This is a genomic window from Streptomyces albus subsp. albus (assembly GCF_000725885.1).
Taxonomy (GTDB): Bacteria; Actinomycetota; Actinomycetes; order Streptomycetales; family Streptomycetaceae; genus Streptomyces; species Streptomyces albus.
Genome location: NZ_JODR01000036.1, coordinates 1 through 57,671, shown reverse-complemented (window position 1 = coordinate 57,671; position 57,671 = coordinate 1). Strand labels below are relative to the sequence as shown.

Here is a 57,671-nt window from a genome sequence, read left to right as displayed (position 1 = left end):
GGGCGAGGCCGCGGTAGGGCGGCTCCTGCGTGTCGGGGCCGCCGGCGGTGTCGCGGACGCGGGCCCGCTCCTCGGTCTCCCGGGCCCCGGCGGCCCGCCAGCGGCGCTCCCACTCGGCCGGGTCGCCGCCGCACGCGGTGACGTAGGCGAGGGTGGCGGCCAGGGAGGGCAGCCGTTCGCCGGCGGCGGCCTGGGAGAGCGTCGTGACGGAGTACCCGCAGCGGGCGGCGAGCTGCCGGTAGGTGGGCCGGCCGGCCTCCTCCCTGAGCTTGCGCAGCTCGTACGCGAACTGCTGGACGGGTCCTTCGGCCGGGTCGACCGGTCGTTCTCTGCGCCCCACGTTCCTACCCCCTCCACCAGGCACGTTACGGGATTGTTCGGACTGGTGGGACAGGGGTGCCGAACAACGGGCGCAGGGCTGGAATCGGGCTTGTCGTGGCGGATCGGCGCCGCGACGAGGTACGTCCGACGACACACAGGTGAGGCACGATGACCGACGAGGGGGAAGCGACGTCCGCGGATGCCGGGGGCGAGGACGGGGGTGGCCGGCCTGCCGGGAGCGGGCCGGCGAAGGGCGGCCCGGGGCCGCGCGCGGGGCGCCCGGGCGGGCACAGATCGGCCGTGGTGCGGCTGGCCGCGGGGACGGTGCTGGCGCTCGCCGCGACGGCGGGCCTGCTGGCCGTCACGCTGCCGCTGAGCGCCTCGGGCCAGGGGCGCGACGGGGACGACGGGGACCGCGGGCAGCGGACCGTGGCGGCGGGCGCCGGCGCGCCGGCGAAGGTGGCGGACGCGCCGCCGGTGACCGGCCGCGGCACGGGCCGTGATCCGCTCTCGGACACGGAGCGCTCCCGCGCCGAGCGGATCGCGCTGTCCGGGACGGGCGCCGCCGCGCTGCGCGCGGACGGGGAGGACGTGACGGGCCGCAAGAGCGGGCCGCAGCACATATCGACCGAACTGCCCGAGGGCAGCGGTGCGAAGCGCCGTGCTGAGGTGCTCTTCTACGACTACGCGCGAGAGGCGCTGGTCCGCAAGACGGTGGATCTGGGGGCCGGGAAGGTCACGGAGACGTCCGTCTCGCACGGTACGCAGCCGCCGCCGGCGTGGGCGGAGGCGCACGAGGCGGCGGGGCTGCTGCTGAAGGACCCGCTGGGTTCCGGGCTGCGCGCCGACTACCGCCGGGCCACCGGCAAGCCGCTCACGAGCGCGGACCAGCTCGGCACGCAGGGGCTGGGCTATGTGCCCCGGGAGCGGCGCGGGGACGCGCTGGACGCGTGCGGGAAGCAGCGCTGTGTGCGGCTGTTCACCCGGGTCGCGGGCGGCGGCCCGTGGATCGACACCAAGCAGTTCGTGATCAACCTCAGCGACCGGTCCGTGCACCGGCTGGTGGCGCGGTGACCGCCGCGGGGCCGGCCCGGCACGGCGAACGGGAGACACACCCCATGCACAGCAAGAGGACACTGCGCCGCCCCGCCCTGGCGGCATCCGCCCTGCTCCTGCTGCCCGCGCTGCCGGCGCTGGCCACTCCGGCGCAGGCGGCCCCGCAGGCCCCGGCGCGGGCGGCGGCCTGCGGTTCGGGGGCGGCGATCGAGCAGACGATGCGGGGCGGCGGTGTGTGGCGGATGTGCTGGCACACCAGCAGCACGGCGGGCCTGGTGCTGGAGGACGTGTCGTTCCAGCCGAAGGGCGAGCCCGAGCCGATCAAGGTGCTCTCCAGCGCGAAGCTGGCGCAGATCCATGTGCCCTACGACGACGCGTCGGTGGAGTTCAACGACGTGACGGAGATGCAGCTGGGCGAGAGCGCGGAGCCGCTGCGGCCCAAGGACTGTCCGGGCGGGGTGCTCAAGAAGATCCCCGGTGTGGATCTGGACACGGGCCGGACCAAGCAGATCAACGGGCTGTGCGTGACGACGCAGGAGCGCGGGTTCGCCTTCCACGGCAACAGCGGGGACATCGGGGAGGAGCCGAACAGGAAGGACGCCGAGCAGGGCCAGGACCTGGTGCTCTACACGGTGAACTCGGCCGGCTACTACCACTACATCAACCAGTGGAACTTCTCCGACGACGGCACGATCACGCCGAAGGCGGGGGCCACCGGCAATCTGTCGCCCTCGGACTACGACGCCTCCGACGACCAGGGCTGGCCGGTGGGCAACGGCAGCAAGTCGCGGGCGACCAGCCACCACCACAACATCTTCTGGCGGCTGGACTTCGCGGCGGACGGCGCGGGCGACGCGACGGTGGAGCAGTTCGACACCCACCGCTCGGGCAGCGGCGGCCCGGACCGTACGCCGGCGTACCGCACCACGCGCCGGCAGCTGACGAAGGAGGCGGCGGGCAACGCGGGGCCGGCCGGCTACCGCTGGTGGCGGGTTGTGAGCGCGAAGGGCAAGAACGCGGACGGCCACCGTCGTTCGTGGGAGCTGGTGCACCGCAACCAGGCCAAGTACACGGCGCGCTCCTTCACCAAGTACGACGTGTACTTCACCCGCTACAAGCGGTTCGAGCAGTACGCGAGTGACAACGCGCGGTTCGGCAGCCACCGGGCCGACGATGTGGGCAAGTTCGTCGACGGCGAGGAGCTGAAGCACCCGATCGCCTGGGTGAACGTGGGGTTCCACCACATCGCGCGGGACGAGGACCAGACGCCGATGCCGGTGCACTGGCAGGGTTTCTCGATCGCGCCGCGTGATGTGACGGCGATGAGTCCGCTGACCCCCGACCGGCTGCGCAAGCCCCGCTACAACGGGGAGCCGCAGTTCGACTACGAGAGGTGAGCGGGTGCGGGGCCGCCCCGTGGGCCCCGCGGGATCCGTCACCGGGCCGGAGGCGGCCACGGTGACGGATCCCTCACCGTACGCAGTGGCACCGGGTGCCGGGTCAGGCCGTATCGTCTTAGGGCCCCACCACCTCGTTGCGAGGAGCATCTTCATGACGCCGCCCGTCGTCCAGTCGCTGCGCGAGCAGATCCGCGAGCACATCGTGGAGGGGATCGTCAGCGGGCGGTGGAAGCCGGGCGAGCGCATCGTGGAGCGGCGGATCGCGGTGGAGCTGGAGGTGAGCCAGACACCGGTGCGGGAGGCCCTGCGCGAGCTGGAGGCGCTGCGGCTGATCGAGTCGGCGCCGAACAAGGGGGTGCGGGTCCGGGAGCTGTCGGCGGCGGATCTGGAGGAGATCTACCCGGTCCGGGCGGGGCTGGAGCAGATCGCGGCGGAGCTGGCGGTCGTGCGGCTGGCCGGTGACGTGACGGCGCTGCGCCCGCACGTGGAGGCGCTGTACGACGCGGACCGGCGGGGGGACGGCGAGGCGCAGGTGCGGCACACGGTCGCGTTCCACCGGGAGCTGGTGCGGGCGGCGGGCAACAGTGTGCTGCTGCACACCTGGGAGGGGCTGGGGATCGAGGTGTGGACGGCGCTGTCGATCCGGTGGCTGGGGACGGTGCAGCAGTCGTACGCCGAGGAGCACGAGGCGGTGCTCGCCGCGATCGAGCGCCGCGATCCGGGGATCGGCCCCCTCGTCAAGGAGCACGTCCTGGGCTGCGCCCCGGCCCCTCGCTGAGCCCTGGAGGCGGCGCCGGCGAGCAGCGGACGAGCAGCGGGCGAGTACGCGCCCGGGTGCCGGCCGGCGGCCCCGTCCGCGGCTACGGGATTCCCGGACTACGATGCACTCCGGCTCCGCGGCACGACCCGGCCACGGGGCCGGTGCGCGGACGGCCGCGGGTACGCCGTGACCGGCCGCGCCGTACCCCGCGCCCCTCGGGACGCCTGGCATTCGGTGCCTTTTCCCGAGGCACGGAATGCCAATTTCGGTGCGCGGACGGTTTTTACCTACGGATCCTTTGATCGATCATCGATCAGAGGCGTACAGTCCCTTCGTTGGGTGACCCCTGTCCTGCCCCCTTCAGGGTTCTCACACCCACCGCTCAACCGCCCTCCCGACCCCGTTTGGAGGGGCCTACACGTCCGGAAGGTGGCCACCATGCCCGACGCCGTACACAACCTGCCGAGCGAGCTCGACCAGCTCCCGGACCGGGATCCGCAGGAGACCGCCGAATGGCGCGAGTCCCTGGACGCCGTGACCGAGCACGCCGGTGCCGACCGCGCCTCCTACCTGGTGCAGCGCACCGTCGAGCACGCGCACGACACCGGCCTGGACGTGCCGGAGCTGCTGGAGAGCCCGTACGTCAACACCATCCCCACCGACGCCGAGCCCGCGTACCCGGGTGACGAGGCGCTGGACCAGCGGATCACCGCCTGGAACCGGTGGAACGCCGCCGCGATGGTCACCCGCGGCAGCAAGGACGGCCTCGGCGGGCACATCGCGACGTTCGCGTCAGTTCCCCACCGTCTCCATGGGCCTGGGCCCGCTCTCCGCGATCTACCAGGCGCGGTTCAACCGCTATCTGACCCACCGCGGGATCAAGGACACCTCCGCCTCGCACGTGTGGGCGTTCCTCGGCGACGGTGAGATGGACGAGCCCGAGTCGACCGCCGCGCTGGCGCTGGCCGCCCGCGAGGAACTGGACAACCTGACCTTCGTCATCAACTGCAACCTCCAGCGCCTCGACGGCCCGGTCCGCCCCAACTTCAAGATCGTGCAGGAGCTGGAGGCCCAGTTCCGCGGCGCCGGCTGGAACGTCATCAAGGTGCTGTGGGGCTCCGCCTGGGACGAGCTGTTCAAGCTGGACACAGAGGGCGCGCTGGCCCGCCGGCTGCGCGAGGTGCCGGACGCCCAGTTCCAGACCTACGCCACCCGTGACGCCGCCTACATCCGCGAGCACTTCTTCGGTGCCTCCGAGGCGCTGGGCCGGATCGCGGCGCAGCTGTCGGACGAGCAGATCATCGAGTGCTTCCACCGCTCCCGCGGCGGCCACGAGCCGCGCAAGGTCTTCGCGGCCTACCAGGCGGCCGTCGAGCACAAGGGCACCCCGACCGTCATCCTGGCGCAGACCGTCAAGGGCTGGTCGCTCGGTCCGGGCTTCGAGTCCCGCAACGCGAACCACCAGATGAAGAAGCTCACCAAGGACGAGTTCCGCGGCATGCGGGACGTGCTGGAGCTTCCCATCGAGGACAGCGCCATCGACGCCGCCGAGATGGTGCCCTACTGCCACCCGGGCGCCGACGCACCGGAGATCAAGTACCTGCACGAGCGGCGCCGCGCGCTGGGCGGTCTGGCCCCGGCCCGCAAGGTCGTCCCCACGGGGCTGCCGGCTCCGGCGGAGAAGCCGTTCGACGCGCTGAAGAAGGGTTCCGGCTCCCAGGAGATCGCCACCACCATGGCGTTCGTCCGCCTGGTCAAGGACCTGATGCGGGAGAAGGAGACCGGCAAACGCTGGGTTCCGATCGTCCCCGACGAGGCCCGCACCTTCGGCATGGAGTCGCTCTTCCCCTCCGCGGGTCTGTACTCCCCCAAGGGCCAGACCTACGAACCGGTCGACCGTGACCAGCTCCTGTACTACAAGGAGGCCGTCAGCGGTCAGATCCTGAACGAGGGCATCACCGAGGCCGGTTCGCTGGCCGACTTCACCGCCGCCGCGACCTCGTACGCGACGCACGGCGAGCCGATGATCCCGTTCTACATCTTCTACTCGATGTTCGGCTTCCAGCGGACCGGCGACCAGTTCTGGGCGCTCGCCGACCAGCTGGGCCGCGGCTTCGTCATCGGCGCCACCGCGGGCCGCACCACCATGACCGGTGAGGGCCTCCAGCACGCCGACGGCCACTCGCCGCTGCTGGCCTCCACCAACCCGGCCGCGATGATCTACGACCCGGCGTTCGCCTACGAGGTCGCCGTGATCGTCAAGGACGGTCTGCGCCGCATGTACGGCCCGGACGCCGACAAGCAGGAGGACGTCTTCTACTACCTGACGGTCTACAACGAGCCCAAGGTGCAGCCGGCCATGCCGGAGGGCGTCACCGAGGAGCAGATCGTCAAGGGCCTGTACAAGTTCCGCGACGCCGCAGCGGTGGAGGGCACCTCCCCCGCCCCGGCCGACGCCCCGCGCATCCAGCTGCTGGCCTCGGGCACCGCGATCCACTGGACCACCGAGGCCCAGCGGATACTGGCCGAGGAGTGGGGCGTGGCCGCCGACGTGTGGTCGGCGCCCTCCTGGAGCGAGCTGCGCCGCGAGGCGCTGGAGTGCGACGCGGCGGCGCTGCGCGGCGAGGAGCGGGTGCCGTACGTCACCCGTGCCCTGGAGGGTGCGCCCGGCCCGGTGCTCGCCGTCAGCGACTGGATGCGGGCCGTGCCCGACCAGATCAGCCAGTGGGTCGAGCAGGACTGGGCCTCGCTGGGCACCGACGGCTTCGGGCTGTCCGACACCCGTGACGCGGCCCGCCGCCACTTCGGTGTGGACCCGCAGTCGGTGGTCGTCGCCGCGCTGGCGCGGCTGGCCCGCCGCGGCGAGGTGAAGTCCGAGGACGTCCGCAAGGCCGCCGAGAAGTACGGCCTGGCGTAAGGACGGCACATCCCGGCGGCAGGTCCGGGAGAACTGCCGGTGCCCCCGCTCCGCACGGAGCGGGGGCACCGTTGTCAGTGCCGCGGCCCGCACCGGCCGGCCCCGGGCGGGCGGGCCGGTGCGGGCGCCCGGTTCACTCGGCTTCCGGGTGCTTGCGCAGCTTCAGGATCGCGGCGACCAGACCGCCCCAGACGATGAGGATGGCGGCGGCCATCATCACGACGGCTCCGGTGGACATCAGCGCACCTCCTCACCCTGCTCGGCCGGCTCTCCCGCGGCGTCGTCCTCGGCGGAGGCCCGGCGCCAGGGGACGAGGGAGATCAGTACGCCCACCACGAGGGCGCCGACGGCGACCCCCCAGCCGGCCCAGGCGAGGAACGAGCCCGGGTAGCCGCCGTAGTTCTCGTCGAACTCGGCGCGCAGGCTGTCCACCATCATCCAGCCGAGCACCAGCGGGGTGACCACTCCCAGGCAGACCCGCCACCAGACGCCCAGCCGGATGGCGGAGGTCTCGTCGGCGTGCGCCTGGAGGGGCCGCAGCCGGCGCAGGACCCAGCCCATGACCACGAGGAAGACCAGCGCCGCGAGGGCGATGCCGTACTGGTTGATGAAGTGGTCGGCGGCGTCCAGCAGGGACAGTCCCGCGTCGGTGGGGAACAGCAGCAGCGAGACGACGGCCACCGCGCCACCCACCAGCCACACGGCCGGCACCCGGCGCATCCCGGTGCGGTCCTGCACCGCCGAGACGACCACCTGGACGATGCTGACCAGCGAGGTGATGCCGGCGATGGCCAGGGAGACGAAGAAGAGGAAGCCGAAGGCCGCGCCCATCGGCATCTGCGAGATGACGGTCGGGAAGGCGATGAAGGCCAGCCCCACCCCGTCGGTGACGACCTCGCCGACCGCCACACCGTTGGCCTGCGCCATGAAGCCGAGGGTGGCGAAGACGCCGATGCCGGCCAGGATCTCGAAGGAGCTGTTGGCGAAGCCGGCGACCAGCGCGGAGCCGGTCAGGTCGGAGCGGCGCCCCAGGTAGGAGGCGTAGGTGACCATGATGCCGAAGCCGATGGACAGCGAGAAGAAGATCTGCCCGTAGGCGGCGACCCAGACGCTGCCGTCGCCCAGCGCACCCCAGTCGGGGGAGAAGAGCGCGTCCAGTCCCTTGGCGGCCCCGTCCAGAGTGAGGGCGCGGATCACCAGGACGACGAAGAAGACCACCAGCAGCGGGATGAAGATCTGGTTGGAGCGTTCGATGCCGCGCCGGACGCCGAGCGCCAGGATGATCAGGACGAGCACCCAGACGGCCAGCAGCGGCCAGAAGACGTTGCCGACGAAACCGGTCGGCAGGCCGGGTTCGGCGGCGGCGTGCAGGAAGTCGCCGGAGAAGAACTTCTCGGGCTCCTTGCCCCAGTCCTTGCCGAAGGAGAATCCCGCGTACCGTATCGCCCACGCGACGATCACGGCGTAGTAGCTGGCGATGACGAAGCAGATCGCCACCTGCCACCAGCCGATGATCTGCGCGGGTCTGGATATGCGTCTGAAGGCCGCGGGCGGCGATTGACGGTACTTGCGGCCGACGGTGTATTCGAGGATGAGCAGCGGGAGACCTGCGGTGAGCAGTGCGACGAGATACGGCAGCAGGAATGCCCCGCCGCCGTTCTTGTACGCCTCGGCGGGGAAGCGCCAGATGTTGCCCAGCCCGATGGCGGAACCGATGGCGGCCATCAGGAACCCCGCCCGCGAGCCCCACTGTTCGCGAGTTTGCTGAGACATGACCAAATCCTTGTTCGCTGAATACCGTGCGCACGGTAACAGCAGCGGAAGAGCCCACGGGAGGGGTCCGGCGTGCGTGCCGCCCGGCTGATCAAAATGGTGCTGCTGCTCCAGTCCCGGCGCGAGATGACGGCCCGTCAACTCGCCGATGAGCTGGAGGTTTCGGAGCGCACCGTGGCCCGCGACGTGCTGGCGCTCTCGGAGGCCGGGGTGCCCGTCTACGCGGACCGGGGCAGGGCCGGGGGCTACCGGCTGATGGGCGGCTACCGGACGCGGCTGACCGGGATGGGCCGCAGCGAGGCGGAGGCGCTGTTCCTGTCCGGCGTGCCCTCGGCACTGCGGGACCTGGGGCTGGACGACGCCGCCTCGGCGGCCCGGCTGAAGGTCTCCGCGGCGCTCGATCCCTCGCTGCGCGATGTGCACGACAGCACGGCGCAGCGTTTCCACCTGGACGCGCCCGGCTGGTGGCAGGCGCCCGAGACGCCCGCGCTGCTGCCGGCACTGGCCGACGCGGTCTGGTCCGACCGCCCGGTCCGGGTCCGCTACCGGCGCAAGGAGACCGAGGTGGAGCGGGAACTGGAGCCGCACGGACTGGTGCTGAAGGCCGGCCAGTGGTACCTGGCGGCCCGGGTCGTCGCGGACGGGGACGCACGCCGCGACACCGCGGAGGGCCCCGCGCAGGATGCCGCCTCGGACAGCCGGTGGCGGGTCTACCGGGTGGACCGGTTCACCGAGATCACCGTCCGCGACACCCACTTCACGCGCGACGCGGACTTCGACCTGGCCGCGTTCTGGACGGAGCGGGCGGCGGCGTTCGCCCGCTCCCTCCTGCGCACCGAGGTGACCCTGCGCCTCTCCCCCGCGGGCACCCGCCGGCTGCGGCACGTCACCTCCCGGGCGGCGGCCGACGAGGCGCTGGCCGCCGGCACGGCCGACGAGCAGGGCCGCACGACGGTGACCTTGCGGGTGGAGGACGAGGAGGTCGGCTACGAGCAGCTCCTCACCCTGGGCCCCGAGTGCGAGGTGCTGGCGCCGCCGTCGCTGCGCGCCCGGTTCGCCGAGGCCGCGCGGCGGACGGCGGCCCTGTACGGGGCGCCGTCCGCCGCGGACGGTCAGCGGTAGCCGGTCACATCGGCGGGCTTGCCCGCGGACTGCACCTCGGCGATGTAGCGCCAGGCGTCGGGCGCGGAGCCGTCCACGTCGGTGAAGCCGTAGACCTTGGCCAGGCCGCCGCTGGAGAGCGACTGCCCGTTCCAGCGGGCCACCTCGGGGTCGGCGGCCAGCGCCGCCACGGCCCGGCCGACGAAGGTGGGGGTCTCCGAGATGGCGAAGTGCGGGTCGGTGGCGCAGCCGTCCCGCCAGCGTTCCTCCGTCACCTTGAAGTAGGTGTCGAGCATCGCCTCGGAACGCAGCCAGCCCGGTGTCAGGCACACCACGGTGGTGCCGTACGGCTCGGTCTCCTCGGCCAGGGCCCGGGCCATCCGCAGGGGCGCCGCCTTGGCCAGGTCGTAGAAGAGGGGTTCGCGGTAGTTGCGGTTGTACTCCTCCGTACCGTCGGTCACCTCGATGAGCAGACCGCCCGGCCGGCGGATCAGCAGCGGGAGGGCGCAGGCGCTCGTGATCAGATGGCTGTCGATGCCCAGCCGCAGTGCGCGCAGCCCGTCGTCGAGATCGTGCTCCCACAGCTTCTTGTCGAAACCGATGAGGCGGTCGCCGCCCCACAGGTCGTTGACCAGGATGTCGAGCACACCCTCCTTCCGGTCGATCCGCGCCACCAGCTCGCGCACCTGTTCGGCATCGAGGTGATCGACGGCGACGGCCCGCGCCGCACCGCCCGCGTCCCGGCCCGCCTCGGCCGCCAGCTCCGCCGTCTGCTCGATGGTCTCCCCCGCCCGGCCGACCTCGCTCAACCGCTGCCGCGTCGTCCGGCCCGTCGCGTAGACGGTGGCCCCGGCACGGCACAACTCGACCGCCATCGCTCGTCCCGCTCCCCTGGTCGCCCCCGCGACCAGCGCCACCTTGCCGGCCAACGGTCCCCGGGACCGCTCGTCCTGCGCCACCTGACTTCTCCTCACTGCCGTCACGGAGGCCCGCCCGTCCGGCCGGACCCCACCCTGTGCGCGGACGGCCGACCGGCCGCCGCCCTGGTGCACCGGAGAGACTCACAGCGATACCGGACATCTCCTGTCGCACTTCCGCATCCGTTCCCCCGCTCCGCGTCCGGCACATAACGAGACAGCCGCATCTGGCGCACTCCGGGTGCGCGGCGGACGCACAGGCCCGATGCTGAGGGCGTGATGGACGAGACCGAGTTCTGGGCGCTGATCGACTCCACCCGCCAGGAGGCCGACGGGGACCCCGAGGAACAGGCCGATCTGCTCGTCGAGCGGCTCACGCAGCTCGACCCGGACGCCGTGACGGACTTCGCCCGCCACTTCGAGTCCCGCTGCAACCGGGCCTACCAGTGGGACCTGTGGGCCGCCGCGTGGATCCTGCTCGACGGCGCGAGCGACGACGCGTTCGACGCCTTCCGCTGCTGGCTGATCGGCCAGGGCCGGGAGATCTTCGAAGGCGCCGCGCACGACGCGGACGCCCTCGCCGAACTGCTCCCCGACTTCGACGCCGAGCTGGACGGCGACGGCGAGGAGCTGGGCTTCGCCGCGGACGAGGCGTACGAACAGCTGACCGGCACCGTCCTGCCCGACCTCGGACTGCCCGAGCCGTCCGCGGATCCGGCCGGCGTTCCCCTCGATCTGGAGGACCCGGCCGCCCTCGCCGACCGCCTCCCCGAACTGTGGGCCCGCTTCCGCGCCCCCTGACCCATTGGTGGGCCCTCGGCCCTTTGGCTGGGGGCTCCGCCCCTTGCTCCCCCACGGGCGGGGCCCTCATCCCCATGGCTGGGGCCTCCGGCCCCGTGCTCCCCCTGTGGGCGGGGCCCTCATCCCCATGGCTGGGGCCTCCGGCCCCGTGCTCTCCCATTTGTTGGGGGCTCTGCCCCCAAACCCCCGGTCCTCGCCGGACAGGCGTTGGGGCGGCTCCGCCCCCCAACGGCCCCCCGCTAGGGGGCTTCGCCCCCTAGAACCCCCGGCCGAAAGAGCCTGCGCCCGTTGACATGAAAGAGACCCGCCTTGCGGCGGACGCCCTTGGTCGCCGCCGGTGACTCCGTTGATGTTTGTTTTGGTGGGGGCAGGACAGGGGCGAGGGCCCCACCCACGGGGCAGCAAGGGGTGGAGGCTCCAGTAATGGCGCATGCGCCAGGATGGGCGCATGCGCATCGCGGTCACCGGCTCGACCGGCCTCATCGGATCGGCACTCACCCGCTCCCTGCACGCGGAAGGACACGAGGTGCTCCGCCTCGTACGGCGGCCCGCCGCAGCCGCCGACGAGGTCGCCTGGGACCCGCGCGGCGGCCACGTGGACACCGCCGGGCTGCTCGGCTGCGAGGCCGTCGTCCACCTGGCCGGTGCCGGGGTCGGCGACCACCGCTGGACACGGAAGTACAAGCGGGAGCTCCGCGACAGCCGGGTCCTGGGCACCCGCACCCTGACGCGTGCCCTCGCCGGGATGGCGACTCCGCCGAGGGTGCTGGTCGCCGGTACCGCCATCGGCTATTACGGCGACACCGGGAGCCGGGCCGTCGACGAGACCGCGCCCGCCGGTGACGGTTTCCTCCCCGGGCTGTGCCAGGAGTGGGAGGCCGCCGCCAGGCCCGCCGAGGATGCCGGCATCCGTACGGTGTTCGCGCGCACCGGGCTGGTCGTCGCGCGGGGCGGCGGGGCGTGGGGGCGGCTCTTCCCCCTCTTCCGGGCCGGGCTCGGCGGGCGTCTCGGTGACGGGCGCCAGTTCTGGAGCCACATCGCCCTCCACGACCAGGTGGCCGCCCTGCGGTTCCTGCTGGACGCCGAGACGCTGGCCGGGCCCGTCAACCTCACCGCTCCGCAGCCCGCCACCAATCGCGAGGTGACCGCGGCCATGGGGCGCGTCCTGCGGCGGCCGACGCCGTTCGCGGTGCCGGCGCCGCTGCTGCGGGTCGCTCTCGGCGAGTTCGCCGGGGACGTGCTGGGCAGCCAGCGGGTACTGCCGCGCCGGCTGCTCGACGCCGGGTTCCGCTTCGCGTTCCCGCGCGTTGAGGACGCGATCCGCAGCGCCGCCTGACCCCGCCCGCGCCCGCCGCGCCGAGGCGCGGCCCGGCGGCGCGGTGCGGGAGCGGCGGCCGGGCCATCATGCATCCGGGCGCCCCCTGCGCGACGTACCGCGACGCGGTCACACACCCAACGCTCGAACACGGGTATGAGCCGCGTGCGCCGGGGCATCAGGCAACCGGACGACCGGAACCCGCACGCCGATCGACGTCGGGAGGAACAGTGCCGAGCAGCAGCGGACACAGCAGCCGTGCGGACGTCAGCGCGGACGCCGCCGGAGGGACAGCCGGCGCCGGCCCCGCGGAGCGGGCCGATGTGGTGGTGGTCGGCGCCGGTCTGGCCGGGCTGGCCGCCGCGCACCGCCTGATCAGCGCGGGCCTGCGCGTGGTGGTGCTGGAGGCGGCGCCGGACGTCGGCGGCCGGCTGCGCACCGACGAGGTGGACGGCTATCGCCTCGACCGGGCGCCGGGCGTGCTGACCCTCGACCACGACGGTACGGCCTTCGCGCGGCTGCCCGCGCTGGAGCGGCTGAGGCTGCGCCCGTTCGCCCCGGGGGCGCTCCTGCACTGCGCGGGCCGCACGCATCGGGTGGCGCCGCGCACGGCGGCCCGCGGCGTGGCGGCGGGCGGGCCGGAGGCCCAGGCGGCGGGGCGCGGGGAGCGCCCAGGACGTCCGGAGCGGACGGCGGCCGAGGGCCCGGCCGGTACCGACCGGCGCACGAGGGGCGCACGCAGCGCTCGAGGGGCGCTGGAGACGGCGCGCGCCCTGGCGCCGGCGGGCGCCCTCTCGACGGCCCGCGCACTGCGCGGCGCACGAACCCGCGCGGACATGTCGGACGTGGTCGGCCTGGCGCGGCTGCGGGTCGCACTGGGCCGCTTCGCCTCGGTACCCGCGCAGGGGCTGCTGTCCCGGCCGGAACTGCCCGCGGACCAGGCCCTGTCGGCCCGCGGTCTGCCGGCCCGGCCGGCCCAGACACTGGTGCGCCCGCTGCTGACGGCCCTGCTGTCGGACCCGGCGCTGACCACCTCCAGCCGGGTGGCCGACTGGACACTGCGGGGCTTCGCACGCGGCGGCCTGGGGGTGCCCGCGGGCGGGCAGGCGACGGTGCCCGAGCTGCTGGCGGCGGCCCTGCCGGCGGGGACGGTCCGCACCGGGGTGCGGGTCACCTCCGTGAGCACGCACGCCGTGGAGACGGAACGGCACGGCACGTTCGGCTGCGAGGCGGTGCTGGTGGCGACGGGCGCCCGTTCGGCGGCGGCGCTGCTGCCGGGGCTGCGGGTGCCGCAGTTCCACCCGGTGACGGTGCTCCACCACGCCGTGGACGAGCCGCTGCCGCCCGGGGCCGCGGGACCGTCGTTCACGGTGTGCGCCGAACGGGGCGCCGGGCGGGGCGGGGCGGAGCCGGACCCGGTGAGCCACACCTGGGTGGCCTCGGCGGTGGACCCCTCCCGTGCGGAGCCGGGCCGCACACTGGTGACCTCTGTCGTGCTGGGCGAGCGCTCGGCGGAGCCGCCGGCGGCCCTGGACAAGGCGGCGCGGGGCCAGTTGGCGGGCGTGTACGGCACCTCGACGGACCGCTGGGTGCTGCTGGCCGCGTACCACGACGCGGAGGCGGTGCCGGCGATGCCCGCACCGCACGATCCGCGGCGCCCGGTGCGGGTGCTGTCGGGCCTGTATGTGTGCGGGGAGCACCGGGACACGAGTTCGCCGCGCGGCGCGCTGAGTTCGGCGGAGCGGGCGACGGAGCAGATCCTGCGGGACTTCGGGCTGCCGACGGTGCCGCGACAGCTTGCGGAAGAGGTCGCCGCATAATCGAACATGTATCCCGAAATCCCGGATGACCAGCGGGTTTTGTCAGTGGGCACGGGTAGAATCGAAGTAGTTTCCAGGAAGCGCACCGACGTCTGGAGGAGACTGTCGATGACTGCTGTCCGTTCCCGCACCTCCCGAGCGCCCTCCCGTCCCACTGCCCGTCAGCGACACCGGCAGCCGCAGCTTCCGGCCATGTCCACCCTGCCCGTCCTGCCCAAGAAGCCGCTGCCGGCGGGCCGTCCGCGCGCCTGGTACGAGGCGCACAACCGCCGGCTGAAGGCGATGCGGATCGCCATCGCCCTGCTCGACACCGGCGTCTACACCGCCGAGCAGGCGTGCGACCACACCATCCACGCCACGGCACAGCGCATCGGCGTGCATCCGCCGTCGCTGACGACGTGCCGGATGGTCCGCTCGCTGCTGCCGTAACCGGCCCCGGCCGCACCGGAACACGACACCTGCACCGCCGGCAGCACGCCGGACCGTTCACCATCCCGACGCACGCGACGCGTGAGCCCGGGGCCCCGGCACCGGCGGCAGTCGAGTCGACTGCCGCCGCGCCGCGGCCTCGGCGCGTCTCCGGGGCCGGGAGGGAAAAAGCCGCCGGTCCAGCTCGCGTCAGCCGGCCGTGACGGCACGCCGGACGCTCTCCCGCAGCAGCGAGCGGCGCTGTTCGTGCACCTCGTGAGGTTCCTGCGCGGTCGCCGCGTAGACGTTGCTGACCGGGGACCAGGCCATCGACATGGCGATGACCAGGGCCATCACGTCGAACGGATCCCCCGGGCGCACCCGGCCCGCGGCCTGGGCCCCGGCGATGGCGCGCAGTTTGCGGTCGTCGTACTGCTCATGACCGGCCACGAGGTGACCGGCCGGCCGGCGTTCCAGACGCGCCCAGGTGGCCAGCCGGATGAGGTCGGGGCGGCGCAGATACTCGTCGTAGAGGCGTACGGCCCAGTCCGCGAGGTCGTCGGCGTCAATGGGCACGACCTCGGTGATCCGCTCCAGCGAGCCGAAGAAGATCGCGTCGAACAGTTTCTCCTTGTTGCCGAAGTAGGCGTACAGCTGCGCCTTGTTGGTGCGCGCGGCGGAGACGATGCGTTCGATGCGCGCTCCGGCGATGCCGTGCTGGGCGAATTCCCGGGTCGCCGCGTCGAGGATGCGCTGGTAGGTCGCGGCTCCGCGCGAGGTCAGGGGCTGGTCCGCCATGCCGTCGAGACTAGCAGACAGAACAGTTGGTTTGCTTTCCTCCGGTGACTCGCCTACCTTCGGCAGACCGAACAGTCTGTTTGAGGAGATGCGCTGTGCGGACAACGACCGGTTGGCAGGCGGACGGCCCGACGGCGACGCTGCGGCGCACGCCACTGCGACGGCGCGAGCTGCGCCCCGACGATCTGGCGGTGCGGATCGACTACTGCGGCGTCTGCCACAGCGATCTGCACGCCCTGCGCGCCCACGACGGCGCCACGGACCGGCCCCTCGTGCCGGGCCACGAGTTCACCGGCGTGGTGACCGGGACCGGGCCCGCCGTCACCCGTTTCCGCACCGGCGACCGCGTCGCGGTCGGCAACATCGTCGACGCGTGCGACGAGTGCCCCATGTGCCGGGCCGGGCAGGAGAACTTCTGCCACGCCTTCCCGACCCTGACCTACGGCGGCACCGACCGCCGGGACGGATCGGCCACCCTGGGCGGGTACGCGCGGGAGTACGTCGTCCGCGACCGGTTCGCCCACCCGCTCCCCGCCGGACTGGACCCGGCCGCCGCCGCGCCCCTGCTGTGCGCCGGTGTCACCGTCTGGGAGCCCCTGCACGCCCTGGGCGTGGGCCCCGGCAGCCGCGTCGGTGTGGCCGGGCTGGGAGGGCTGGGGCACCTCGCGGTCAAGATGGCCGTGGCCCTCGGAGCCGCCACCACGGTCGTCAGCCGGTCACCCGACAAGGCCGGGGACGCCCGGCGGCTGGGCGCCCACGAGTTCGTCCTCTCCACGGACCCCGAGCAGCTGGCCGGGGCCCGGGAGCGGTTCGACGTGCTCCTCGACACCCTCTCCGTGCCGCACGACCTCGGCCCCTGCCTGCGGCTGGTCGCCCTGGACGGCACCCTCAGCCGGCTGGGCCACCTCGGGCCGGTCACCGTGGAGACCACGGACCTGCTCATCGGACGCAAGAAACTCAGCTCGGCGGGCAGCGGCGGCCTGCCCGCGACCGCCGCGATGCTGGACTTCTGCGCCGAGAAGAACATCACCGCCGAGATCGAGCTGCTCCCCTCGGCGCAGGTGAACCAGGCCCTCGACCGGCTGAGCCGCAACGACGTCCGCTACCGCTTCGTGCTCGACATGTCCGACCTCGACTGAGCAGGCGGCGGCCGGCCCGGCGCCCGCTCAGGCCACCGCGTGCCGCGCCACCAGCCGGGCGAGGCCGGCCGCCGAGGTGCCCAGTCCGGTGGGCGCGCCGAGGGCCGGGCCGGGCAGGAAGTGCCGGCGCAGGTCCTCCTCGGTGTAGCGGCGGCAGCCCTGGTGCCACACGAGGATGCCGGACAGCCAGTTCTCCAGGTCCCGTACGTAGCCGTCCAGCGCGGCCCGGCCCTCCTCGTCCAGGGCGAAGTCGTCGTAGAGGACGGGGAACTCGTGCGCGGCCACGTGCTGGAACTGCCGCATCCGGGACGTCATCAGATCGTCGACGATCCGCAGCGCCGTGGCCGGGTCGCAGTCGAAGAAGTTCCACACGACCAGCAGCGCGTTGTGGATCTCGCCCTCGAACTCGATCTCCTTCTGGTAGGAGAAGACGTCGTTGAGCAGACAGGCGTAGTCGGCGGCGGCGTTCTCCAGCGACTTCATGGGGCCGCTGCGGTAGACGCCCTCGGGGATGGTGTCGGGGTGGGCCAGCCGGCACAGGCTCATCGTCAGGTCGGAGCCGAAGGTGCGGCGCCGCATCTCGACGTAGTCGACCGGGTCGGGGATGCGGTTCTGCGCCTGGTTGTCCAGCTCCCACAGCCAGCTGGCGGCCATGGTCTCGATGGCGGCGCGGAAGCGGCGCCGTTTGGCGACGCTCATCGGCCCGGCCGTGCGGGACCACAGATCGGCCAGCGACCGCTCCAGCGGCCCGGCCGGGGGCGGCATCGGCTCGCCGTCCTCAACCGGCATGAACAGCGACAGCCGCTCGGTGCACACCTTGGCGCCGGCCAGGTCGCGGGTGCGGCCGAAGCGGAGCGGGTAGTAGTCGTCGCCCCAGGTGCCCCAGGCCAGCCAGGCGGAGGTGAGGTCGAGCTGCTCGGGGGTGGCGTCGGGGTGGATGCCGGCCGCGCACAGCGGCAGGTCGTTGTCGCGGACCAGCTCCTCGTCCCACACCCGGTGGCCGGGCACGTCCGGCTGCGGATCCAGCAGCCCCATGGCGCGGGACCAGTCGACGACGCGTTCGCGGGCGCCGTCCAGGTGGGGGCTGCGGCGGGCGGTGAAGGGCATGTCGAAGTCGGGCAGCACGGACGGCCCGGTGCGCTCGTGCGGCACGTGGCTGAAGGAGCGGGCCCGCTGCGGGGCGGTGCGCACGAGGCTGCCGGGGATGTCCGCCGCGGAGGTGCCCAGACCGCTGGGGGCGAACGGGAGGCGGGCGGGGGCGCCCGCTCCTGAGCCGTTCATGTAGCGGCTGGAGCGCATGTGCCATTCGTGGCCGCCGGACTGCCAGTCCTGGAGCCCCTTGACGTAGGCGGCGATGTCCGCGCAGGCAGCCGCGTCGAGGCCCTGCTCGGCGCAGAGCGCGGGCAGTTCGGTCAGCGCGGTGTGCTCGAACTGGTGGAGGCGGGAGGTGAGCAGGTCGTTGACGGCGTCCGCGGCTTCCTGCGTGGTGCAGTCCAGGAACGTCTCCAGGACGAGGACGCCGTTGGACAGCTCGCCCTCGTCCCCGGTCTCCCGCTCGTAGGAGAACAAGTCGTTGCGCAGGTGCACGGCGTCGGAGAAGGTGTCGCGCAGGACGCACAGCGGGCGGGAGCCGGCGACGGCGGCGGGCACCTCGGCGTGCGCGGCGAACTCCACCAGCCCGGCCGACCAGGGGGCGCCGCCGACCTTGCGGCGCATCTCGATGTACTCCACCGGGTTGGGCACCCGGCCGATGTTGATGTTGGACAGCTCCCACAGGGACTCGTTGAGCAGGTTCTCGGTACTCACGGCGAACCGGGCGCGCCAGTCCCGGGACATGGACGGCACGGTCCTGGCCCACAGGTCGGCCAGGCCCGCCTCAACCGGGTTGGTGGGCTCGGGCACGGCGGCGGCGTCGTCCAGCGGCATGAACAGCGGCAGCCGGTCCAGGTACGCCTTGCCTCCGGGGCGGTCCTGGGTGCGTTTGAAGATCTCCAGAAAGTGGTCGTCGAAGAAGAAGACCCACACGTACCAGTCGGTGACCAGCGCCAGGTCCTCAGCGCTGGCGTCCGGGTGCGTGTAGGCGCACAGCAGCGCGTAGTCGTGCGCGTCCAGGTCGGCGGTCTCCCAGACGCCGGACCCCTCCAGCATGCCCATGCGGCGTGCCCACTCCCGCGAATGGGACCGCGCCTCCTCCAGGTGGGGGTTGAGGCGGGCCGGGTACGGCACGTAGAAGTCGGGCAGTTCGAAGGGTTGCGACAACGTGCGGTCCCCCAGCTCGTCGAATCGGTGCGGCGGTTGGCCTACCCAGGGCAGAGCGATCAACATCCTTTTTCACCCGTACGTGGGATGCGCCCGTTACGGGGTTGTCGAACAAATTCCGTGGCAGGTCCCTCAGTTGCGCTGCTAGGTTCGCGATCGTGGCGAAGCTGAATCAGATCATCGCGGTCGAGAAAGGCGTCAAGTCCAAGGTGGCCCAGGACTTGGCGCAGGCGCAGCACGGGCTGGGTAAGCCCCAGATGCTGGCCGGTATCTCGCGGACGTACCAGCCCAAGGACGAAGAGGGCGAGCAGCTTCCGCCGGAGTCGACCCGGGTGCAGGTCAAGGCCGAGGATGTGCTGAAGGAAACGGCGAAGATCCTCACCCGGCTGTTCGATGTGACGGCCACGAAGGACTGGGCGAACCTGACGGCCCGCGCGGACGTCGTCGTCGACGGGCGCACGGTGCTGGAGCAGGTGCCGGTCTCCTACCTGCTGTTCCTGGAGAAGCAGCTCGGCGAGCTGGGCACCTTCCTGCGCAAGCTGCCGGTGCTGGACGGGGCGGAGGCGTGGGAGCTGGACCCGTCCACGGACTGGTGGAAGACCGAGCAGGTCCGCACGGTGCGCACCAAGAAGGTGCCCCGCAACCATGTGAAGGCGGAGGCCACCGACAAGCACCCGGCCCAGGTCGAGGTCTACTACGAGGACATCCCGGTCGGCTACTGGACGACGGTCAAGTACTCCGGGGCCCTGCCCGCGCGGCGGGTCAACGAGCTGCTGGAGCGGCTGGACAAGCTGTCGGCGGCCGTGAAGTTCGCCCGCGAGGAGGCCAACGCGACCGAGGTGACCGACAAGCGGGTCGGCGACGCCGTCTTCGGCTACCTGTTCGCCTGAGCGGCGGCCCGGGAGCCACGCGGCAACGGGCCCGCCGAAAGGACGGCACAGGAAGACCGGCACAGGAAGACCGGCGCAGGAAGACCGGCGCAGGAAGACCGGCACAGGAAGAGCAGCACAGGAGAAACAGCACAGGGATGACAGACTCCCCGGGCCCGGGTTTCAAGCGGCCCAGGTCCGGGGTGCGCCAGGAGCGCAAAGCTGAAGCAGAAGCTGATGTGTGATTCCCGGAGCCCGTGAAGTGATCACGGCACCGGTTCAGTCTCAACCTCTCGCTCCAAGCTCAGCATCGCCGTTCATCGCCCGGCAACCGGGGTGGTGACGACCTTGAGACGCCGGTTCGAATCCGGTCGGCCGTTCCACGTGCGGCCGTGGTGGAGTGGCTCCACGCGAGGACATCGCCCGAAAGATCCGCCCATGAACCGTCAGGGCGTGCGAAGGGACGGCAACCAGGACCCCGGGGCCGGGCAAAGCCCCGGGGTCCCCTTTCTTTCCCCCCTTTCCCCGCTTGTTCCGGCTCCCGCCGCGTCCCGGCCGGGGTGTGCGACCGGTGGCGTCCGGCCGGCGGGCATGTGGAAGACTGCGGCGGTACGACAACTCCAACCGAAGGCGACAGGGTCCAGGAAGCCGGTGCGAACCCGGCACGGTCCCGCCACTGTGACCGTCCGGCACCCCCAGGGGCCGGGCGGGAGTCAGACACTGTCCTGCCGCCTCACCTCGACACCAGGGGACGAGGATCCCTTGAGGAGGCTTCATGAACCGGCCGAGACCGGCCTCGGTGCGCCGTGCCCTGCGCATGGCGCTCGCACCGCTGCTGCTCATACCGCTGGCCGCCTGCGGTGGCGGCGGCACCACCTCGCGGGCCGCGGACGGCGGCCACTCCCCCGCCGGGTTCCCGTACACCGTCACCAACTGCGGGGTGCGCACGACGTTCACCGCACCACCGCAGCGCGCCGTGACCCTCAACCAGCACGTCACCGAGATCATGCTGGCGCTCGGCCTCAAAGACCGCATGGCCGGCACCGCCTACCTCGACGACGAGATCCTGCCGCGCTACCGCCGGGCGTACCGGGACGTGAAGGTGCTCGCCGAGCGGTACCCGTCCAAGGAGACGCTGCTGGCGGCGAACCCCGACTTCGTCTACGGCGGCTACACCAGCGCCTTCGACAAGACGGAGGGCCGGGACCGGGCCGCGCTCAAGGCGAGCGGCATCACCACCCGCCTCAATCTGGAGGCGTGCACCAAGGACGCCGGTATCGGCACCCTGCACAAGGAGATCCGCCAGGTCGGCCGCGTCTTCGGCGTGCCGGAGCGGGCCGAGGCGCTCATCGGGAAGCAGGACGCGCAACTGGCCGCCACCGCGAAGCGGCTCAAGGGGACGGAGCGCACCCCGGTGTTCGTGTACGACAGCGGGGACAGCTCCGCGTTCACCGCCGGCGGCGCGGGCATCGGGGAGGAGATCCTGCGCCGGGCGGGCGCCCGCAACGTGTTCGCGGACGTGGACAAGACGTTCGCCGACGTCTCGTGGGAGAAGGTCGTCGAACGCAAGCCGCACACCATCGTGATCTACGACTACGGCGGGACGACGGTCGCGCAGAAGAAGAAGCGGCTGCTGGACGACCCGGCACTGGCCGACGTGCCGGCGGTCAAGCACAAGCGGTTCGCTGTGCTGCCGCTGTCGTCGGCGGTGCTGGGGCCGCGGGTGCCGGACGCGGTGGACGCGCTGGCCCGGCAGCTGCACCCCGGCCGGGCCGGGGAGTAGCCCGGTGACCCTCGGACCGTCCCTGCGTTTCACCCTGGTGACGGCGGCGCTGCTGGCCGTGCTCGCCGTCGGCACCGTCGCCGGACTGGCCCTGGGCTCGGCGCGGATACCCGTCGGCGAGGTGCTGCGGGCGCTGAGCGGACAGGCCGGCCCCGGCCCCTTCCGCACGATCGTCCTCGACGTACGGCTGCCGCGCGTCCTGCTGGCGGCCGTGGTGGGCGCCGGACTGGCACTGGTGGGCGCCGTGCTCCAGGCGCTGGTGCGCAATCCGCTGGCCGACCCGTATCTGCTGGGCATCTCCTCCGGTGCCTCCACCGGGGCCGCGCTGGTCGTCGTCTTCGGGATCGGCGCCGTCTCCATGACCCTGGGCGCCTTCACCGGGGCGATGGTGGCGCTGGTCGTCGTCTACGCCATGGCCCGGCGCGGCGGGGCGATCACCACCGGGCGGCTGGTGCTGGCCGGGGTCGCCGTGCAGTACGTGCTCTCCGCCCTCACCAGCCTGGTGCTGGTGACCTCCTCGCAGAACGAGCATCTGCGGGCGATCCTCTTCTGGACGCTGGGCGGGCTCGGACAGGCCCGCTGGCACAGCCTGCTGCTGCCCGCGCTGGCGCTGCTGGCCGGACTCGTGCTGCTGCTGGCCCTGGCCAGGCCGCTGGACCTGCTGCTGGTCGGCGAGGAGGGCGCCACCGTGCTGGGGCTGGAGGTGGGCCGCTTCCGTGCCGCCGCGTTCGTCCTGGCCTCGCTGGTGACGGCGGTGCTGGTGACGGTGAGCGGCTCGATCGGCTTCGTCGGGCTGATGGTGCCGCACGCCGCGCGGATGGCGGTGGGCGCCGGCCACCGGGCGCTGCTGCCGGTCGCCGCGCTGGGCGGCGCCGCCTTCCTGGTGCTTGCCGATCTGGCAGCCCGCACACTGGCCGCGCCGCAGGAGATCCCCGTCGGCGTCCTGACGGCGCTGACCGGCGGCCCGTTCTTCCTGTGGCTGCTGCGGCGCACCCAGCGCGCCGAGGGGGTGGCCGGATGACCGCGGCGTGCGCACTGAGCACGGAGGACCTCAGCTACCGGACGCCCGCCGGCCGCACCCTGCTGGACGGTGTGACGCTCACCGCCCGGCCCGGCGAGACGGTGGGCGTCGTGGGCCCCAACGGCAGCGGCAAGACGACACTGCTGCGCTGCGTCTACGGCACGCTGCGCCCCACGGGCGGGCGCATCCTGCTCGACGGCGACGACACAGCCGGGCTCGGCGCCAAGGCACGGGCCCGCAAGGTGGCCGTCGTCCCGCAGGACGCGAGCGGCGGCTTCGGGCTGACGGCCCGCCAGGTCGTGGCCATGGGGCGCTCCCCGCACAAACGGTTCTGGGAGGGCGACACCGCCGACGACGCGGAACGGGTGACCGCCGCCCTCACCCGGACCGGGGCCGCGGCGCTGGCCGGGCGGCCCTTCGACGAGCTGTCCGGCGGGGAGCGCCAGCGCGTCCTGGTGGCCCGCTCCCTGGCCCAGGACCCGGCGCTGCTCGTCCTGGACGAGCCGACCAACCATCTGGACGTGCGCTACCAGTGGGAACTGCTCTCCCTGGTCCGCGGGCTGCCCGCCACGGGGCTGCTCGCCCTGCACGACCTCAACCTGGCCGCCTACTTCTGCGACCGGCTGTACGTGCTGGAGGGGGGCCGGGTGGTGGCCGGCGGCACCCCGGAGGAGGTCCTCACCGAGGAACTGCTGGCGCGGGTGTACGGGGTGCGGGCCGAGGTGAGCGTGCACCCGGGCACGGGAGCGCCGACGGTGGTGTACCTGCCGCCGGCCGGGACGGTGAGCCGGTGAGCGGGGACGGGCGGGCCCGGGTGCTCGACGAGTTGACGGCCCTGGTCGAGCTGACGGACCTCGCCTCCGCGCACGGCCCCCGCTACCACATGCTGGCCGGTGAGCCGCCCGCGGCCGAGTCGGACGCGTGGCTGCCGGCGGAGCGGCTGCTGCACGCGGGCAGCCCGGAGCTGGAGCGGCTGCTGGAGGCCGAACGACGCGGCAGCGGGCACCGCACGGCGCACGCGACGGCCCTCACCCTGATCGCCGTGTACGCGGGCCGGGTGACGGCGGCGGCTGTGCTGGCCTGGGCGCTGGACGGCCGCGTGTGGGACGTACGACCGCACAACGTGCTGGTGCGGCCCGGCACGCACGGCATCGCGGGGGTGCGGCTGCGCGAGCCGGCGCTGCTGGCGGACCCGGCCCCCGATCCGGCGGCCACCGTTGCGGCCCTGCACGAGGCGGTGCTGCGCGGCCATCTGCTGCCGCTCGCCGGCGTGTTGCACCGCGCCACCCGCGCGGGGCTGCGGCAGCTGCACGGCGGAGTGGCACACGGCTGCGCGACGGCGCTGAGTTCGGGCGCGGAGCCCGACACCGGTCTGCTGGCCCGCCGCTGGTCCTGCTTCACCGAGCCGCTGCCCCGGCTGGCGGGTCTGGGGGAGCTGGCCGAGGTCACCGGTGCCGACGGCGGGCGGCGGCTGCGCTATCTGCGCAACACCTGCTGCCTCTACTACACCAGCGCCGAGGCCGTCCGCTGTGCGAGCTGCTGTCTGACCCCGCGCGCGGAACGGCTGCGCGCGTACGCGGCCCGCTGAGCCCCCGCCCTCGTACCGTCCTCCCGTCGTCGTCAGGGTGCGGGCGGCGGGGCCGGGCCCCGGCCCGGCGCGGGGACACCCCGCCGCACCGCGCCCGGCCGGGGACGCGGAGTGCGACGGGCCGCGCGGGCGGAGGACGCCAGCCGCCACGGCACGCTGGTGACGGTCACCCCCGGGGCGAACAGCAGGCGGCTCTTGAGCCGGAGCGGGGACTGGTTGTGCAGCAGATTCTGCCACCAGTGGCCGACCACGTACTCCGGGATGACGACGCTGACCACGTCGCGCGGCCCGGTCCGCAGCGAGCGCACGTACGTCACCAGGGGCCGGGTGATCTCCCGGTAGGGGGACTCCAGCACCTTGAGGGGGATGTCGATGCCGGCCGCCAGCCACCGCCGGCGCAGCTCCTCCGTCTCCTGCGGGTCGACGGCGACGGTCACCGCCTCGACCTGGGAGGGGGTGAGCGCCATGGCGTAGGAGAGGGCGCGCAGCGTCGGCTTGTGCAGGGTGGAGACGGGCACGACGACGCGGATGCCGGAGGGCCGCACCAGTTCGGCCTCCGGGTCGTCGGTGGCCACTTCGGCGGCGGTGGCGTCGTAGTGGCGGCGGATCGCCCGCATCAGCAGCCACAGCAGTGCGGCGGCGGCCACGGCCAGCCAGGCGCCCTGGAGGAACTTGGTCAGCAGCACGATGACGAGCACCGCGCCGGTCACCACGGCCCCGGTGCCGTTGACGGCCCGCGCCACGTGGTGACGGCGCCGGCGGACCGGGTCCGTCTCCTGGCGCAGCAGCCGGTTCCAGTGCCGCACCATGCCGGTCTGGGACAGCGTGAAGGAGGTGAAGACGCCCAGGATGTACAGGTGGATGAGGCCGGTCACCGACGCCTTGAAGACCAGCAGCAGCACCGCGGCGACGAGGGCCAGCGCGACGATGCCGTTGGAGAGGGCCAGCCGGTCGCCCCGGGTGTGGAACTGGCGGGGCAGATAGCGGTGCCGGGCCAGGATGGAGGCGAGCAGCGGGAACCCGTTGAAGGCGGTGTTCGCGGCCAGGACGAGGATGAGGACCGCCGCGGCCTGCACGTAGTAGAAGCCGGCGCTGCCGTCGCCGAAGACCGCGGCGGCGACCTGGGCGATCACGGTGCGCTGCGGGCTGTCCTCGCAGGCGTGCGCCAGACCGGTCAGCCGGCACGGATCGTCGGTGATGTGCACACGGGAGATGAGCGCCAGTGCCGTGACCCCGCTGAAGAGGGTCACCGCGATCAGCCCCATGGCCATGAGGGTGAGCGCCGCGTTGCGCGAGTGCGGTCTGCGGAAGGCGGGCACCCCGTTGGAGATCGCCTCCACGCCGGTCAGCGCGCTGCTGCCGCTGGAGAAGGCGCGCAGGACGAGCATCAGCAGGGCGAGCCCGGTCAGATCGTGTTCGCCGGGAGCGGGCTCGATGCCGTAGCGGGCGCTCTCGGCGACCGGCGCGTCCCCCAGCAGCCAGCGCAGCAGCCCGGTGACGCACATGACGAGGATGCCGGCGATGAACAGATAGGTGGGCGCGGCGAACGCCTCCCCGGATTCGCGGACCCCGCGCAGGTTCGTCGCGGCGAGCAGCACCACGCAGCCCACCGCGAGCGGCACCCGGTAGTCGTGCAGGGCGGGGATCGCGGAGATGGCGTTGTCCACCCCGGACGCCACCGAGACGGCGACCGTCATGACGTAGTCGACCAGCAGCGAGGCGGCCACCACGAGCCCGGCCCGCGGCCCGAGGTTGGTGGAGACGACCTCGTAGGAGCCGCCCCCGCTGGGATAGGCGTACACCACCTGGCGGTAGGAGAGGACGACGAGCGTCAGCAGGCAGACGACGGCCAGCGCGATCCACTCGGTCAGATGGAGGAAGGCCAGGCCGCCGACGGTGAGCACCACCATCGTCTCCTGGGTGGCGTAGGCCACGGAGGAGAGCGGGTCCGAGGCGAACACCGGCAGCGCCAGCCGTTTGGGCAGCAGTGTGCCGTGCGCGCGTTCGCTCTCAAGCGCCCGGCCGACCAGCAACCGCTTGAGAACACTCAGCACATGAGCCACGAACGTCACTTTACGGGCATAAGGGTGCACGCCCGGGGAGCCTCCGCGACCGGCCGGCCCGCCCCCGCGCGGCCCCGGCCCGGCAGCCGCGCGGCCGGCGCGCGGCCGGGTGCTGACGCGGTGCCGGACGTGCCGGCGGGGCCGGGCCGGGCGCGGCCGGGCGTTGGCCGGGCGGGCGCGACCGGGCGGGGCGCACCCGGTGACGCGCGCGCCCCCGCCCTGTGCTCCGCGCCCGCTACCGGTCGCCCTCCCACAGCCCGGTTACGCGTGCCTCCGCGACGGCGCGGATCCGGGCGACGGCCTCCGCCTGCGGCAGCGGGCCGAACCGGCGGCCGTCCCGCAGCCGCAGCACCACCGCGCCGGAGGCGGCCTCCCGCTCCCCCACGACCGCCTGGTACGGAACGAGCCGGTCCTGACGCACACGCGCCCCCAGGCTGCCGCGTTCGGGCCCGGACACCCGCACCCGCAGCCCGGCGGCACGGCACCGCGCGGCGAACGCCTCCGCCCCGTCGGCCTGCGCCGCCGAGACCGCGCACACCACCACCTGGGCGGGGGCCAGCCACACCGGGAACGCACCGCCGTGCACCTCGATCAGCTGGGCGACGGCCCTCTCCACGCTGCCGATGACGGCACGGTGCACCATGACCGGCCGGTGCCCGGCCCCGTCCGGCCCGGTGTAGCGCAGACCGAACCGCTCCGGCTGGTGCAGATCGACCTGCACGGTGGACAGGGTCGCCTCCCGGCCCGCCGCGTCGGCGACCTGCACGTCGATCTTCGGCCCGTAGAACGCGGCCTCCCCCTCGGCCGCCTCGTGGGGCAGCCCCGCCTCCTCCAGCGCCCGCCGCAGCAGGGCGGTGGCGCGGCGCCACTTGTCCGGCGCCGCCACGTACTTGCCGCCCGGCCCGGGCAGCGAGAGCCGGTAGCGGGCCGCCTCGATGCCCAGCGCCCGGTAGGCGTCCCGGATCATCTCCAGCGCCGCCCGCGCCTCACCGGCCACCTGGTCGAGGGTGCAGAACAGGTGCGCGTCGTTGAGCTGGATGGCCCGTACCCGGGTCAGTCCGCCCAGCACTCCCGACAGTTCGGCGCGGAACATCGCCCCCAGTTCGGCCATGCGCAGCGGCAGTTCGCGGTAACTGCGGGCGCGGGAACGGAAGATGACGGCGTGGTGCGGGCACAGGCTGGGGCGCAGCAGGAGTTGTTCGCCGTCCGGCAGCACCATCGGGGGGAACATGTCGTCGGCGTAGTGGGACCAGTGGCCGGACAGCTCGTACAGCTCCCGTTTGCCGAGGACCGGCGAGTACACGTGCTGGTAGCCCGCGCGGCGTTCGGCGTCCCTGATGTACTCCTCCAGCGCGTGCCGGACGGCCGCACCGTCCGGCAGCCAGTACGGCAGGCCGGCCCCGATCAGCGGGTCGGTGTCGAACAGCTCCAGCCGGCGGCCGAGTCCGCGGTGGTCGTGCTGGGCGTCGCCCATGGTGGCTCCCTCGTGTCGGGGCCGGGCCGCTGCGCGGGGACGGTGCACACGACGAAGCCCCGGGCGGCTCGGCCCGGGGCTTCGTCGGTACGGTCACGTCGCTTGCGCAGTCACGTCCGCGTCGGTCGGCACGCCGGGTCGCTGTCCGGCGTCGTCGTCCCGAAGACGTGTACGGCGTGCTGCATGCCCCGAAGCTAGCACCCCGGCCGCCCACCGCTCCCGGGGTTTTCCCGAGAAACCCGTGTGACCTGCGCCGATGAGGGAGGGGACATACCTGTACAGGTCTCCTGGAGGGCTGGACGCCGGGCACCGGGACCCGGGTAGCATCGCTCGCCGCGCCGTCGGCGCGGGGTCGTACACGAGTGGGTGCGCACGCCCGGCACCCGCACTCGGCAACGGGGGATGACACATGTTCGGAATCGTCAGGCCATGCCGGCACCGCCTCTCCGAGGGGCTCAGGACCGAGTGGATGGCACACCTGTGCGGACTCTGTCTGGCCCTGCGCGGTGACCACGGCCAACTCGCGCGGATCGTCACCAACTACGACGGGCTGCTCGTCTCCGTGCTCACCGACGCCCAGACCGGTCGCGCCGGCGCCGCCCGCCGCACCGCCGGCCCCTGCCCGCTGCGCGGCATGCGGACGGCGACCGTCGCCCACGGGGAAGGTGCCCGGCTGGCCGCCTCGGTGTCGCTGGTGCTGGCCTCGGCCAAGATCCGGGACCACATAGCCGACCGGAACGGGCTGCTGCGCCGCCGTCCCGTCGCCGCCGCCGCCCGTCGGGTGGCGGCCGGCTGGGACCGGGCCGGTGCCCGCGCCGGCGGCTCGCTCGGCTTCGACACGGCCGTGCTGCTGGACGCCGTGGACCGCCAGACCGACGTGGAGCGGGCGGCCGGTGCGGGCACCCCGCTGACCGCCGTCACGGAGCCCACGGAGACCGCCACCGCCGCCGCCTTCGCGCACACCGCCGTGCTCGCGGGCAGGCCCGGCAACGCGGCGCCGCTGGCGGAGGCCGGACGCCTGTTCGGGCGGCTCGCCCATCTGCTGGACGCCGTCGAGGACCAGGAGAAGGACGCGGCCGAGGGCGCCTGGAACCCCCTGACGGCCACCGGCGCGACCCGCGCCGAGGCCCGCCGGCTGTGCGACGACGCCGTGCACGGCATCCGGCTCGCCCTGCGCGACGTGGACTTCGCGGACGCCCGGCTCGCGCACGTGCTGCTGGTGCACGAGTTGCCGCGCGCCGTTGACCGGGCGTTCGGCACCACGGCCTGCCCCCACGCGGGCCCGGCCGCCCACGGCGACGGCACCCCGCAGCAGCCCGGCCCGTATCCGGCGCCGCACCCGTACGGGACCCCCGGCCCCTACGCCGAGCCGCACCCCTACGGACAGCCGCCGCAGGGCCAACACCCGTACGGGGCACAGCAGTCCGGCCGCCCTCCGTACGGTCAGGCCCCGCAGGACCTCAACGGACCCCGCCGGCCGTACGCGGGGGACGGCTCGGTGCCGCCCGGCGGGGACGGCTGGGGCGGGGGCGGCCACGGCTGGGGCGGCGGGGGCGGCCGGGACGAGCACGGCGCGCCCCGGCCCGGCCGCAAGCCTCCGCGCGGTTTCCTGGCCGGCTGCGCCGCTTTCATCGGCCTGTGCTGCACCTGCCAACTGTGCTGTGCCAAGGAGTACGAGGGCCCCTGGTCCCGCAAGAAGCACGAGGGCGTGTGCCGCGACTGTTGCGACTGCTGTGACTGCTGCGACGGGTGCAGCTGTTGCGAACAGTGCAGTTGCTGCGACTGCGATTGCGGCTGCGACTGCTGAGCGGCACCGGCCCGTCCCGCGGACCCGCCCGGCCGGTTCGTCCGGTTCCCCGCGCCCGTCCCGGGAACCCGCGCCCGCAAGGGGACGCAGGGAGGTGCCATGGAGACATCGGTTCCCCGCGGGCGCGGGCTCAAGGCGGCCACGGCGCAGGCGACGGCAAGGGCAACGGCGAAGGCAGGAGCGACGGCAGCGGGTCAGCCACCCGGGACGGGGCACGGCCGGGCACCGTCGCCCGGGCAGGCACGGGCGGCAACGCAGGCGAAGGCCACCGTGCGGCCCGTGCTGGGCGGGGCGGCGCGGGCCGGGTTCGCGGCACGGGGCGTGCTCTATCTGCTGGTCGGCATGCTGGCGCTGAACGTCGCGTTCGGCGGCGGGAAGCACAGCGGCGGCCAGGCGGACAGGGGCGGCGCGCTGGAGCAGGTCGCCGGCCGGCCGTTCGGCTTCGTACTGCTGTGGGCGCTGGGGCTGGCGCTGGCCGGGATGGCGCTGTGGCGGCTCGCCGAGGCGGCGTGGGGTGTCAGCGAACCGGACGGCCACAAGGCGCGCAAACGGCTGCTGTCGGTGGGGCGAGGGCTCTTCTACGCGTTCGTCGCGTACTCCGTGCTGGCCTTCGCGGTCGGTGACCGGGGCAGCGGCAGCGGGGCCTCGGACAAGGAGTCGCAGGATGTGACGGCCCAGGTGCTGGGGCTGCCGGCGGGGCAGTGGGCGGCGGGCGCGGCCGGTGCCGCCGTACTGGTCACCGGCGTGGTGATGGCCTGGCGCGCGGCCCTGCGCACCTACCACGACCAGTTGTGCACGGAGCGGATGTCACGGCGGGTGCGGCGGCTGGTGGACCTCACGGGCGTCGCCGGCGGGGTGGCGCGCGGCCTGGTGTTCGCCGCGGCGGGCGGCTTCCTGGTGCGGGCCGCGCTCGCCTACCGGCCCCGGGCGGCCAAGGGCATGGACGACACCCTGCGCGCGTTCACCGAGACCCCGGCCGGACCCTGGCTGCTGGTGGCGGTCGCGGCGGGGCTCGCGCTCTTCGGCCTCTTCTCGTTCGCGGAGGCGCGCTGGCGCAGGACCTGAGCGGGGCGACGCGGAAGAACCGGCGCGGCGCTCACCGGCCGGCCCGGTCGGCGCGGCACTCACCGGCCGGTGCGGATACGGGAGGGCCCCGGAACGCCGGGACGTTCCGGGGCCCTCGCGCGGTTCGGGACCTCAGCCCAGGGTGGCCAGCGCCTCGTTGAAGGTCTTCGACGGACGCATCACCGCCGCCGCCTTCTCGGGCGACGGCTGGTAGTAGCCGCCGATGTCGGCGGGCGAGCCCTGGACGGCGAGCAGCTCCTCGACGATGGTCTGCTCCTGCTCGGCCAGCTTCGCGGCCAGCCCCTCGAACGCCTTGGCGAGCTCGGCGTCCTCGGTCTGCGCCGCCAGCTCCTGCGCCCAGTACAGGGCCAGGTAGAAGTGGCTGCCGCGGTTGTCGATGCCGCCGATGCGGCGGGTCGGGGACTTGTTCTCGTTCAGGAACGTGCCCGTGGCGCGGTCGAGGGTGTCGGCGAGGATCTGGGCGCGCGCGTTGCCCGTCTTCTGCGCCAGGTGCTCGAAGCTGACGGCCAGGGCCAGGAACTCGCCCAGGCTGTCCCAGCGCAGGTAGTTCTCCTTGACGAGCTGCTGGACGTGCTTGGGCGCGGAGCCGCCGGCCCCCGTCTCGAACAGCCCGCCGCCGTTGATCAGCGGCACGACGGAGAGCATCTTGGCGCTGGTGCCCAGCTCCAGGATCGGGAACAGGTCGGTGAGGTAGTCGCGCAGCACGTTGCCGGTGACGGAGATGGTGTTCTCGCCGCGGCGGATGCGCTCCAGCGAGAACTTCATCGCCTCGACGGGCGACATGATCTCGATCTGGAGGCCCTCGGTGTCGTGCAGCGGCAGGTACTCGCGGACCTTCGCGATGAGGTTCCGGTCGTGGGCGCGGGTCTCGTCCAGCCAGAAGACGGCCGGGTCGCCGGTGGCGCGGGCGCGGGTGACGGCCAGCTTGACCCAGTCCTGGATCGGCACGTCCTTGGTCTGGCACATCCGGAAGATGTCGCCCTCGCCGACGGCCTGCTCCAGCACCAGCTCGCCGGCGCCGTTGACGACGCGGACGGTGCCGGTCGCCGGGATCTCGAAGGTCTTGTCGTGGCTGCCGTACTCCTCGGCCTTCTGCGCCATCAGGCCGACGTTCGGGACGGAGCCCATGGTGGCCGGGTCGAAGGCGCCGTTGGCCTTGCAGTCGTCGATGACGACCTGGTAGATGCCCGCGTAGCTGCTGTCGGGGATGACCGCGAGGGTGTCCTGCTCCTGGTCGTCCTTGTTCCACATGTGACCCGAGGTGCGGATCATCGCGGGCATGGAGGCGTCCACGATGACGTCGCTGGGCACGTGCAGGTTGGTGATCCCGCGGTGCGAGTCGACCATCGCCAGGTCGGGGCCCTCGGTCAGCTCGCCTTCGAAAGACGCCTTGATCTTGTCGCCGTCCGGCAGCGACTCCAGACCCTTGAGGATGCCGCCCAGACCGTCGTTCGGGGTCAGACCGGCGGCGGCCAGCTGGTCGCCGTAGGTGGCGAAGGTGCGCGGGAAGAAGGCGCGCACGACGTGGCCGAAGATGATCGGGTCGGAGACCTTCATCATCGTCGCCTTCAGGTGCACGGAGAACAGCACACCCTCGGACTTGGCCCGCTCGACCTGGGCGGTCAGGAACTCGCGCAGGGCCGCCACCCGCATCACGGAGGCGTCCACGACCTCACCGGCCTTGACCGGCACCGACTCGCGCAGCACCGTCGTGGAGCCGTCGTCGCCGTGCAGCTCGATGCGCAGGGAGTCGTCCTCGGCCAGCACGACCGACTTCTCCGTGGAACGGAAGTCGTCGCCGTCCATGTGGGCGACGTTCGTCTTGGAGGTGGCCTTCCACTCGCCCATGCGGTGCGGGTTCGCCTTGGCGTAGTTCTTCACCGAGGCGGGCGCGCGGCGGTCGGAGTTGCCCTCGCGCAGGACCGGGTTGACGGCGCTGCCCTTGACCTTGTCGTAGCGGGCGCGGATCTCCCGCTCCTCGTCGGTCTTGGGGTCGTCCGGGTAGTCCGGCAGCGCGTAGCCCTGCTCCTGCAGCTCGGCGATGGCGGCCTTGAGCTGCGGGATCGACGCCGAGATGTTCGGCAGCTTGATGATGTTGGCCTCGGGCGTCCTGGCCAGCTCGCCGAGCTGTGCGAGGGCGTCCTCGATGCGCTGGTCCTCCGCCAGGCGCTCGGGGAAGCTGGCGATGATCCGGCCGGCCAGGGAGATGTCGCGGGTCTCGACGGCGACCCCGGCCGTGGAGGCGTAGGCCTCGACCACGGGCAGGAACGAATACGTCGCCAGGGCCGGGGCCTCGTCAGTGTGCGTATAGATGATGGTCGAGTCAGTCACCGCTACTCCGCTTCGCGTCTGCGCGTCTCGCGTTTACATCGTCTCGATATCAAGATATCCCGTGGCCCACGGTACGGGGACAGCGGGCCGCACATGTGCCGTACCCGGCGCGGAAGCGGCCGGGCACGCGCCCGCGGGCCGACGGTGCCGCCCCGTGACCGCCGGGTGCTCTCCGTGCCCGAGGAGCAGCACCCCGGACCGGGTCACCGCTCGTACGGCGTCTCGCGGACCCGGCCGCCCGTACGGACGGTGCTGCTCAGCACGGGGGCGTCGAACACCTCCGGTGCGACCACCGCGGGCGGCAGCAGCCCGCCCATGCCGAACTGCGCCGAGAGCACGAACAGGTCCTGCGCCGCCTGCTGCTCGTCGCGGAACAGCACACTGCGCACGGCCGACAGCGGTACGGGACCGGTCAGCTGGACCTCCGCCTGGTCGTCGGTGGGCCACCAGTCCGGGTGGCGGGGGCCGCGGGTGCGGGGGAGCCGGCCCGGCACGGACGGCGCGAACAGCGCGCGGAACCCGGCCGGCCCCGGGCGGGCTCCCGCACTGCGGTCCCGCGCCGAGTTGTACGGCACGAACAGCGCGTCCGGCCTGGCCAGCAGGTCCATGTCCAAGGTCAGCACCACCCAGCCGCGGAAGAGCCGGTCGCGGGCGGCGGCCTGGCGCAAGTACCACACGTTCGGGTACTCGATGCTGAGGAAGAGGCGGCCCTCCGCCCCGTCGAGGCGCAGGAGGTCGGCGGGCCGGTGGGCGTCCCCGTTCCGGCGCAGGTCCCGGGCGGGGCTGATACGGCCGGTCTCCAGGATGCCGGGCAGATTGGCCGACCTGGTCAGATGGCACAGCCGTGTGATGCCCCGGCGGCGGGCCTCGGCCACCACGGCCTCACCGTCGCCGGGTCCGGCACCACCGGCCGGACGGCCCACGCCCTCTGCCGGACGACCCGCACCACCGGCCTGACGACCCGCACCACCGGCCTGACGGCCCGCACCACCGGCCTGACGACCCGCACCGTCAGCCGGACGACCCGCACCACCGGCCGGACGGCCCGCACCACCGGCCGCCCTCTCCGTCATCCGCCCACTCACACCGTCCCCCTCTCGTCCGCCCGGACCCCGTCCCCGCACACCTCGTCCACCCGCGCATTTCGCGCAGCCGCACCCCTCGCCCACCCCGCGCACTTCGCCCAGCCGCACGCCGCCCACCCGCGCGGTCGTCCGCCCGCTCATGCCGCCGCCATCTCGTGGAGGAGGCCCGACGTCTCGTCGGGGAGCAGGTCGGTGAGCCGCCCGGAGTGCAACAGGAGCAGTTCCGTACGGGCGCGGGTGAGCGCCACGTACAGTTCCCGGGCCTGCCGTGCCCGCGCTTCCTCGACGCCGTGGGCCGCCACCATGCCGGGGCGCGGCAGCAGGGCGGCGTCGCAAAGCGGAAGGATGACGGAGTCGAATTCGAGGCCCTTGGCGGCGGAGTACGTGCCGTAACAGAGCAGCGGACCGTCCGTCCAGCCCTCCAGTTTCGCGTCCAGCCTGCGGACGGTGACCGTGCCGCCGCAGGACAGCAGCGGCACCAGCCGGTCCTCGTGCTCGCGGGTGGGCATCAGCACGGCCACCCGTTTGCGAGCGCCGTACTGGGCGAGGGCCGCGCGGGCGGCCAGCCGGAGCTGCCCGGCCTCGTCGTCGGCCCGCAGGACCATGGGACGCGGCCCGGACCCGGCGGATGCCGGCCCCGGCCGCCGCGGCTCGACCATCTCGACCTCGTCACGGAAGTGCGGCATCCGGGACGCGGCGTGCGCGAGCGCGGCTATCGGCTCACTGTTGCGGTAGTTCTCCTCGAACCGCACCGGCCCCTCGGGGACGTGCAGTCCGAGGGAGCGCCACGACATGCGGCTGCCGTATATCTGCTGCGCGTAGTCGGCGAAGAACGTGAGGGACCCGTCGTCGGGGACGGCGGCGGCCAGGCTGCGGATCATCTCGGGCGTGAAGTCCTGCCCCTCGTCGACGACGATGTGCCGGCAGGGGCGCGGCCGGTCGTCCTCCGCGAGGCGGCGGCGCACGGCACCGGCCAGATCGTCCCAGTCGTACTGCCAGCGCGGGGCGCGCAGCCGCAGATACTCCTCGTGCACGTCGAACACCGCCTCCCGGTCCTCGGCGGCCAGGGGCCTGCCGCGGCCCAGCCGGCGGGTGCGCGCCGACACGTACGTCTCCCGGTCCGTGATGCCGTGGCCCGCCATCCAGCGCAGCTCGTCCGTGAAGAAGTCGACCGGCCGGGACAGCACACCGCCCGTGGTCCGCCGCCGCTCCCGCACGTGCCCCAGCGCCGTCCCGACCAGCCGCGGCTTGACGGGGCAGACGTTGACGGCCGTACCGGTGCTCTCGCGCAGATACTGGCAGGCGAACTGGTGGTACGTGGTGATCCGCACCCCCTGCGGGCCACCTCCCACGACGCTGCGCAGATGGTTGGCCAGCGCCCTGTTGAAGGTGACGAGCAGGGTCGGCCCCCCGATGCCGGGCGCGTGAGCGAGGAAGTGTGCGCGGTGCAGCGCCATCGTCGACTTCCCGCTGCCCGCGGTGCCCAGCACGACACAGTGCCCCTCGGCCCGCAGATAGACGACGTCCCGCTGATGCCCCTTCGGCTCGGGCAGCGGCAGCCGGCCCGGCGTACGCGACGCGGCCGACGGCGCAGGTGCCGGCGCGGGAGCCGTACCGGGCGGCGCGGAAAACGGCGTACCGGACGGCATTTGGCGGGCCTGCTGCCGGGAGCCGGGTGACGCGCCCACGCGGGCGTAATGGGCGGGGAAGCACGGCACGCAGGCGGCCCTCCCCTGGGCCAGCGCGTCGGTGAGCGCGACCCGCCGCGCGTCGTGGGTGTCCCATCCCTGCCGACGGGCCCGGGACTGCCCCCGTAACAGGTCACGGCAGTCGGGGGACCGGTGGAAGACCAGCCCCCCGACCGTCACGTACACCTGCCCCGGCAGCCCCCGCGACGGCGGCTTGCACTCGCCGCACTGCCCCACCACCAGTCCGTGCGCGCACCGCTCCTCACCCATGAAGCAATGCTCCGTGCAGGGGACCGGCCCCACAAGAGGTGATCACCATTGGCCGGCCGCCTGTCCCGGCACGGGCGCCTTCCGCAGGCGGCGCAGCACTTCCTCGCCCTGCGGCACACCGATGTCGCACAGCACTTGCGCGGCGTGTACCCCGACGATGCCCCGTTCGTCCTCGCTCAGGTCCCGCAGGAGACCGGCCAGGGACCGTTCCCAACTGTCCTCGTCGGTGTCCGCGCCGACGCCGGCGCCGCCGTTCACACCGCTGTCGGCACCGCTGTCGGCACCACGGAGTACGTCCCGGTGCGCGACCGTCCACTCCAGCACCTCACGGGCCTGGTCCGGCTGGTGCAGGAGCCACAGAGCCGCCAGGCCGACGGGCCCGTCGGCGATCACGGCCCGGTAGAAGCGGTACGCCTCCCGGTGCGCCTCGCCCCAGGCCGCGGGCAGCGTGGACACCGGCCCCTGCTCGTCGCCGTCGGGTACATCAGACGGCGCCTCACGCAGCGAGTAGGCGATGCCCTGCGGCAGAAAGTGTTCCTGCCCGTACGGGCTGAGCGGGGCGGTCCCGAGCGGCGGCGGAGGCTGCATGGGCACGTCCTGCCGGCCGGGTTCCACGCCGCCCTGTGCCGCGATGTGGGAGGCGATCAACGGGGGCGCGCCGCCCTCGGTGACCTGGTGGCGGACCACCGATGCCGGATCGCAGACCCGCCAGTCGACCAGGTAGCGGCGCAGTGTGCCGGCGGCCGGCACACCGTGGCCGAGGCTGACGTCGACCCAGCTCGTGCGCGGGGCCAGGGAGACCCAGAAGGCCTGCGGGAACGCTCCCTTCCACACGCGTGCCAGAGTCGGCCGGGGGTAGCCCCAGGTCTCGCGCTCCCAGGTCGGCTCCACATGGGGACTGCCGTGCTCGGTGAAGAGCACCAGGACTCGGCCGGCGCCGCTTCCCAGCCTCAGCTTGAGCAGGCCCCACGTGACACAGGAGGCCGGTGTGACCAGTGGTTCCGTCATGACACATTCCCTTCCGGCGCGGCGGACGGCCGCATCCGATACCGGGCGAGGAGGTAGCGCACGACGCCCCGGTTGCCGTGCGCCGTCTTCGACAGGGCGGGGAAGAAGGAGTCGAACGCCGCACGGCGGCGGAGCGCCGGGTCGTTCTCGATGTCCGCCATCCCCCTGGCGACCGCGTCGTGCGCGGCCGGGTCCCCCAGTGCGGCCACGACCAGCTCCATGCCCTGCTGCGGGTGGTCGCCCAGCACGTCGGCCAGGCGGATCTTCCGGCGTCCCGGCTGGTGGGGACCGGGAAAGGTCGTCAGGGCGAGGGACTCCACCACGTGAACCGCGTAACTGTGCCGCAGGCTGCCGTCGGGCTCTTCCAGCCACCGCACCACCTGCCCGACGACCATGCCCTGGTTGGTCTTCTCGCCGAGAAGCACCCCGAGGGCGAACGAGACCGCGTTGCGCAGCCTCGCCCGGTCCCCGGCGTCGCCGGGCGGTTCTCCGCCGAGCACGGTGTCCAGCAGCTTGAGGGCGGCAGCGGGACGGGACAGGCCCAGGCTGCCCGCGCATGTCTCCGCGACCGTGCAGCGGATGTTGACGTTGCGCAGAGAGCTCCAGTACCGCAGGTGGTCGTGTGCGGCTCCGGCGAGCGTGGGATGCTGGCCCACCTCCCCCAGCGCGTAGGCCGCCAGCCGCCGCTGCCACCTGCTGTCGGAGGTGGCGAACGGCCACAGCAGCCGCAGTGCGCCGGGCCCGGTGGCGGCCGTCAGCACCCGGCCGATCGCCCGGCCGGCGGCCAGGTCGACTCCCGGCTGGTAGGGCAGGGCCCGCAGCGCCTCCCACAGCACGTCGAGCATGCCCTCGTGCTCCAGGCACAGCCGCCGCAGCAGCGTGTCCGCGCGGTGCCGGCCCCGGAACGCGACCTGCTGGGTCACATAGCGGTAGCGGTACGCCGAGGTGACGCGCGGCGGCAGGAGTTCGGCGCCCACTGCCGCCAGCCGCCGCTCGAACGGCGTGCCGAGGAAGTCCGGTTGTCCGCTGTCGTCCGTCGTGGAGGCCGCCCCTGCCGCGCGCGCCGCGATCGCCGGCCGGATGCTCGCGGCGAACGACGCGACGACGGTGCGGTCCTGGCGCTCCAGCAGGGCGACGGCGGCCAGCAGGGCGAGCCGGTCGGCGTTGTTCCGCGCACCTTCGAGCGTGGCACCGGCCGAGCGTTCGTCCCCGAGCCGCAGATTCTCCAGAGCGGTCACGGCCGGCCGGCCTGCCACCGCCGCGTCACCCAGTTCCTCGGCCAGCGCGACGGCGACGGGGACAGTCGCTCCCACGAGATGTTCGCCTGGTTCCGGATCGGCCAGCCGTTCCAGGCACTCGGCGAGCTGTGCGGACGTCAGCGCGCCGTCCGCGGCCCTCACGCGGAGCCGGGCCGCCGCCACCTCACGCAGGGCGGGCGCCTTGTGCGCCACCCGCCAGGCGTCGGCGTCCTGGGGCAGCCGCACATCGGCGCCGACAGTCACCACCAGCCATGCCCCGGCCTCGGCCAGACGGCCGGAGAGCGTCATGAGGCCGGCCTCGCCCAGGGCGTCGGCCGCGCGTTGGGTGAGCCCCTGGAGGAGGTAGCCGCGGGCTTCCTTCGGCGACCATTCGGCGGGGTTCTCCCCGGGGTCGAGCCCGACGACGCCGCCGCAGCCGTACTGCTGGGCCAGCAGCGCGAAGGCCGTCGTCGTCGCGCCCGAGCCGGCCGGTGCCTGGAGCAGCAGGAGCCCGCGGCCCAGCACCTTGCGGCACTCGGGGTGCGACGGGGACTCGACGAAGCCGCGCAGCTTTCTGGCGACCTCCTCCTCCGGGTAGGGGCCCTCACGGAAGCCGGGCGGCAGGACGCGTTCGGTGACGAGTTCGTCCCGGGAACCGGGACCCGTGAAGACCAGCAGGTCCCGGCCGACCCCGCCCATGACGGCGAAGCCGCTGCCGACCCGCTGGGTGTTGCCCTCATAGGCAGCCGCCGCGGGAATGGCGTCCGCCGCGGGCGGGGCGTCCGCCGAGGGTGGGGCGTCCGCCTGCGGCGCGGTGTCCGGCGGCGCGTTCAATTGCGGCCTCCCGCGCCACCGACGTGCTTGTCCCCCGACACGTTGTCCCCGCCGCCCCAGTGCTGGTTGCCGGCCCGGTAGGTGTTGGCTCCCCCGGTGTAGCTGAAGTCCCCGCCGATGTTGCCCATCACCGCGGCCCCCTCGCCGACGTGCTGGGTGTTGCCCCGGTGGGCGGGAGACGCCGCCGGCTCGTCGGGGCCGGGACCGTCCGGGGTGTTCTGCTCCTGCTGTTGTTCGACGGGCGGAAGGATGCCGCCGGCCAGAAGATTCGCCGACGGAGAGGGGATGTGGAGCCAGGCCCGGCGGCTGAAGGACTTGCCGGGGACCGAGGCGGAGACCTCGATGCAGCTATCGGGGTGCAGTCCGGTGTACGCCCCCAGCACCACGTCCTCGTAGACCCGGTCGGAGATCACCGCGGCCACATGGGTCGTCTCGGGGCTGGCGGCTGCCAGGACGGCCTTGACGGGACGCGAGTCGAGCAGCCGGTGGGTGTCGTTGCGCGGAGTCCCGTTGCCGTCGTTCGGTTCCCCGGAGTCCGGCAGCGGTCCGACGTGCACGCTGGCGCGCAGCCGGATGCGGGGGCCGAGGGTCTGCCGGTTGTAGGCACCCAGTACCTCGTCCAGGACACCGAGGAACGGACACAGGACGAAGGGGAGGTGCGCGGGGTCGAAGCCGAACACGATCCCGTCGCCCGTGTTGGCGGGGAAACTCTTGGCGTCCTTCACCGCGTGCAGACCGGCCCGGTCGAGGGCCTGGTCGACCAGGTCGGGAATCAGCCGGCTCACCGGGCCGTGCTGGACTGCGGGCAGTCCGGTGAAGTCCTTCGCGTCCACCGCGAACAGCCCCCGGTAGGGCGGCAGAAGACGGCTCTCGGCGTACGGGACGGGCGTGGCTGCGGTCATGCGTCCTCCTTCGGTCCTGGACGGCACCGTGCGGTACCGCCGGCCCGGCGCAGCGGGTGCGAAGCGCTCGGGCCGGCTCCAGACTCGGGGAGTGCCGAGGAGGCCAATGCCCACCGCTGGGCACTTGAGGAGTGGCGCCCGTCACATGGGCGCGGATCAGGCCGGGGCCGCCAGGGACCGCAGGGCCTCCAGATCCGTGAGAGTGATCGCTTTGCGCGCGGTCTGCACGACACCGGTTTCCCGGAGTTCCTGGAGCCCGGTGCCGACCGCGTTACGGCTGACACCGATGGCCTGGGCGATCTCCTCCTGCGTCAGCCCGGTGAGCCGGATGGGGCCGAGAGTGTCACCGGGCGCGGCCAGTTCCGCGAGCCGCAGCAGCGAACGTGCCAGCCGGACCGGCAGCGGAAGGGTGAGCAGTTCACTGCGGTGCAGATCCGATTCGAGCAACCGGTCGAGCGTCTGACGCATCAGGTCCAGCACGAGACCGCGCTCCTCGACGAATCTGCGGAAGCGCTGCGCCTCCAGCACCACGGTGGTGCAGGAGGTCAAGGCCACCACGTCGGCCGTCCGTGTCGTGCCGTTGAAGAGCGACACCTCGCCCAGCAGGCTTCCCGGACCGCGGAAGGCCAGCCAGGTGGTGGCGCCGCCGGGCTCGCGGGTCACCACCTTCGCGAGCCCGTGGGTGAGGGCGAGCACATGGGTGCCCTCGTCCCCCTGCCGCAGCATCAGACTGCGTTCACGGAACCTGCGGACCCTCCCCTGGCGGGTCAGTTCGCACCACACTTCGTCGGACAGCAACGCGTCGCCTCCCCGGAGCCGTTCCGCGGGCCGGGCCGCCGGGCAGCGGCCGGCCGGCGGACGAACACAGCAGTACGGACGAACACTGCCCCCGCGTGGCGGGTCCGCAACGGCCTGTGCAACCGGAAGCTGTTGCCGACTGCCGTCAGGCGGCCGGTACCGGTCGGCACCGGCCGCCGTGCCGTACCGCGCAGAGGGGGATGCGCGCGGGAGGGACCGTCGGGCGCGGCGGCCTCAGACGGCCGGGGCCGGGGACGGGAACGTCGGGTACTCCGCCCCGGACACGTACTGCACCACGCGGATGACCTGGCACGAGTAGCCGAACTCGTTGTCGTACCAGAGGTAGAGGATCGCATTGTCGCCCTCCACCTTCGTGGCGCCGGCGTCCACGATCGAGGCGTGGCGGGAGCCGATGAAGTCGCTGGAGACCGCGTCGGGGGCGCTGATGAAGTCGATCTGGCGCTTGAGCGGCGAGGTGAGGGAGACGTCGCGGAGGTAGTCGAGGACCTCCTCGCGGTCGGTCTCGCGCGCGAGTTGCAGATTCAGGATGGCGATCGAGACGTCCGGCACCGGGACCCGGATGGAGCTGCCGGTGATCTTCGCCTTGAGGTCGGGCAGCGCCTTGGCCACGGCGGACGCCGCACCGGTCTCGGTGATGACCATGTTGAGCGGCGCGGAACGACCGCGGCGTTCCGACTTGTGGTAGTTGTCCAGCAGGTTCTGGTCGTTCGTGAACGAGTGGACGGTCTCCACGTGACCGCGCAGCACGCCGTACTCGTCCGCCATCGCCTTCAGCGGCGGAACGATCGCGTTCGTGGTGCAGGACGCGCAGGAGATGATCCGCTCGTCCGGCTTGAGCATGTCGTGGTTGACGCCGTGCACGATGTTGGGGACGTCACCCTTGCCCGGCGCGGTCAGCACGACCTTGTCGATACCGGGCCGCAGATGCTGGGACAGCCCCTCGCGGTCCCGCCACTTGCCGGTGTTGTCGATGAGGACGGCGTCCTTGATGCCGTACGCGGTGTAGTCCACCGTGGTGGGGTCGTCCGCGTAGATGACCTGGATCTCGTTGCCGTTGGCGACGATCCTGCTGTTCGCCTCGTCCACGGTGATCGTGCCCTGGAACTGGCCGTGGATGGAGTCGCGGCGCAGCAGCGAGGCCCGCTTGACGAGGTCCTGGCCGGCGCCGTTCCCCCGCACGACGATGGCCCGCAGCCGCAGACCGTTGCCCGAACCGGCCTTCTCGATGAGCAGCCGGGCCAGCAGACGTCCGATCCGGCCGAAGCCGTAGAGGACCACGTCCCGCGACGCACGGCGCTCGATCTTGTTCGCGCCCGTCGCCCCGGCAACGGCCTCCGCGGTGAACTCGGCCACCGACAGGCCGCGTCCGTCGGCCTTGTATGTCGCGGCGAGCATGCCGATGTCGATCTGGGACGGCCCCAGGTCGAGGGCGGTCAGCGCCTGGAGGAACGGCATCGTCTCGGTGACCGACAGCTCCGCGCCGGCGATCTGCCGGGCGAACCGGTGCGTCTTGAGGATGCTGACGACCGACTTGTTCACCAGGGAGCGGCTGTGCAGCAGGACGGTGACGTCCCGCTCGCGGTGCAGCTTCCCGATGATCGGGATCATCGACTCCGCTATCTCTTCGCGGAGCTTCCAGTTGGTGAACGCGTCGTCATTGACAGTCACGGCACTTATCTTTCGAGCTAGGCGGCGCTCATATGTTAAACCATGGGCACCGCTGCTGCTCCGGGGCCCTGTTCGGGATGCCCGGAGCCCGCCACGGGGCGGGAGCGAGCTGCGTACGCGCCCCGCGCGCGGGCCGGCCGAAACGCTGTGGACAGCCCCCGCCTGCCCGGGGGAATGTGAGGCCCCACCACATCCACCTCACCCCGCACCACGGCTCTCCGGGCGCCGGTCCCGGTGTCCGGCCCCGGAAGGCACCAGCCCGGGTGCCCGCAAGGGACCAGACTCCGGAGCCGGGAGGAAGAACCAGGCTCCGTACCCGAGAGGCACCAGCCCAGGTGCCCGGAAGAACCGTCCCGGTGCCCGAAAGGAACCACTCCGTGACCCACCCGCCGGCCGACCGCTCCAGTCCCCTGCCAGCAGCCCGCACCGCCACGGCGCTGCCGGCCGCGGCCGTCATCGTCCACGACCAGGACACCGACCGCGTACTGCTCCTCCGGCGCAGCCCCGGCGCCGCCTTCGCACCCGGCCGGTGGGACCTGCCCACCGGCAAGAGCGAGCCCGGCGAACCCGTCACCGCGACGGCGGCGCGGGAACTGCGCGAGGAGACGGGCCTCACCGTCCGCCCGGCGGACCTCCGCCCCGTCCACCTCGTCCACGGCGCGTACGGCACGCCAGCCGCCGGCGCCCCCGACAGCTTCCTGACCGTCGTCTTCGCCGCCGACGCCTGGTCCGGCGAGCCGGAGAACCGCGAGCCGCACAAGCACGCGCGGCTGGACTGGGTGCCCACCGGCGCCCTCCCCGACGACCTGGTGCCCAGCACCGCCACCGCCCTCCACCGCTACCTGACCGGCGGGCCCGCCATCTCGCTGCGCGGCTGGGAGGGCCACGACCTGACGGACGGCCCGGCGCTCCCACCCCCGGAGCCGACCCCTGGGCCCGACAGCCCCGTCCCCGCACCCGGTGGACCGGCCTCCGTGCCCGACGGCCCGACTACCGCAGCCGACGGCCCCGCCCCCGTGCCCAACAGGCCGGCTCCCGCACCCGACGGACCGGCCCTCGGCTCACCCGGCACCACCACAGCACCCGCGCCCGCAAGCGCACCCGCACCCACACCCACAGCAACGGCCCCGGCCCCAACCCCCGTCCCGCACCACCACCGGACGACGGCGGACGCCTACGACGCCGTAGCCACCATCTACGCCGCCCTCCCCCGCGACGATCTGGACTCCCCCTCGCCGGACCGCGCGGTGCTCGCCGCATTCGCCGAACTCGCCCGGAGCACCGGCGAGGGCCCGGTCGCCGAACTGGGCTGCGGTCCCGGCCCGGTGACCGCGCACCTGCGCGGGCTCGGCCTGGACGTCTTCGGCGTCGACCTGTCCCCGGCGATGATCGACCTGGCCCGCGAGACGTACCCGGACCTGCGCTTCGAGGTCGGCTCCATGGACGCCCTCGACCTCGCCGACGGGACACTGAACGGCATCGTGTCCTGGTACTCGATCATCCACACCCCGCCGCAGGATCTGCCCGCCTACTTCGCCGAGTTCCGCCGGGTCCTCGCCCCGGGCGGCCACCTCCTGCTCGCGTTCTTCGAGTCGGAGGGCGAGCCGGTCACCCCCTTCGACCACAAGGTGACGACGGCCTACCGCTGGCCCCTGGACGCCCTCGCCGAGCTGGCCGCACAAGCCGGCTTCGCAGAGACCGGCCGCCTCCTGCGCGCCCCCCGCGAGGGCGAACGCTTCCGCCGCGGCCACCTGCTGCTCCACGCCGCGGAGCAGCAGCCCTGACCTTGCGGCTCATCCTCGTACTCGACGCATGCACAGAGTGCCGGCTTCTTCTCGTACAGGAGCGAAGGGAAGTCTCGCCGGTGTACCGGCCCGAGCAGCCGTGCGCTCAACCAGTCCTCCACCGGGGCGGCGGACGGGCGCGGCACGCTCGACGCTGTTCTCAGCCTCCGACGGCGGGGGGCGCCCGCCCCTGGTGGAGCAGGGTGGGGTCGGCGTGAGAGCGACGGCCGGCGTCGCCTCGGCGAACGTTCGGTGACGGGGTGGGCCGCGTATCCGGGCCCGGGTCCTCCGGCCAAAGGAGCATGTCCTCGCCGGGCTTTCAGGAGGGGCGCTGCTGAACGGCGGCTGTGCGTGCCAAGGAGTCCGGGGCCGCCATTTCGGCGAAGACGGTTTTGCCGGAATCACGCAGCTCGACGCCCCAGTTCACGGCCGAGGCGCTGACGAGCAGGAGGCCGCGTCCCTGCTCGTCGCCGGGCTCCGCCTTCCGGCGAACGGGCTTCGACCTCGACGTGTCTTCGACGGAGATCCGCACCAGGCGCGGCCCGGGCCTTTCCACCGTGACGCGCAGGAGCCGGCAGCCGCTGTGCAGGATCGCGTTGGTGATGAGCGACGATCTCCCGTTCGTCTCGCTCGTAACCACGCGCTGTCATCGGTCCGGCTCCCCTCTCACGGACACAACGGTCCGGGGCGGGCAGGCCGGGCGCGAAAACGCCGAGGGCCGCCGCCCTGCTCCCCAGGGCGGCGGCCCTCGGCGAAGCCGGTGCCGCGTCAGCGGTTCGGGCCGGGTGGCCCAAAGGCGCCGGTCACAGATCGAAGTACAGCTCGAACTCGTGGGGGTGGGGCCGCAGCTGCATGGGGGCGATTTCGTTGGTGCGCTTGTAGTCGATCCAGGTCTCGATGAGGTCGGAGGTGAAGACGCCGCCGGCCTGGAGGTACTCGTTGTCGTCCTCCAGGGCGTCGAGGACGGCCGGGAGGGACGTGGGGACCTGGGGGACGTCCGCGTGCTCCTCGGGGGCGAGCTCGTAGAGGTCCTTGTCGATGGGCTCGGCCGGCTCGATCTTGTTCTTGATGCCGTCGAGGCCGGCGAGGAGGAGCGCGGCGAAGGCCAGGTACGGGTTGGAGGACGGGTCCGGGGCGCGGAACTCGACGCGCTTGGCCTTCGGGTTGGAGCCGGTGATCGGGATGCGCATCGCCGCGGAGCGGTTGCGCTGGGAGTAGACGAGGTTGACGGGGGCCTCGAAGCCCGGCACCAGGCGGTGGTAGGAGTTCACCGTCGGGTTGGTGAAGGCCAGCAGGGACGGGGCGTGCCTGAGGATGCCGCCGATGTAGTAGCGGGCCATGTCGGAGAGGCCCGCGTAGCCCTGCTCGTCGTAGAACAGCGGCTCGCCGCCCTGCCACAGGGACTGGTGGACGTGCATGCCGGAGCCGTTGTCGCCGAAGATCGGCTTGGGCATGAAGGTGGCGGTCTTGCCGTTGCGCCAGGCGGTGTTCTTGACGATGTACTTGAACAGCATCAGGTCGTCGGCGGCGGCCAGCAGCGTGTTGAACTTGTAGTTGATCTCGGCCTGGCCGGCGGTGCCCACCTCGTGGTGCTGGCGTTCGACCTGGAGACCGGCGCGGGACAGCTCCAGGGAGATCTCGGCGCGGAGGTCGGCGAAGTGGTCGACGGGGGGAGCCGGGAAGTAGCCGCCCTTGTAACGGACCTTGTAGCCGCGGTTGCCGCCGTCCTCGATGGCGCCGGTGTTCCAGGCGCCGGCCTCGGAGTCGATGTGGTAGTAGCCGGCGTTCGCCTTCGTCTCGAAGCGGACCTCGTCGAAGACGTAGAACTCCGCCTCCGGGCCGAAGAACGCGGTGTCGGCGATGCCGGAGGAGGCCAGGTATGCCTCGGCCTTCTTCGCCACGTTCCGCGGGTCACGGCTGTACTGCTCGCCGGTGATCGGGTCGTGGATGAAGAAGTTGATGTTCAGGTGCTTCTCGGAGCGGAAGGGGTCCAGACGCGCGGTGGACAGGTCCGGCACCAGGGCCATGTCGGACTCGTGGATCGCCTGGAAGCCGCGGATCGAGGAGCCGTCGAACATCAGGCTCTCGGTCGGGTCGAAGGTCTCCGCCGGGACGGCGAAGTGCTGCATGACGCCGGGCAGGTCGCAGAAGCGGACGTCGATGAATTTGACGTCGTTGTCCGCGATGTATTTCTTGGCCTCGTCGGCGTTCTGGAACATCGATCCTCCTAGTCCCGCCGCGTCGGGACGGGCTTGCTCCGGCTCCGGCGGCGGCACACGGCCGTCCACCTGGCACCGACTTTATGCAGGGGCCATTTCTCCAGCATGACTCATTTGTTTCACCGATGTTAATCAGCAGGCCGCGCGGTCTCCTCGTCACCGTGCGGAGTGTGCGGGTGACGGTCCGCCTCCCGCGGGGACGGGACGGCCGGGAGGCGGACGCGGGGGACCGGGGACGGGACGGCCAGGGCCCGTACGCGGGAGACGGGCGGTCCCCGGGCGCGGAAAACAGCGCGTTACCGTTGTCGGGTGGACAACAGGGAAGCAATCGGGTCGTGGCTGTCGGGACCGCGCGCCGCGGCACAGGAGATGGGTGCCGACTTCGGCTACCGCGGCAAGCGGCTCGGCCTCCCCGAGGAAGGGTCCGGGTCCATCGCGCCGGTCGGGCGCAGGGTCGGCGCCCTGTTCATCGACTGGGCGCTGTGCGCGCTGATCGCCTACGGGCTGCTGGCGGGCCGCCGTCTGGAGGGCACCAACAACTGGGCGCTGGTCGTCTTCGTCGTCATGAGCATCCTGACCGTGGGCACGGTCGGCTGCACCCCGGGGAAGCGGCTGCTGGGGCTGCGCGTCGTCGCTCTGGACGGGCTCGGCAGGCTGCCGATGTGGCGTGCCGTGGTGCGCACGGTGCTGCTGGGGCTGGCCATCCCCGCCCTGATCTGGGACCGCGACAACCGGGGCCTGCACGACCGGCTCTCGGGCTCGGTGCAGGTCCGTATCTGAGACGGACGTTCACCCGAGACCTCGCCGGTACGGGACGGACACCGCTACGGAACGGACACCGCTACGGGACGGATGCGGGCGGGGGCGGGCACCTGGTGTGCCCGCCCCCGCCCGTGTCCGTTGGGCCGGTGTCCGTGGAGCCCTGTCCGTGGAGCCCTCGCTCCGGAGTCAGCGGCCTCCGGAGTCAGCGGCCCTGCGGGCCCTTGGGGAGCTTCATGCCCTTCGGCATCGGCCCCTTCGGGATCGGCATGTTGCTCATGAGGTCGCCGAGCGCGCGGAGCCGGTCGTTGATCTGGGTGACCTGCGCGCCCTGAAGCGTCCGGGGGAGCTTCAGCATCTTGACGCGGAGCTTCTTCAGCTCGACCTGGTCCTCGCCGTTGCCGACGATCATCGTGTGGACCGGTACGTCACCGACGACGCGGTTCATCTTCTTCTTCTCGGACGCCAGCAGCCCGCGCAGCCGGTTGGGGTTGCCCTCGCCCACCAGGACGATGCCGGCCTTGCCGACGGCCCGGTGGACGATGTCCTGGCTGCGGTTCATCGCCACGGCCGGGGTGACCTGCCAGCCGCGGCCGATGTTCTCCAGCACGGCAGCCGCCGCTCCCGGCTGGCCCTCCATCTGTCCGAACGCGGCCCGCTCCGCGCGGCGTCCGAAGACGATCGCGCACGCCAGCAGGGCCACGAGCACGCCCAGGATGCCCAGGTAGACCGGGTGACCGATCAGGAAGCCGATCGCGAGGAGTACACCGAAGGTGACAAGCCCCACGCCGGCCAGGATCCAACCGATCTTCCGGTCCACGCGCCGGGTCATCCTGTACGTCTGGGCGATCTGCTTGAGCCGCCCAGGGTTCTCGGTGTTGTCCTTCCTCGCCATACGGTGAAGTTTACGGGGCGGGGACGAGCCGCCACCTCTCGGCCGGGGCGTCACCTTCCGGCCGCGGAGCCCGCCTCTCGTGCGATGGCACCGCCACCTCGGCTCCGGCGGCCCGGGACTTGGTGCCTTTCCCCTATGGGGACGCCCGTGCACGCGGCGTTACGGTCGCCGCCAGGGAGTGCCGGGTGTTCCGCCGCGGTCGTACCGGACCGCGGATCCTGCCCGGCCCGGCGGATCGAGACGTATGGCGAGCGGGATCGTGGCCCTGCTGGCGGCGGCCGTGCTGTGGGGCACCGTCGGCCCGGCGCAGCTCCTGGCCGACACGGACGTGGCGCCGGTGGCCCTGGGGGCGTGCCGGATGCTGCTGGGCGGCCTGGCGCTGGGGGTGTTCACCGTACGGCGGGCCGGGTTGCGCACCTTGTGGCGGCCCGGGGCCCGGCTGTGGATGCCGGTGAGCATCCTGGTCACGGCGGCGTTCCAGGCGTGTTTCCTGGAGGCGGTGGACCGTACGGGGGCCGCGCTGGCGACCGCGGTGACGTTCGGGACGGTACCGGTCGTGTCCGGGCTGTGGGCGCGCGGACTGGACGGCGAACGCGGCGGTGCCGCCTGGTGGTGCGGCACGGTGTGCTCGGTCGCGGGTGTGGGGCTGCTGCTGGTGCCGGGCGAGGCGGCGCGGGCCGATGCCGCCGGGGTCTTCCTCGGGGTGGTGGCGGGTGCCGGTTTCGGTACGTACATCACCGCCACCAAACGGCTGGCGCGGCACGGTGCCGACACCGCGACCGCCGCGCCGGTGAGTGTGGTGTGCGCGGGCGTGCTGGTCTCGCCCTGGCTGTTCGCGGCCCCGGACGGGATCACCGAGCCGCGTGCGGTGGCGCTCGTGTGCTGGCTGGCGCTGGGTACGACGGCACTGGGCTATCTGCTGTTCACGCGGGGCGTGGCCCGGGTGAGCGCGGCGACGGCCGGGACGCTGAGCCTGGCCGAGCCGCTGGTGGCCACGGTGCTCGGCTTCGTCCTGCTGGGGGAACGGCTCAGCCTCCCGGCCGCGTGCGGTGCCGGGCTGCTGCTGACGGGGCTGGTGGTGGTCTCCCTTCCCGCTCGCGGCCGGAGCCGTGACGACGCCGCCCCGCACACCGGCCCGGCGGACGCAGCCCAGCACACCGGCCCCGCACCGAGCCCGGACCCGGACCCGGACCCGAATCCGCTATCGAATCCGGCCCCGGCCCCATCTCCGTCCCCCGCGCGGCGCCCCTCCCCCGCGCCCGCACCGGCCCCGCACCCCGCGCGGGGGCGGGCGGCGGGACCGGCCGGGCCGGCGTCCGGGGGCGGTCACGCGCAGGGCTGACCCGCGGCGGTCACGCGAGGACCGCTGCGGCCGAGGTCAGCGGTCCTGGTAGTGGGCGAGCGCGTCCCGCACCCGCTGGGAGAAGAACACCGGGCCGACGGCGTCGGCCCAGGCCAGCCCCTCCGGGGTGAGGCGCAGAACGTCGAGGTCGGCCACCCGGGCGGCGCTCTTGCGGGCGCGGCCCGCGCCGCCCGCGCCGTTCCCGTCACCGGCGAGATCCAGCCAGCCCTGGCCGGCGAGCAGGCGGAACTCCTGGGGGAAGTCCTCCGCCGGGACGGTGCCGAAGCGGTCGCGGTAGCCGCTCACGCTCATGCCGTCGGCCTCCAGCAGCGCCTGGAGTACGTACATGCGGCGGCGCTCGTCGTCGTCCATCTCGAACGCCCACTGGACGCGCCGGAAGGACTCGGTGGGGGTGGCGATGTACTCGTCGATGATGCGCCTGACCTCGGGGACGGCCACCGCGTAGTCGGTGGTGTAGTGCATGGTCTCGGTGAACGAGCGGGCGCCGACCCCGAGTCCGACCATGCCCGCCTGCTGGTTGTACTCGCTGATGCTCTCCTCCCCGCCGCCCGTGCCGGGCCGCTGCCGTCCGCCGGTGTCCGCCGCGGTGCCGGGGCGCTGGAAGACGCGCAGGGAGGTCTGCCGGTAGCCGGCGGCCAGCAGGTGGTCGCGGCCGAAGCGGTAGAGGGCCAGCCGCTGCGCGTCCCACAGTTGCTGCGCCTTGTCGTGCCGGGTGCTCAGCCCGGTGAGGGGGCGGACGTAGAGCGGGTAGAGGTAGATCTCCTCGGGTTCCCAGTCGAGGGCCGCGTCCAGGGAGGTGCGGAAGGAGCGTTCGGTCTGGCCGTCGATGCCGTAGATGAGGTCGATGTTGAGGACGGGGAAGCGGGCCTCCTTCAGGCGGGTGAGTGCGGCGTCGACCTCGGCGCGTTTCTGGGGGCGTACGGCGGCGCGGGCCTCCTCGTCGAGGAAGCTCTGCACGCCGATGCTGAGCCGGGTGGCGCCGCGTTCGGCGAGCACGGCCAGCCGGTCGGCGGTGGCCGTGGCGGGTGAGGTCTCCACGGAGAAGGGGACGGCGCGCAGGTCGGCGCCCATGACCGTCTCGCAGATGTCGCAGAGTTCGGCCAGTTCTGCGGCGGTCAGATAGGTGGGGGTGCCGCCGCCGAAAGCGGCGAGGGTGAACCGTATCGGGTCACCTTTCGCCTCCAGTGCCTCACGCGTCACATGAGCCTGCCGGCGGAGGGTGGCCAGAAACGCACGGGTGATCTCTTCCGGGGCGCCGGTGCGGGTGAAGAGATTGCAGAAACCGCAGCGCATTTCACAGAACGGAATGTGCGCGTACAAGGACAGGTTGTCCAGCCGTTCGCGGGACCACAGCTCGCTGAGCAGTGGGCCGTTCTCCAGCAGCCGGTACGCCTTCTGGTGCGGGTAGGCGTACACGTACTGCTCGTACGGGGTTTCCGGTTCTTCCGGCCCGCGCGTGGAGAGATGGACGGGGACAGAGGTCGCCATGGAGGTCCCTTCGAAGCCGAGTCGCGCCCGAAGTGCCACCGTAAGGACCCCGTCCCGGAATCTCCTTTCCCCGATCACCCGAAATTCCGCGCTTACTTGGCCACCGATTCAGAGGGTTCGCATCATTGCCCGCCGGGAAACCGTGGCAAATGCGCGGAGCAGGGTGGCGCGCACCGGAATGTGGGCAGTCCTGTTACTCATGAAGTCACTTCTGATCGCGGCCGGTGGCGGGGGCGACGCCATCACGGCCACCCTGGTGCACGCCGCACTGCACGGCGCCGACGCACCCGCCCTCGTCCTCACCTACGCCTGGGAACGGCTCGTGGTGGACCCCGTGCCGGGCCCCCGGGGTCGCGCCGACTTCACCGGGACGGTCCCCGCCGGCGACCAGCTGCGGCTGATCACCCCCCGGTCGGCGCCCCTCCCCCCGGCGGGCTCCTCGCTGCCCCGGCTGGCCGCTGACCTCCGCCCCGAACTGGGACTCCTCGACCCGTACGAGGGGACGCCCGGGCTGGCCGCACAGATCGGCGAGGCGGTCACCCACTGCGGGGCCGACCGGATCGTCGTCGTCGACGTCGGCGGCGACGTGGTCACCGACGGCACCGAACCGACGCTGCGCAGCCCCCTGGCCGACGCCCTCGTACTGGCCGCCTGCGCCCGCTTGGGCACCCCGGCCGAGGTGTACGTGGCGGGCCCCGGCCTGGACAACGAGGTGCCGGCCGAACTGCTGCTGCCCCGGCTGGGGGCGCCCGCCTTCGCCCTGGAGGCGGCGGACACCGAGCCGGTCGGCGCCGTCTTCGACTGGCATCCCTCCGAGGCGAGCGCACTGCTGGTGGCCGCGGCACGAGGGGTGCGCGGGGTGTGCGGCACCCGGGACAGCGAGCGTCCCATCACCCTCACGTCCGACGCCGCGCACGTCCACCGGCTCACCCTGGAGGACGCCCTCCGGCTGAATCCGCTGGCCCGTGCGCTGGCCGACGCGGCGGACCTCGCGGAGGCGGAGGAGGCGAGCCGCCAGGTGTGCGGCTTCTCCGAGATCGAACGGGAGCGCCGCCGGGCACTGGCGCTGCGGGAGGAGAACGCGGACGGCACCGGTGCGGCGACCGCGGCGCGTGCTGAGGGCGCACCGGAGGGCAGGCGGGCGCCCGAGGGGCTGTGGGACCGGTTCCTCGACTGGGAGCGCACGACGTTCCGGCTGGGGCTGAGCCATGTGACCAGCCGGCGCATCCGGGAGGAGCTGCGGCTGGGCCTGGACGCCTTCCAGCGGCTGCGCGCGCAGCTGATGGCGGCCTCCCCCGCCCGGGACGCCGCACCACTGTGGCGGCTCCACGGCGGCTGACCACCGACACCGCCCGGCCCGGACGGCGAACCACGACGGACGACGGGCCACCACCCACGGCGGGCGACCACGCACGGCGGGCCGGGTCCGACGGCCGGCCCGCCCGGATGGCTGCCCGCCTCAGTTGCCGCCCTGACCGGACGACCGACCCGACGCGGCAGCCGCCCGGCTCAGGTGGCCGGCACGGTGGTTGCCCGGCTCGGGTGGCCGGCACGGCAGCCGCCCGGCTCAGGGTGGCCGGCACGGTGGTTGCCCGACCCAGAGGGCCCGACTCAGGCAGTCCGCCCGACTCGGCCGGGGCGGCCGGGCGGTCGGCCCCCGGCTGAGACGACCCGGAGGGCCGCCCGGCCCAGACGGCCCGGCTCAATGCTCCCGGCTCAGATGGCCTTGCTCGGGCGGACGGCCCGGTTCAGGCAGGCAGGCGGAGCGGCCGGACGCGACGACCGCCGCCCCACATGGCGGCTCAGTCGGCCGGCCCAGCCCAGGCAGTCGGCCCAACTCAGGCAGGCAAGCAGCCGGACGAGCGGTCAGCCCGACTCAGGCAGGCAAGCAGCCGGGCGAGCGACCGGCCCAGCTCAGGCAGCCGGCCGGACAGGCGGCCCTGCTCAGGCAGCCGGCCGGACAGGCGGCCCGGCTCAGGCAGGTGGCCGGGGGCGGGCAGGCGGTCGGCCGGGCGGCCTGCCCGGGATGGTCGCGTGCGACTTCGGCGGCGCCGCCGCGGAGCCGAGGAGGCGCTCGGCCTCGCTGCGGGCGCGGGCCCGGCGACGGTCCTCCAGGACTGCCGCCCACGCGTTGCGGCGGGCCACCCGCTGCCCGCGGCCGAGCAGCAGATGCTCCAGACCTTCCAGTGCCCACAGGGTGGTTCGCACTGTCCCCTCCGTCAGTCGTCCGGCTGCGTCAGGCACCGCGTACGGTGCGTGGCTCCAGCGTTACGTCTCGGTGTTACCAGCCGGTGACCGGAGGGTCAAAGTCCGCGAAAGCCGGTGCGGCGAAGCTCACTTCGGGCTCCGCCGCATCCGTCACTGTGCTGCTCCGGCGTCTCAGGCGGCGGAGGTGGTGCTGCCCTCACGGGCCTCGACGGCCTGCTTGTACAGACGTCCGGCGCGGTAGGACGAGCGCACCAGCGGGCCCGACATGACGCCCGCGTAGCCGATCTCGTCGGCCTCCTGCTTCAGCTCGACGAACTCCTGCGGCTTGACCCAGCGCTCCACCGGGTGGTGGCGGGGCGAGGGGCGCAGGTACTGGGTGATGGTGATCAGCTCGGCGCCGGCCTCGTGCAGGTCGCGCAGGGCCTCGCTGATCTCCTCGCGGGTCTCGCCCAGGCCCAGGATCAGGTTGGACTTGACGACCAGGCCGGCCTCGCGGGCGCGGGTGAGGACCTCCAGCGACCGCTCGTAGCGGAAGCCGGGGCGGACGCGCTTGAAGATGCGGGGCACCGTCTCGACGTTGTGGGCCAGCACCTCGGGGCGGGAGGAGAAGACCTCGGCGAGCTGGTCCGGGTCGGCGTTGAAGTCGGGGATCAGCAGTTCGACGCCGGTGTCGGGCATCAGCCCGTGGATCTGGCGCACCGTCTCGGCGTAGAGCCAGGCGCCGCCGTCCTCCAGGTCGTCGCGGGCGACGCCGGTGATGGTCGCGTAGCGCAGGCCCATTGTGCGGACGGACTCGGCGACCCGGCGCGGCTCGTCGCGGTCGAACTCGGCGGGCTTGCCGGTGTCGATCTGGCAGAAGTCACAGCGGCGGGTGCACTGCTCGCCGCCGATCAGGAAGGTCGCCTCGCGGTCCTCCCAGCATTCGAAGATGTTGGGACAGCCCGCCTCCTGGCAGACCGTGTGCAGGCCCTCGCTCTTGACCAGGTGCTGGAGGGCGTTGTACTCGGGGCCCATTTTCGCCCGGGTCTTGATCCACTCCGGCTTGCGCTCGATGGGGGTCTGGCTGTTGCGGACCTCCAGGCGGAGCATTTTGCGACCGTCGGGTGCGACAGCGGACACGTCCGGCTCCCTACGTACTTTCGATTCAGCGGCGGCTATCAGCCTACGCCTGCGGATGACGGGCTTGGGTACGGCCGGAACCCGCGAAGGTGCCGGCCCGAGGCGGGAGACTCAGACCGCGCGCGGCATCGGCTCCGAGGACTCCAGGACCTCGCGCAGGTGCTTCTCCATGAGGGGAAGCACCTCGGAGACCGGAACATTCCTGCCGAGCTCCTCCGAGAGCGAGGTGACGCCCGCGTCGCGGATGCCGCAGGGGACGATCCGGTCGAAACCGGTCGTGTCCGGGTTGCAGTTGAGCGAGAAGCCGTGCATCGTCACGCCCTTGGCGACGCGGATGCCGATCTGCGCCAGCTTGCGGTCCTCGCCGCGCTGGCCCGCGTTGGAGGGCGCGTACTCCGGGCCCATCAGGCGCGGGTCGTACTCCTCCTGGTTCATCTGCGGATGGAAGTCCAGGGCCAGCCCGGAGGAACGCTGTTCGAGGGCGTCGCCCAGCACCCACACGCCGCTGCGCCCCTCGACCCGGGTCGTCTCCAGGCCCAGCTCCGCACAGGCGCGGATCATGGCCTCCTCCAGGCGGCGCACGTGCGCGACCACGTCCACCGGGCGGGGCAGCTTGAGGATCGGGTAGCCGATGAGCTGACCCGGCCCGTGCCAGGTGATCTTGCCGCCGCGGTCGACGTCCACCACGGGGGTGCCGTCAAGCGGACGCTCGCTGTCCTCGGTACGCCGCCCGGCGGTGTAGACCGGGGGGTGCTCCAGCATCAGCACGGTGTCGGGGATCTCGTCGGCGAAGCGCGCCGCGTGCACCCGCTTCTGCTCCTGCCACGCCTCCAGGTACTCCACGGCGTTGTCGCCGAAGCCCAGGTGGACAAAGCGAAGTTCGCCGTCCGCCGGACCGTCCAGCCGGGGTTCACCCATGCTTCCACTCCTCCGTACGCCCGCGGTGGCGGGCTGCTCCGCCGTCGCGCCCACCGCCACTGTACGGCCGTCCCGTGCCGCTCCCGCAGCTGCCCACCTACTCACACGTACGGATGAATACGCGACGAAGGGGGCGAACGCTGTACGACAGACCGTTACATTCGCGCCGTTCCAGCAGGGCGCCCCGGCGTCTGACACAAGCCGTGAGGGCAGGAGACCGTTAACCCGATGACGATGGAACGACCTGGGGAGTCCGTGAACGACACGACCCAGCCATCCCAGCAGCGCATCCCCAACCGCCAGCTCGCCGCACTGATCGCCGAGGCGGGCTTCTCCAACGCGGGCCTGGCCAGGCGCGTGGACCAGCTCGGCCTCGAACACGGTCTTGACCTGCGTTACGACAAGACGTCCGTCACCCGCTGGCTGCGCGGCCAGCAGCCCCGGGGGACGACGCCCGCCCTGATCGCCGAAGTCTTCACCCGGCGGCTCGGACGGCGGCTGACGGCGCAGGATCTGGGCCTGGACGCGTGCGCGCCCGTCTACGCGGGCCTGGAGTTCGCGGCGACGCCCGCCGAAGCGGTGGACATCGTCAGCGGGCTGTGGCGCAAGGACTCGGGCAGCCACGCCGAACTGCGGAAGATCGCCTTCACCCCCGCCGGACTCGTGGTGCCCAGCCGCGACTGGCTGATCGGACGCGCGGACGAACGCGTCGCACGCGGCCCCGACCCGGACGGCGCCGCACAGAACGGCACCGGCGCCACGGGCACAGCGCCGGGCGCCACCGCCGGGCCCGGCACCGCCGCCGGGCCCGGCACCGGACGCCCCGGGCCGGTCCACGGGCGCATCCCGGGCGGCGGACACGTCCCCGCCGGACCCCACGGCGGGCTGCGGGTCCCCGCCCAGTCCCGCGCCGGGGGCGGCCCCGGCATGGCGGCCAGGCCCCCGTCCCTCGCCGCGCGGCTCGACCGGGTCGAGCGCGGCCCCGGCCAGCGGGTCACCGGTGGCGACGTGGCCGCGCTGCGCTCGGTGTGCGAACTCTTCCGCGCCCTCGACCACGCCTACGGCGGCGGCCACGCCCGTCAGGCCCTGGTGCGGTACCTGGAGCACGAGTGCGAGCCGATGCTGCGCGGTGTCTACGGCGAGCAGCTCGGCCGGCGGCTGTTCGCCGCCGCGGCCGACCTGACGCGGCTGGCGGGCTGGACGTCGTACGACATCGCCGCCCACGGGCTGGCCCAGCGCTACTTCGTGCAGGCGCTGCGGCTGACCCAGGCGGCGGGCGACCGCTCCTTCGGTGCCTACGTACTGGTGACGATGAGCAGACAAGCCGTCTACCTGGGGCACGGCCGCGAGGCCGTGCAGCTCGCCCGGGTCGCCCAGCAGGGGGTGGGCACCTCCGTGCCGCCGGTCATCCAGGCGCTGCTGCACGCGGCCGAGGCCCGCGGCCACGGGGTGCTCGGCGAGGTGCGGGCCTGCACCGCGTCGCTGGCCCGCGCCGAACGGGCGCTGGAGACGGCACGGCCCAGCGAGGACGTGCCCGCGTGGGCCCGGTTCTTCGACGAGGCGCAGCTCGCCGACGAGTTCGGCCACTGCCACCGGGACCTCCAGCAGTACCGGGCCGCGGCGCAGCACGCCGAACGCTCGCTCCAGCTGCGCGGCGCCGGCTATGCGCGCAGCCGCCTCTTCTGCCGGGTGGTGCTGGCCACGGCCCGGCTCGGGCTCGGCGAGATCGAGCAGGCCTGTCAGCTGGCGGCGGAGGCCGCGCACCAGGCCGCGGAGATGCGGTCCGTGCGGGCGCACGAGTACGTACGGGACTTCGAGCGGCGGCTGGAGCCGTACCGGGACGCGGCGGCGGTCCGCCAGTACCGCGAGAAGGTCTCCGCACTGGTGTGACGGGGCCCCGGCCCCCCGTGTCGGCCGCCTCGCCGGGGCGCGGCACGGGGGGCGCGGCACGTCTGCGGGCTCCGTCCCTGCGGGCGGGCGGGCGGTCACGGGCTCGGAGCTTCGGCTCCGGACTTCGGGTGCCGGGCTCCAGGTCCCGGGCTCCGGGCTCCCGGCTCCCTCCCGGCTCCAGGTTTCCGGGCTCCCGGAGCTGCGGGTTCCGGGTTCCGGCGGGGGCTCCGGCTCAGGCGGGCTTCGTGGGGTGGCAGGGGATCTCCATGGTGATCATGGTGGGGCCGCCGGGCGGGCTGTTGAGGGCCAGGATGCCGTCGAACTGGCCGAGGCGGCGTTCCACCCCGGCAAGGCCCGAACCCTTGGCCAGGTCCGCGCCGCCCCGGCCGTCGTCCGTGACGGCGATCCGCAGCATGCCGCCGTCGGCGGCGGCGTGGTGGATGTCCAGCCAGACGCGCTCGGCACCGGCGTGCTTGGCGGCGTTGGTGAGGACCTCGCTGACGGCGAAGTACGCGGCGGACTCGACCGGTTCCGGGAACCTGCCGGGCAGGTCCACGTCCACCTCCACCGGGATCGCCATACGCAGCGCGAGCGCCTTGGCCGCGTCCCCCAGGCCGCGTTCGGCGAGTACCGGCGGGTGGATGCCGCGCACCAGGTCCCGCAGCTCCGTGAGCGCCTCGGCACTGTTCTCCCGCGCCTGCGCGATCAT

45 protein-coding genes, 2 pseudogenes and 1 riboswitch (1 of these 48 running past the window's edge) are annotated in these 57,671 nt (G+C 73.1%); of the genes and pseudogenes, 23 read left to right on the top strand and 24 right to left on the bottom strand.

Annotation, left to right across the window (positions count from 1 at the left end):
* Window positions 1-340 carry the start of an nSTAND1 domain-containing NTPase gene (locus IO40_RS39220; protein ID WP_031176533.1) on the bottom strand. Its footprint begins 3,728 nt before the window's first position, so only the first 340 of its 4,068 coding nucleotides appear in the window; the start codon lies at window positions 338-340; the stop codon falls past the left edge of the window.
* A gap of 281 nt (window positions 341-621) precedes the next feature.
* Between IO40_RS39220 and IO40_RS0130335 the strand changes: the two genes are divergently transcribed.
* From IO40_RS0130335 to aceE, 4 genes and pseudogenes are all read left to right on the top strand, one after another.
* Window positions 622-1,395 (top strand): hypothetical protein, encoded by a 774-nt coding sequence (locus tag IO40_RS0130335; RefSeq protein ID WP_051705690.1) that lies wholly within the window; start codon window positions 622-624, stop codon window positions 1,393-1,395.
* A gap of 44 nt (window positions 1,396-1,439) precedes the next feature.
* A complete protein-coding gene (locus IO40_RS0130330; RefSeq protein ID WP_016468554.1) occupies window positions 1,440-2,774 on the top strand; it encodes a copper amine oxidase in 1,335 nt (444 codons plus the stop codon).
* 154 nt (window positions 2,775-2,928) lie between these two features.
* Complete coding sequence (locus IO40_RS0130325; RefSeq protein ID WP_016468555.1) at window positions 2,929-3,555, top strand: GntR family transcriptional regulator; 627 nt, start codon at window positions 2,929-2,931, stop codon at window positions 3,553-3,555.
* Window positions 3,556-3,975: 420 nt separating this feature from the next.
* A pseudogene (gene aceE, locus IO40_RS34305) lies at window positions 3,976-6,454 on the top strand (pyruvate dehydrogenase (acetyl-transferring), homodimeric type).
* A 133-nt stretch (window positions 6,455-6,587) separates the two neighbouring features.
* On the opposite strand, the gene IO40_RS36495 reads toward aceE, so the two are convergent.
* The gene (locus tag IO40_RS36495) at window positions 6,588-6,692 is read right to left on the bottom strand and encodes a methionine/alanine import family NSS transporter small subunit (protein WP_016468557.1); all 105 of its coding nucleotides are present in this window, start codon (window positions 6,690-6,692) and stop codon (window positions 6,588-6,590) included.
* Window positions 6,692-8,227 carry a sodium-dependent transporter gene (locus IO40_RS0130310; protein ID WP_016468558.1) on the bottom strand — a complete coding sequence of 512 codons (1,536 nt, stop codon included), beginning with the start codon at window positions 8,225-8,227 and terminating at the stop codon, window positions 6,692-6,694. Before IO40_RS0130310 ends, IO40_RS36495 begins: the two co-directional genes overlap by 1 nt.
* A 72-nt stretch (window positions 8,228-8,299) precedes the next feature.
* On the opposite strand from IO40_RS0130310, the gene IO40_RS0130305 reads away from it, so the two are divergent.
* On the top strand, window positions 8,300-9,349 hold the full coding sequence (locus tag IO40_RS0130305; RefSeq protein ID WP_031031017.1) for a helix-turn-helix transcriptional regulator: 1,050 nt from the start codon (window positions 8,300-8,302) through the stop codon (window positions 9,347-9,349).
* On the opposite strand, the gene IO40_RS0130300 is transcribed toward IO40_RS0130305, so the two are convergent.
* Window positions 9,340-10,287: an SDR family oxidoreductase gene (locus IO40_RS0130300; RefSeq protein ID WP_030409274.1), complete on the bottom strand. Its 948-nt coding sequence runs from the start codon at window positions 10,285-10,287 to the stop codon at window positions 9,340-9,342. The two genes, IO40_RS0130305 and IO40_RS0130300, sit on opposite strands and share 10 nt — an antisense overlap.
* A gap of 237 nt (window positions 10,288-10,524) precedes the next feature.
* Here IO40_RS0130300 and IO40_RS0130295 point away from each other — a divergent pair, with 237 nt between their 5' ends.
* From IO40_RS0130295 to IO40_RS0130280, 4 genes are all read left to right on the top strand, one after another.
* Window positions 10,525-11,046: a DUF4240 domain-containing protein gene (locus IO40_RS0130295; RefSeq protein WP_016468561.1), complete on the top strand. Its 522-nt coding sequence runs from the start codon at window positions 10,525-10,527 to the stop codon at window positions 11,044-11,046.
* A 448-nt stretch (window positions 11,047-11,494) separates the two neighbouring features.
* The gene (locus IO40_RS0130290; RefSeq protein WP_016468562.1) at window positions 11,495-12,382 is read left to right on the top strand and encodes a TIGR01777 family oxidoreductase; all 888 of its coding nucleotides are present in this window, start codon (window positions 11,495-11,497) and stop codon (window positions 12,380-12,382) included.
* Between the two features lie 209 nt (window positions 12,383-12,591).
* Entirely contained in the window at window positions 12,592-14,181 is a 1,590-nt protein-coding gene (locus IO40_RS0130285; RefSeq protein WP_031176532.1) for an FAD-dependent oxidoreductase, read from the top strand.
* A 108-nt stretch (window positions 14,182-14,289) separates the two neighbouring features.
* Window positions 14,290-14,610 carry a hypothetical protein gene (locus tag IO40_RS0130280; RefSeq protein ID WP_016468564.1) on the top strand — a complete coding sequence of 107 codons (321 nt, stop codon included), beginning with the start codon at window positions 14,290-14,292 and terminating at the stop codon, window positions 14,608-14,610.
* A gap of 189 nt (window positions 14,611-14,799) precedes the next feature.
* Here IO40_RS0130280 and IO40_RS0130275 read toward each other — a convergent pair whose 3' ends face one another.
* Window positions 14,800-15,387: a TetR/AcrR family transcriptional regulator gene (locus IO40_RS0130275; protein ID WP_016468565.1), complete on the bottom strand. Its 588-nt coding sequence runs from the start codon at window positions 15,385-15,387 to the stop codon at window positions 14,800-14,802.
* Window positions 15,388-15,482: 95 nt separating this feature from the next.
* Here IO40_RS0130275 and IO40_RS0130270 point away from each other — a divergent pair, with 95 nt between their 5' ends.
* Window positions 15,483-16,526 carry an NAD(P)-dependent alcohol dehydrogenase gene (locus IO40_RS0130270; RefSeq protein ID WP_031031027.1) on the top strand — a complete coding sequence of 348 codons (1,044 nt, stop codon included), beginning with the start codon at window positions 15,483-15,485 and terminating at the stop codon, window positions 16,524-16,526.
* Window positions 16,527-16,553: 27 nt separating this feature from the next.
* On the opposite strand, the gene IO40_RS0130265 is transcribed toward IO40_RS0130270, so the two are convergent.
* Window positions 16,554-18,785 carry a family 2 encapsulin nanocompartment cargo protein terpene cyclase gene (locus tag IO40_RS0130265; protein WP_031176531.1) on the bottom strand — a complete coding sequence of 744 codons (2,232 nt, stop codon included), beginning with the start codon at window positions 18,783-18,785 and terminating at the stop codon, window positions 16,554-16,556.
* Window positions 18,786-18,943: 158 nt separating this feature from the next.
* On the opposite strand from IO40_RS0130265, the gene IO40_RS0130260 reads away from it, so the two are divergent.
* The 5 genes from IO40_RS0130260 (at window position 18,944) to IO40_RS0130240 (ending at window position 24,046) form a co-directional block, all read left to right on the top strand.
* On the top strand, window positions 18,944-19,675 hold the full coding sequence (locus IO40_RS0130260) for a DUF7873 family protein (RefSeq protein ID WP_016468568.1): 732 nt from the start codon (window positions 18,944-18,946) through the stop codon (window positions 19,673-19,675).
* A gap of 597 nt (window positions 19,676-20,272) precedes the next feature.
* Window positions 20,273-20,397, top strand: a riboswitch (cobalamin riboswitch).
* Between the two features lie 32 nt (window positions 20,398-20,429).
* Window positions 20,430-21,437 carry an ABC transporter substrate-binding protein gene (locus IO40_RS0130255; RefSeq protein WP_030409268.1) on the top strand — a complete coding sequence of 336 codons (1,008 nt, stop codon included), beginning with the start codon at window positions 20,430-20,432 and terminating at the stop codon, window positions 21,435-21,437.
* A gap of 22 nt (window positions 21,438-21,459) precedes the next feature.
* Window positions 21,460-22,458: a FecCD family ABC transporter permease gene (locus IO40_RS0130250; RefSeq protein WP_263977590.1), complete on the top strand. Its 999-nt coding sequence runs from the start codon at window positions 21,460-21,462 to the stop codon at window positions 22,456-22,458.
* Window positions 22,455-23,252, top strand: coding sequence for an ABC transporter ATP-binding protein (locus IO40_RS0130245; RefSeq protein WP_031176530.1), 798 nt, complete (start codon window positions 22,455-22,457; stop codon window positions 23,250-23,252). The genes IO40_RS0130250 and IO40_RS0130245 overlap by 4 nt, the downstream gene beginning before the upstream one ends.
* Window positions 23,249-24,046: a (2Fe-2S)-binding protein gene (locus IO40_RS0130240; RefSeq protein ID WP_031176529.1), complete on the top strand. Its 798-nt coding sequence runs from the start codon at window positions 23,249-23,251 to the stop codon at window positions 24,044-24,046. Before IO40_RS0130245 ends, IO40_RS0130240 begins: the two co-directional genes overlap by 4 nt.
* Before the next feature lie 32 nt (window positions 24,047-24,078).
* Here the strand turns inward: IO40_RS0130240 and IO40_RS0130235 are convergent, their stop codons facing one another.
* Both IO40_RS0130235 and thrS read right to left on the bottom strand, forming a co-directional pair.
* Window positions 24,079-26,109 (bottom strand): APC family permease, encoded by a 2,031-nt coding sequence (locus IO40_RS0130235; protein WP_031176528.1) that lies wholly within the window; start codon window positions 26,107-26,109, stop codon window positions 24,079-24,081.
* 235 nt (window positions 26,110-26,344) lie between these two features.
* Window positions 26,345-27,583 carry a threonine--tRNA ligase gene (thrS, locus tag IO40_RS0130230; protein WP_031176527.1) on the bottom strand — a complete coding sequence of 413 codons (1,239 nt, stop codon included), beginning with the start codon at window positions 27,581-27,583 and terminating at the stop codon, window positions 26,345-26,347.
* Window positions 27,584-27,992: 409 nt separating this feature from the next.
* Here thrS and IO40_RS0130225 point away from each other — a divergent pair, with 409 nt between their 5' ends.
* Together IO40_RS0130225 and IO40_RS0130220 are read left to right on the top strand one after the other, a co-directional pair.
* Window positions 27,993-29,390, top strand: a complete 1,398-nt coding sequence (locus IO40_RS0130225; RefSeq protein ID WP_031176526.1) for a DUF5685 family protein — start codon at window positions 27,993-27,995, stop codon at window positions 29,388-29,390.
* Window positions 29,391-29,489: 99 nt separating this feature from the next.
* Window positions 29,490-30,455 (top strand): DUF1206 domain-containing protein, encoded by a 966-nt coding sequence (locus IO40_RS0130220; RefSeq protein ID WP_016468576.1) that lies wholly within the window; start codon window positions 29,490-29,492, stop codon window positions 30,453-30,455.
* Between the two features lie 132 nt (window positions 30,456-30,587).
* Here the strand turns inward: IO40_RS0130220 and IO40_RS0130215 are convergent, their stop codons facing one another.
* The 8 genes from IO40_RS0130215 to IO40_RS0130175 form a co-directional block, all read right to left on the bottom strand.
* Entirely contained in the window at window positions 30,588-32,807 is a 2,220-nt protein-coding gene (locus IO40_RS0130215; protein WP_016468577.1) for an NADP-dependent isocitrate dehydrogenase, read from the bottom strand.
* Between the two features lie 203 nt (window positions 32,808-33,010).
* Entirely contained in the window at window positions 33,011-33,685 is a 675-nt protein-coding gene (locus IO40_RS0130210; protein ID WP_030409261.1) for a DarT ssDNA thymidine ADP-ribosyltransferase family protein, read from the bottom strand.
* A gap of 344 nt (window positions 33,686-34,029) precedes the next feature.
* Window positions 34,030-35,850 carry a UvrD-helicase domain-containing protein gene (locus tag IO40_RS0130200; RefSeq protein WP_031176524.1) on the bottom strand — a complete coding sequence of 607 codons (1,821 nt, stop codon included), beginning with the start codon at window positions 35,848-35,850 and terminating at the stop codon, window positions 34,030-34,032.
* A gap of 42 nt (window positions 35,851-35,892) precedes the next feature.
* Window positions 35,893-36,858 carry a hypothetical protein gene (locus IO40_RS0130195; protein WP_016468580.1) on the bottom strand — a complete coding sequence of 322 codons (966 nt, stop codon included), beginning with the start codon at window positions 36,856-36,858 and terminating at the stop codon, window positions 35,893-35,895.
* On the bottom strand, window positions 36,855-38,930 hold the full coding sequence (locus tag IO40_RS0130190) for a hypothetical protein (protein ID WP_031176522.1): 2,076 nt from the start codon (window positions 38,928-38,930) through the stop codon (window positions 36,855-36,857). The genes IO40_RS0130195 and IO40_RS0130190 overlap by 4 nt, the downstream gene beginning before the upstream one ends.
* Window positions 38,927-39,832, bottom strand: a complete 906-nt coding sequence (locus tag IO40_RS0130185) for a hypothetical protein (protein ID WP_016468582.1) — start codon at window positions 39,830-39,832, stop codon at window positions 38,927-38,929. The genes IO40_RS0130190 and IO40_RS0130185 overlap by 4 nt, the downstream gene beginning before the upstream one ends.
* Window positions 39,833-39,988: 156 nt before the next feature.
* Entirely contained in the window at window positions 39,989-40,630 is a 642-nt protein-coding gene (locus tag IO40_RS0130180) for a Crp/Fnr family transcriptional regulator (protein WP_016468583.1), read from the bottom strand.
* 234 nt (window positions 40,631-40,864) lie between these two features.
* Window positions 40,865-42,319, bottom strand: coding sequence for a glyceraldehyde-3-phosphate dehydrogenase (locus tag IO40_RS0130175; protein WP_016468584.1), 1,455 nt, complete (start codon window positions 42,317-42,319; stop codon window positions 40,865-40,867).
* A gap of 32 nt (window positions 42,320-42,351) precedes the next feature.
* Between IO40_RS0130175 and IO40_RS39975 the strand changes: the two are divergent.
* Both IO40_RS39975 and IO40_RS38095 read left to right on the top strand, forming a co-directional pair.
* Window positions 42,352-43,140: pseudogene (locus IO40_RS39975) on the top strand (NUDIX domain-containing protein); the annotation flags it as partial.
* Window positions 43,141-43,512: 372 nt separating this feature from the next.
* Window positions 43,513-44,103 (top strand): class I SAM-dependent DNA methyltransferase, encoded by a 591-nt coding sequence (locus IO40_RS38095; RefSeq protein WP_041969109.1) that lies wholly within the window; start codon window positions 43,513-43,515, stop codon window positions 44,101-44,103.
* A gap of 319 nt (window positions 44,104-44,422) precedes the next feature.
* Here IO40_RS38095 and IO40_RS0130160 read toward each other — a convergent pair whose 3' ends face one another.
* Window positions 44,423-44,743 (bottom strand): ATP-binding protein, encoded by a 321-nt coding sequence (locus IO40_RS0130160; protein WP_016468586.1) that lies wholly within the window; start codon window positions 44,741-44,743, stop codon window positions 44,423-44,425.
* Between the two features lie 163 nt (window positions 44,744-44,906).
* Window positions 44,907-46,322: a type I glutamate--ammonia ligase gene (gene glnA, locus IO40_RS0130155; RefSeq protein ID WP_016468587.1), complete on the bottom strand. Its 1,416-nt coding sequence runs from the start codon at window positions 46,320-46,322 to the stop codon at window positions 44,907-44,909.
* A 309-nt stretch (window positions 46,323-46,631) separates the two neighbouring features.
* On the opposite strand from glnA, the gene IO40_RS0130150 reads away from it, so the two are divergent.
* A complete protein-coding gene (locus IO40_RS0130150) occupies window positions 46,632-47,102 on the top strand; it encodes an RDD family protein (RefSeq protein WP_016468588.1) in 471 nt (156 codons plus the stop codon).
* Window positions 47,103-47,286: 184 nt separating this feature from the next.
* On the opposite strand, the gene IO40_RS0130145 is transcribed toward IO40_RS0130150, so the two are convergent.
* Entirely contained in the window at window positions 47,287-47,976 is a 690-nt protein-coding gene (locus IO40_RS0130145) for a DUF4191 domain-containing protein (RefSeq protein ID WP_016468589.1), read from the bottom strand.
* 244 nt (window positions 47,977-48,220) lie between these two features.
* Here IO40_RS0130145 and IO40_RS0130140 point away from each other — a divergent pair, with 244 nt between their 5' ends.
* Window positions 48,221-49,318 carry a DMT family transporter gene (locus IO40_RS0130140; protein WP_031176521.1) on the top strand — a complete coding sequence of 366 codons (1,098 nt, stop codon included), beginning with the start codon at window positions 48,221-48,223 and terminating at the stop codon, window positions 49,316-49,318.
* Between the two features lie 36 nt (window positions 49,319-49,354).
* Here IO40_RS0130140 and IO40_RS0130135 read toward each other — a convergent pair whose 3' ends face one another.
* Complete coding sequence (locus IO40_RS0130135) at window positions 49,355-50,827, bottom strand: STM4012 family radical SAM protein (RefSeq protein WP_016468591.1); 1,473 nt, start codon at window positions 50,825-50,827, stop codon at window positions 49,355-49,357.
* Between the two features lie 199 nt (window positions 50,828-51,026).
* On the opposite strand from IO40_RS0130135, the gene IO40_RS0130130 reads away from it, so the two are divergent.
* Complete coding sequence (locus IO40_RS0130130; RefSeq protein ID WP_033230178.1) at window positions 51,027-52,166, top strand: DUF1152 domain-containing protein; 1,140 nt, start codon at window positions 51,027-51,029, stop codon at window positions 52,164-52,166.
* Between the two features lie 635 nt (window positions 52,167-52,801).
* Here the strand turns inward: IO40_RS0130130 and IO40_RS36485 are convergent.
* The 3 genes from IO40_RS36485 to lipB all read right to left on the bottom strand — a co-directional run bounded on the left by IO40_RS36485 (window position 52,802) and on the right by lipB (window position 55,072).
* Window positions 52,802-53,035 carry a hypothetical protein gene (locus IO40_RS36485; RefSeq protein WP_055496245.1) on the bottom strand — a complete coding sequence of 78 codons (234 nt, stop codon included), beginning with the start codon at window positions 53,033-53,035 and terminating at the stop codon, window positions 52,802-52,804.
* A gap of 171 nt (window positions 53,036-53,206) precedes the next feature.
* On the bottom strand, window positions 53,207-54,154 hold the full coding sequence (lipA, locus tag IO40_RS0130120; protein WP_016468594.1) for a lipoyl synthase: 948 nt from the start codon (window positions 54,152-54,154) through the stop codon (window positions 53,207-53,209).
* Between the two features lie 111 nt (window positions 54,155-54,265).
* On the bottom strand, window positions 54,266-55,072 hold the full coding sequence (gene lipB / locus IO40_RS0130115; RefSeq protein WP_016468595.1) for a lipoyl(octanoyl) transferase LipB: 807 nt from the start codon (window positions 55,070-55,072) through the stop codon (window positions 54,266-54,268).
* Window positions 55,073-55,300: 228 nt separating this feature from the next.
* On the opposite strand from lipB, the gene IO40_RS0130110 reads away from it, so the two are divergent.
* Window positions 55,301-56,962, top strand: a complete 1,662-nt coding sequence (locus IO40_RS0130110) for a Csu type fimbrial protein (protein ID WP_016468596.1) — start codon at window positions 55,301-55,303, stop codon at window positions 56,960-56,962.
* A 232-nt stretch (window positions 56,963-57,194) separates the two neighbouring features.
* Here the strand turns inward: IO40_RS0130110 and IO40_RS0130105 are convergent.
* The coding region (locus IO40_RS0130105) for a sensor histidine kinase (protein ID WP_031176519.1) at window positions 57,195-57,671 on the bottom strand (477 nt) is incomplete at its 5' end.

Bases quoted from the DNA above. Each gene is read 5' to 3' on its own strand.
- IO40_RS0130245 (WP_031176530.1), top strand. From the start codon at position 22,455: ATGACCGCGGCGTGCGCACTGAGCACGGAGGACCTCAGCTACCGGACG.
- IO40_RS0130130 (WP_033230178.1), top strand. From the start codon at position 51,027: ATGAAGTCACTTCTGATCGCGGCCGGTGGCGGGGGCGACGCCATCACG.
- IO40_RS0130110 (WP_016468596.1), top strand. From the start codon at position 55,301: ATGACGATGGAACGACCTGGGGAGTCCGTGAACGACACGACCCAGCCA.
- IO40_RS0130195 (WP_016468580.1), bottom strand. From the start codon at position 36,858: ATGACGGAACCACTGGTCACACCGGCCTCCTGTGTCACGTGGGGCCTG.
- IO40_RS0130135 (WP_016468591.1), bottom strand. From the start codon at position 50,827: ATGGCGACCTCTGTCCCCGTCCATCTCTCCACGCGCGGGCCGGAAGAA.
- IO40_RS0130310 (WP_016468558.1), bottom strand. From the start codon at position 8,227: ATGTCTCAGCAAACTCGCGAACAGTGGGGCTCGCGGGCGGGGTTCCTG.
- IO40_RS0130295 (WP_016468561.1), top strand. From the start codon at position 10,525: ATGGACGAGACCGAGTTCTGGGCGCTGATCGACTCCACCCGCCAGGAG.
- IO40_RS0130280 (WP_016468564.1), top strand. From the start codon at position 14,290: ATGACTGCTGTCCGTTCCCGCACCTCCCGAGCGCCCTCCCGTCCCACT.
- thrS (WP_031176527.1), bottom strand. From the start codon at position 27,583: ATGGGCGACGCCCAGCACGACCACCGCGGACTCGGCCGCCGGCTGGAG.
- IO40_RS0130140 (WP_031176521.1), top strand. From the start codon at position 48,221: ATGGCGAGCGGGATCGTGGCCCTGCTGGCGGCGGCCGTGCTGTGGGGC.
- IO40_RS0130275 (WP_016468565.1), bottom strand. From the start codon at position 15,387: ATGGCGGACCAGCCCCTGACCTCGCGCGGAGCCGCGACCTACCAGCGC.
- IO40_RS0130200 (WP_031176524.1), bottom strand. From the start codon at position 35,850: ATGGGTGAGGAGCGGTGCGCGCACGGACTGGTGGTGGGGCAGTGCGGC.
- IO40_RS0130255 (WP_030409268.1), top strand. From the start codon at position 20,430: ATGAACCGGCCGAGACCGGCCTCGGTGCGCCGTGCCCTGCGCATGGCG.
- IO40_RS0130225 (WP_031176526.1), top strand. From the start codon at position 27,993: ATGTTCGGAATCGTCAGGCCATGCCGGCACCGCCTCTCCGAGGGGCTC.
- IO40_RS0130145 (WP_016468589.1), bottom strand. From the start codon at position 47,976: ATGGCGAGGAAGGACAACACCGAGAACCCTGGGCGGCTCAAGCAGATC.
- IO40_RS0130330 (WP_016468554.1), top strand. From the start codon at position 1,440: ATGCACAGCAAGAGGACACTGCGCCGCCCCGCCCTGGCGGCATCCGCC.
- IO40_RS0130290 (WP_016468562.1), top strand. From the start codon at position 11,495: ATGCGCATCGCGGTCACCGGCTCGACCGGCCTCATCGGATCGGCACTC.
- IO40_RS0130325 (WP_016468555.1), top strand. From the start codon at position 2,929: ATGACGCCGCCCGTCGTCCAGTCGCTGCGCGAGCAGATCCGCGAGCAC.
- IO40_RS36495 (WP_016468557.1), bottom strand. From the start codon at position 6,692: ATGTCCACCGGAGCCGTCGTGATGATGGCCGCCGCCATCCTCATCGTC.
- IO40_RS0130185 (WP_016468582.1), bottom strand. From the start codon at position 39,832: ATGACCGCAGCCACGCCCGTCCCGTACGCCGAGAGCCGTCTTCTGCCG.
- lipB (WP_016468595.1), bottom strand. From the start codon at position 55,072: ATGGGTGAACCCCGGCTGGACGGTCCGGCGGACGGCGAACTTCGCTTT.
- glnA (WP_016468587.1), bottom strand. From the start codon at position 46,322: ATGTTCCAGAACGCCGACGAGGCCAAGAAATACATCGCGGACAACGAC.
- IO40_RS0130220 (WP_016468576.1), top strand. From the start codon at position 29,490: ATGGAGACATCGGTTCCCCGCGGGCGCGGGCTCAAGGCGGCCACGGCG.